The 42,739-nt window shown below is 44.2% G+C and carries 38 protein-coding genes and 1 tRNA gene; 8 read left to right on the forward strand and 31 right to left on the reverse strand.

The features are described from left to right. Positions 1–591 precede the first annotated feature (591 nt). From FNY66_RS12835 to FNY66_RS12870, 8 genes are all read right to left on the reverse strand, one after another. Positions 592–4,020: an SIR2 family protein gene (locus FNY66_RS12835; protein WP_150311406.1), complete on the reverse strand. Its 3,429-nt coding sequence runs from the start codon at positions 4,018–4,020 to the stop codon at positions 592–594. Between the two features lie 75 nt (positions 4,021–4,095). Next, positions 4,096–5,625 (reverse strand): ATP-binding protein, encoded by a 1,530-nt coding sequence (locus tag FNY66_RS12840; protein ID WP_150311407.1) that lies wholly within the window; start codon positions 5,623–5,625, stop codon positions 4,096–4,098. A gap of 352 nt (positions 5,626–5,977) precedes the next feature. Continuing rightward, entirely contained in the window at positions 5,978–6,523 is a 546-nt protein-coding gene (locus FNY66_RS12845) for a hypothetical protein (RefSeq protein ID WP_150311408.1), read from the reverse strand. Continuing rightward, positions 6,523–7,764 (reverse strand): ParB N-terminal domain-containing protein, encoded by a 1,242-nt coding sequence (locus tag FNY66_RS12850; protein WP_202879166.1) that lies wholly within the window; start codon positions 7,762–7,764, stop codon positions 6,523–6,525. The genes FNY66_RS12845 and FNY66_RS12850 overlap by 1 nt, the downstream gene beginning before the upstream one ends. Positions 7,765–7,832: 68 nt before the next feature. Next, positions 7,833–8,282 carry a very short patch repair endonuclease gene (locus tag FNY66_RS12855; RefSeq protein WP_150311409.1) on the reverse strand — a complete coding sequence of 150 codons (450 nt, stop codon included), beginning with the start codon at positions 8,280–8,282 and terminating at the stop codon, positions 7,833–7,835. Positions 8,283–8,287: 5 nt separating this feature from the next. Then, positions 8,288–9,526, reverse strand: coding sequence for a type II restriction endonuclease (locus FNY66_RS12860; protein WP_150311410.1), 1,239 nt, complete (start codon positions 9,524–9,526; stop codon positions 8,288–8,290). Next, the gene (gene dcm / locus FNY66_RS12865) at positions 9,508–10,665 is read right to left on the reverse strand and encodes a DNA (cytosine-5-)-methyltransferase (RefSeq protein ID WP_150311411.1); all 1,158 of its coding nucleotides are present in this window, start codon (positions 10,663–10,665) and stop codon (positions 9,508–9,510) included. Before dcm ends, FNY66_RS12860 begins: the two co-directional genes overlap by 19 nt. Positions 10,666–10,821: 156 nt before the next feature. Next, on the reverse strand, positions 10,822–11,136 hold the full coding sequence (locus tag FNY66_RS12870) for a hypothetical protein (protein ID WP_150311412.1): 315 nt from the start codon (positions 11,134–11,136) through the stop codon (positions 10,822–10,824). A 118-nt stretch (positions 11,137–11,254) separates the two neighbouring features. Here FNY66_RS12870 and FNY66_RS12875 point away from each other — a divergent pair, with 118 nt between their 5' ends. Beyond that, the gene (locus tag FNY66_RS12875) at positions 11,255–11,491 is read left to right on the forward strand and encodes a helix-turn-helix domain-containing protein (protein WP_150311413.1); all 237 of its coding nucleotides are present in this window, start codon (positions 11,255–11,257) and stop codon (positions 11,489–11,491) included. Positions 11,492–11,636: 145 nt separating this feature from the next. On the opposite strand, the gene FNY66_RS12880 is transcribed toward FNY66_RS12875, so the two are convergent. The 4 genes from FNY66_RS12880 to FNY66_RS12895 form a co-directional block, all read right to left on the reverse strand. Then, the gene (locus FNY66_RS12880; RefSeq protein WP_150311414.1) at positions 11,637–13,178 is read right to left on the reverse strand and encodes a MobA/MobL family protein; all 1,542 of its coding nucleotides are present in this window, start codon (positions 13,176–13,178) and stop codon (positions 11,637–11,639) included. A 339-nt stretch (positions 13,179–13,517) separates the two neighbouring features. Then, positions 13,518–14,846, reverse strand: coding sequence for a VapE domain-containing protein (locus tag FNY66_RS12885; RefSeq protein WP_456299299.1), 1,329 nt, complete (start codon positions 14,844–14,846; stop codon positions 13,518–13,520). After that, complete coding sequence (locus FNY66_RS12890) at positions 14,815–15,438, reverse strand: CHC2 zinc finger domain-containing protein (RefSeq protein ID WP_150311415.1); 624 nt, start codon at positions 15,436–15,438, stop codon at positions 14,815–14,817. Before FNY66_RS12890 ends, FNY66_RS12885 begins: the two co-directional genes overlap by 32 nt. Before the next feature lie 109 nt (positions 15,439–15,547). Continuing rightward, entirely contained in the window at positions 15,548–15,796 is a 249-nt protein-coding gene (locus FNY66_RS12895; RefSeq protein WP_150311416.1) for a hypothetical protein, read from the reverse strand. 208 nt (positions 15,797–16,004) lie between these two features. On the opposite strand from FNY66_RS12895, the gene FNY66_RS12900 reads away from it, so the two are divergent. Both FNY66_RS12900 and FNY66_RS12905 read left to right on the forward strand, forming a co-directional pair. Further along, positions 16,005–16,595, forward strand: coding sequence for a helix-turn-helix domain-containing protein (locus FNY66_RS12900; protein WP_070087365.1), 591 nt, complete (start codon positions 16,005–16,007; stop codon positions 16,593–16,595). 29 nt (positions 16,596–16,624) lie between these two features. Continuing rightward, entirely contained in the window at positions 16,625–17,686 is a 1,062-nt protein-coding gene (locus FNY66_RS12905; protein ID WP_150311417.1) for a tyrosine-type recombinase/integrase, read from the forward strand. 185 nt (positions 17,687–17,871) lie between these two features. Here the strand turns inward: FNY66_RS12905 and rpsI are convergent, their stop codons facing one another. The 3 genes from rpsI to FNY66_RS12920 all read right to left on the reverse strand — a co-directional run bounded on the left by rpsI (position 17,872) and on the right by FNY66_RS12920 (position 19,811). Then, positions 17,872–18,264, reverse strand: coding sequence for a 30S ribosomal protein S9 (rpsI, locus tag FNY66_RS12910; RefSeq protein WP_087152045.1), 393 nt, complete (start codon positions 18,262–18,264; stop codon positions 17,872–17,874). A 26-nt stretch (positions 18,265–18,290) separates the two neighbouring features. Beyond that, positions 18,291–18,719 carry a 50S ribosomal protein L13 gene (gene rplM, locus FNY66_RS12915; RefSeq protein ID WP_087152044.1) on the reverse strand — a complete coding sequence of 143 codons (429 nt, stop codon included), beginning with the start codon at positions 18,717–18,719 and terminating at the stop codon, positions 18,291–18,293. A 150-nt stretch (positions 18,720–18,869) separates the two neighbouring features. Then, positions 18,870–19,811: a hypothetical protein gene (locus tag FNY66_RS12920; protein WP_150311418.1), complete on the reverse strand. Its 942-nt coding sequence runs from the start codon at positions 19,809–19,811 to the stop codon at positions 18,870–18,872. A gap of 192 nt (positions 19,812–20,003) precedes the next feature. On the opposite strand from FNY66_RS12920, the gene FNY66_RS12925 reads away from it, so the two are divergent. Continuing rightward, complete coding sequence (locus tag FNY66_RS12925) at positions 20,004–21,437, forward strand: alpha-amylase family glycosyl hydrolase (RefSeq protein ID WP_087152042.1); 1,434 nt, start codon at positions 20,004–20,006, stop codon at positions 21,435–21,437. Positions 21,438–21,634: 197 nt separating this feature from the next. Next, positions 21,635–21,877, forward strand: coding sequence for a hypothetical protein (locus FNY66_RS12930; RefSeq protein ID WP_087152041.1), 243 nt, complete (start codon positions 21,635–21,637; stop codon positions 21,875–21,877). Positions 21,878–21,890: 13 nt separating this feature from the next. Here FNY66_RS12930 and FNY66_RS12935 read toward each other — a convergent pair whose 3' ends face one another. The 6 genes from FNY66_RS12935 to FNY66_RS12960 all read right to left on the reverse strand — a co-directional run bounded on the left by FNY66_RS12935 (position 21,891) and on the right by FNY66_RS12960 (position 30,009). Further along, entirely contained in the window at positions 21,891–24,425 is a 2,535-nt protein-coding gene (locus FNY66_RS12935) for an FAD-dependent oxidoreductase (protein WP_087152040.1), read from the reverse strand. Between the two features lie 54 nt (positions 24,426–24,479). Next, positions 24,480–25,115 carry an endonuclease III domain-containing protein gene (locus FNY66_RS12940; protein ID WP_150311419.1) on the reverse strand — a complete coding sequence of 212 codons (636 nt, stop codon included), beginning with the start codon at positions 25,113–25,115 and terminating at the stop codon, positions 24,480–24,482. 38 nt (positions 25,116–25,153) lie between these two features. After that, positions 25,154–26,155: a putative ABC transporter permease gene (locus tag FNY66_RS12945; protein ID WP_150311420.1), complete on the reverse strand. Its 1,002-nt coding sequence runs from the start codon at positions 26,153–26,155 to the stop codon at positions 25,154–25,156. A gap of 13 nt (positions 26,156–26,168) precedes the next feature. Continuing rightward, positions 26,169–26,615 (reverse strand): ribose 5-phosphate isomerase B, encoded by a 447-nt coding sequence (gene rpiB / locus FNY66_RS12950; RefSeq protein ID WP_087152037.1) that lies wholly within the window; start codon positions 26,613–26,615, stop codon positions 26,169–26,171. 126 nt (positions 26,616–26,741) lie between these two features. Then, positions 26,742–27,716 carry a DnaJ C-terminal domain-containing protein gene (locus FNY66_RS12955; protein ID WP_087152036.1) on the reverse strand — a complete coding sequence of 325 codons (975 nt, stop codon included), beginning with the start codon at positions 27,714–27,716 and terminating at the stop codon, positions 26,742–26,744. Positions 27,717–27,858: 142 nt separating this feature from the next. Continuing rightward, positions 27,859–30,009, reverse strand: a complete 2,151-nt coding sequence (locus tag FNY66_RS12960; RefSeq protein ID WP_150311421.1) for a Tex family protein — start codon at positions 30,007–30,009, stop codon at positions 27,859–27,861. 147 nt (positions 30,010–30,156) lie between these two features. Here FNY66_RS12960 and FNY66_RS12965 point away from each other — a divergent pair, with 147 nt between their 5' ends. Then, entirely contained in the window at positions 30,157–31,047 is an 891-nt protein-coding gene (locus FNY66_RS12965; protein ID WP_150311422.1) for an RluA family pseudouridine synthase, read from the forward strand. Between the two features lie 167 nt (positions 31,048–31,214). Then, positions 31,215–31,288 (forward strand) — tRNA-Arg (locus FNY66_RS12970). 121 nt (positions 31,289–31,409) lie between these two features. Here the strand turns inward: FNY66_RS12970 and trpS are convergent. The 10 genes from trpS to FNY66_RS13020 all read right to left on the reverse strand — a co-directional run bounded on the left by trpS (position 31,410) and on the right by FNY66_RS13020 (position 41,369). Further along, a complete protein-coding gene (gene trpS / locus FNY66_RS12975; protein ID WP_087152033.1) occupies positions 31,410–32,498 on the reverse strand; it encodes a tryptophan--tRNA ligase in 1,089 nt (362 codons plus the stop codon). A 59-nt stretch (positions 32,499–32,557) separates the two neighbouring features. Beyond that, a complete protein-coding gene (locus FNY66_RS12980) occupies positions 32,558–33,235 on the reverse strand; it encodes a phosphatase PAP2 family protein (protein ID WP_229409522.1) in 678 nt (225 codons plus the stop codon). A 146-nt stretch (positions 33,236–33,381) separates the two neighbouring features. After that, entirely contained in the window at positions 33,382–34,302 is a 921-nt protein-coding gene (locus tag FNY66_RS12985) for a diacylglycerol/lipid kinase family protein (protein ID WP_087152031.1), read from the reverse strand. Further along, entirely contained in the window at positions 34,302–34,922 is a 621-nt protein-coding gene (locus tag FNY66_RS12990) for a TetR/AcrR family transcriptional regulator (RefSeq protein WP_087152030.1), read from the reverse strand. Before FNY66_RS12990 ends, FNY66_RS12985 begins: the two co-directional genes overlap by 1 nt. A gap of 128 nt (positions 34,923–35,050) precedes the next feature. Then, a complete protein-coding gene (gene mutY, locus FNY66_RS12995) occupies positions 35,051–36,808 on the reverse strand; it encodes an A/G-specific adenine glycosylase (RefSeq protein ID WP_150311424.1) in 1,758 nt (585 codons plus the stop codon). A 177-nt stretch (positions 36,809–36,985) separates the two neighbouring features. After that, a complete protein-coding gene (locus tag FNY66_RS13000; protein WP_087152028.1) occupies positions 36,986–37,810 on the reverse strand; it encodes an amino acid ABC transporter ATP-binding protein in 825 nt (274 codons plus the stop codon). Continuing rightward, positions 37,794–38,504, reverse strand: coding sequence for an amino acid ABC transporter permease (locus FNY66_RS13005; RefSeq protein WP_087152027.1), 711 nt, complete (start codon positions 38,502–38,504; stop codon positions 37,794–37,796). The genes FNY66_RS13000 and FNY66_RS13005 overlap by 17 nt, the downstream gene beginning before the upstream one ends. Before the next feature lie 129 nt (positions 38,505–38,633). Continuing rightward, entirely contained in the window at positions 38,634–39,518 is an 885-nt protein-coding gene (locus FNY66_RS13010) for a transporter substrate-binding domain-containing protein (RefSeq protein ID WP_229409523.1), read from the reverse strand. Positions 39,519–39,653: 135 nt separating this feature from the next. Then, on the reverse strand, positions 39,654–40,481 hold the full coding sequence (locus FNY66_RS13015) for an undecaprenyl-diphosphate phosphatase (RefSeq protein ID WP_150311425.1): 828 nt from the start codon (positions 40,479–40,481) through the stop codon (positions 39,654–39,656). 54 nt (positions 40,482–40,535) lie between these two features. Then, entirely contained in the window at positions 40,536–41,369 is an 834-nt protein-coding gene (locus FNY66_RS13020) for a Cof-type HAD-IIB family hydrolase (protein ID WP_150311426.1), read from the reverse strand. A 179-nt stretch (positions 41,370–41,548) separates the two neighbouring features. Between FNY66_RS13020 and FNY66_RS13025 the strand changes: the two genes are divergently transcribed. Then, on the forward strand, positions 41,549–42,649 hold the full coding sequence (locus FNY66_RS13025; protein ID WP_150311427.1) for a cell wall hydrolase: 1,101 nt from the start codon (positions 41,549–41,551) through the stop codon (positions 42,647–42,649). Positions 42,650–42,739 lie beyond the last annotated feature (90 nt).

The raw sequence follows: 42,739 nt of genomic DNA on the forward strand, positions 1-42,739 counted from the left end.
ATGGCGAAAATCGCCCGACGCTAACACGGTTAAAATCAAGGTTTCTAGTATCTGAGCCGTATCTTTCCCCTGATTCTTACGGTTGAATTTGGAATTTTGGGTATTTAAACCGTATTCCTGTTGCGATATTTACGGTTGAATTTGAAGTTTCTGATATCAAAACCGTACTTCCGCCGTAATTCTTACGGTTGGATTTTGAATTTCTGGGTGTCGAACCGTATCCCGTCGCAATTCTTACAGTTGGAATTCGAGTTTCCGGTATCTAAACCGTATTCTTTTCCTGATTCTTACGGTTAGGAATTGTTTTTCTGGTTATAGAACCGTCCGGCAGTTCATCTGTTACCAAAAAAGTAAAAACTGCCTGCATATATATGAAATGATTTCAGATTTGTTTGAAAAATCCCGGAAGTCGAAACTTCCGGGATAAGATTTCTCTTGGTATTCTGCGTAAACGCTTTGATTATCTCTTGGGTAACCGAGATTAACGTTTGGGTAACCGAAAATGGCGGAAATACGGGGATGCCGCTGGAATTTGTTGCAAATGCGTTGCAAACCGCAGAAGACTGAACACGATTGAGGACGCCTCTCTTCTCAAATACTCATACCTCTTTTTAAAAGTGCTTCTTGGAATTCTTTTTCTTCTTCTTGCGATATTCCTTTGCATTCTCTATAAATATTACCAAGATATTCCCCGTAATAATCAAATTTTGTACCATCATTAAGCATTTTGGTCAGCAATCGAATCATCGGATGCGGGTATTGTAAAACAAGTTTACTTTTATCAAGTCTGCGTAAAGATAGCGTATCTATGTGTTGAGCCATCTTATCTTGGCAAATAATATTTACAGCCTCTTCAAAAAGTTGTCCTAACTCCGGAAGCCAGCTTAAGAACAATTCTTTCTCCTTTTCAGTAAGCATTGTTGGTTTGTTTTCATAACGATAGGTCAAATACTGCTTCAACCATCCAGTCCACAAAACTTTCTTTCCGTTGTCATCCATATCCCCTAATCTATATCCCATTTCCTGTATAAATAATTCTAAATCCTGTTCCTCTGCTATATCATAAAATCGAGGAATATATTCTAAACAGGGGTCCTCCACAACATATATCAAAAGAAGCAAATATAAGTCTATAAAACCTCTTCTGGCTTCTCCTTCCAGCCAATTAAGATTCTTGACCGCTCTCAAATATATTGGCCCCATAACATCTGCCACATCTTTATTTAAATACCGCGAAAAGTAAACTATCCCTTCCCATGCAGCCACAAAGGATTGTTGATCTATTCCACTTAATATTTCAGCAAACTTATCCGTGCACCATTCCTGATCCCTTAAATACAAAAAATTGAAATAACCAGCCAATATGCATAATACAATATTCTTCTCTTTCCCTTCTAACAATAAATTCTTTTCCCAAAAACTTTTATATCTTTCTGGAATTCCTTGGGTCTCATCACAATAAGAAAGCATATAAATACTGCTACGCAAAATATTTCCCAAACCGGTATTCATCGCCGTTTCTATTAATCTGTCAGACTGAACAAAATCTTCCTGCCGATAATTCCAAATCGTATCAGCAATTCCAAACAATTTATTTTCTATAGTAATAAATCGTTTTTTCGTTTCTTCGCTTTTTACTATTTTTAAAAATATTTCAGACAACCCACAAATATCTTTTACAATCTCCATCTTTGCAGCAAACCGATCAATCAAAGCGATCAACTGATCTACTTTAAAATTTGAGTCTTGGATACCGATCAATAATCTTTGCCATGCATCCTCTTTCTCGATACACCCATCAATGAATATTTTTATAATTTTTGACGTCCACTCGTAATCACTTTTAATGCACTCAGAAAATGTCTTCAGCATTCCCCACCTGGTTGGACCCTCAAATGGATCTTCATTGTAGTTGTTTAGTAAATCGACAAGCTGTTGCAAATCAGATTCAAGCATTTGCTCTTGTGTAATAGGACTTTGATCACCGGACCATACAGCTTCTCCCATGTCAATATCTCGTTCTGGATGCTGACGTGGTTCAAAATGATTTCGAGACAATATTTCTTTTTCTAATTCATTTATTCTATCGTTAGTACTACAGAATTTCTTGATCCATACACACCAATTATATATAGGGTATTCACTGACATGCGTATCCAGAGCCTCAATTTCATCTATCAACTTCTTTTGTTTATCTTCCGTTAAATCATTAAATATTTTCTCGATCAATAAAAATATCTGCTCTTTCCCTTCAAAAAAAGAAATAGAAGAATTATTTATAAATATATCAAATTTATCGCATGAAGAGATTCTTTCACATTCCCTTAATGCCTTTAAACATAGCTTTTTTAACAAAGCAGAGGATTCACTTAAACAGCTTTCTAAAAATACTTTCATTCGCTCTGGATGTTTGCATTCCAGAAGCTTACAACTTTCACAAAAAATAGTGCATAAGAAATAGAGCGGATTTTGTCTGGAATAGTCCTCTCTATCCTCTATCACAAGCATAGCCATTTCCCATGGTTCTGGTTTGTCTTCTCCGTTTAAAAGCAAGTACGTATTATGCAGATTTAAGATGGTTTCTTTTACAAAATATAAAAATTGTTCAGCATAAGAATTTAAAAATTGTTCTTTACAGCGTTTCCATGATTCCTCAATTTGACATTGTTCTCCTCTGAATCTATGCTTATATGCAATTCCATCCTTACTGCCAAATGCATTATTCTTAAACACAAATTGAACTTCAAAATATTTCACAAACAATTTGTAACAAAGAGAATACATCCCACGTTTTGATAAAATTTCTATCAATCGTAATATTGTCCAGGAATCTGTTATGTAAGAATCTAAAACAATTATATACTCTTTATATACAACATCTGGAATGCTATCATTACCTAATTCGAGTTTTCTAAGTATTAGCGATGCAAATTGGAAATGAATCTTATTGCCATTATTTAAATATAAGATTTTAAAAGTCTCATTCTCTTTTCCCAAACACTCATCAACAATCCATTGCATCCAGATTTGATCTTTCTCTGACAGAACCGCCTCTGGCATAAACAGATTGTCAAAAACACCTTTCTCGTTTAATGCTAAAATCCACTCTTTCCCATGAATGTTATTCGCCAAAACTCGTGATCTTTCCACACTATCCAAACAATAATCAATCTCTGTATCTAATGCAATATCCCGCGGCGGCTCACTCTTAAATTCTTTAATCATATTATCCCAATCAAGCAAGCCTCTTTTGGCTCTTTGACCAAGTTTAATAAGCCCTTCTCTCATTTTTCCGTAATTCTTAGACGGAAAATAGATAGGCGTTAATCCAAGCAGCTTCCAATCTGACTGTTCTTCATCTGTTAAGATAAACCTTGTCTTTTCAGGGAGCCTGTCCATAGCACGTGTTAAATAACGTAAAATGGTATCTCTATAACTATATCCAATAAAAAGGATTGTATATGATTGAAATAATTTTATTAAGAATCTGGCGGCATAGCCTTCCGTCAAATATGCCTTTCCAAAATCTTCATCTGTAAGCACCATATATTTAGGATTATTAATATTACCATGAACATGAATAATACCGTCCACATCATTTCCTAATGGCAGTGCCGGAGCATTATATGCAGAAACGCTCAGTCCTCTTGACTCCAATACTTGCTCAAACATCTGGTCATAATTGGTTGTAATAATTTTTATTTTGGAAGGATCCGCAAACAGATCAATGATTGCTTCATGTGTTTGATTGTGCTTAAGGCATGTACCCGATAATAATTCTGCAGCCTGTTTATTTACATCTATACTTTTTGACTTCAGATATCCGAGAAATGCCTCGCAAGTATCATCTTCTTTTAATATTTCTCCAGTCCCCTCAGCAATCTTCTTTGCCAGGTCTACAAAATCGGGAAGTGATGTGGGCGCATCCACAGATGCGCCTGCTCCTGCAAATACCACAAAGTTATTCTTTCTTATTGCTTCTATTATTTCATTAGGGAAATTTATTCCATCTATAAACAATTGCTTCCTCCTGAATTTCTATCAGCACTTTTACAATATACGATAGTTGTATCCCAAATCCTACATTTGGGGCTATTACATGTTAAAATAGTACTCGCCATTTTTCTCTTTTCGCATAATTCCGCAATCCACCGATTTTCTAATAATTCTTGATGCTGTGTTCTCCGAAATACCGAAAGCATTTGCTATTGCCGTCCGATTAAAATAATACTCTGATCCGTATTTCTCCAATAATTCCAGCAACTTTTCTAAATTTCTCTTATTGAAATTCCTTCCTGCCTTACATTTAAGCCACTTTCTCAACTCTTCTTTCTCCTTTTCCCCCATAGAAAATTGCATATCTCCAAGAGAAAGTTGCGGTTTATCAGAAGATTGTTGCAGTTTATAGGAAGATTGTTGCAGTTTTGCGTTTCCAATTTCTAATTCTAGTTCCAACTGTGCGGAACGGGCTTCACTTCGATTTGGCAAAGTTACAACAAAAAAATATTCGTCAGAATAGAATTCCGGTTGCTCTGCATAATCAACATAAGAATTAAGGATTCTCCGAATACCACTTCCCCGGCGTTCCATATAATGAAGCCTTCCAAAAGTATCGGAAATAATCTCATTTCGCCGCATGGATGGCACACGCCTTAAATCCATATCTTGTATCCGACTCCCATTAATCATTCCGCCAGGAGAGGATATTTCCATTCTGTCATCGTACATATCCACATGCACTTCTGCGCCTATACTCTGATAATCCCTGTGAATGAGCGCATTCACCAACACTTCCCGGACAGCTTTAAAAGGGTAATCACTTTTCTCTTCCCGACGCATTCCCCGAATCGACCACGGATTCTTCGAGTTAGTGCGGATAAAAGCCTCCGCATTTGCCAAAAGCGTTATTAAGCTTACGCCTGTAAATTCCTCATCATCTAATGCCTCTCCTTCTACAGAGCCTTTTTCTATACCTTTCCATCTAGTGCATACGACTTTTGATTGTTTTAAATAGCCTTGATCACAAAGAAGCAATCCGGCATTTGTTACTATTCCATCTTCTGTCACGAACCCCATCGAAACAAGATCTTTTGTCAAATCGAAATCGTCCCCTGTTTCCTTTTTAAATGTAGCTGCGAGCAGTGTAAAACTGACATCTGATAAGTTATAGGAACTGGGAAGGGAATCATATGTTTTATTCATTCCTTTCAGAATCAGATTGTTCTGTTCAATTACAGTAGCGATTTCAGATCTGTCTCCTCGCCTTACATATATTTCTCTTGTTTTTTCATGAACATAGTAATATGGATAATGAGGTCCATTAGCTACTTCAAGGTCAATACATAACCTGCCTTCTATTCTGCTGCTGAAAGGCGTTAACGTGTAGCGTACCGGTGGTTCTACTCTTGAAGTTAAAAGCTCTGAAATTTTACTTGCTGTACTCTGTGCATCATCAAGTCCTACCGGTTCATGCCCATTATCAGTCACACCAAAGAGAATATGACCGCCCTTTGTATTTGCAAACGCCACAACAGATTTTAACCAGCTCTTAGGTTTTTCTTTTTCTAAAGACACTTTGTAATCCAAATGTGTCGCTTCTATTCCCTGAAAATCTTCAAACTTCATAACCGCAGCCTCTTCCTTTTAATGATTTACTTGTTCTAATACACCATGCCGTAATTCTAAATATAAGTAATTATGTTTATTTTAACAGAACACCCGTTTGTTTTCAATTATTGCTTTAAGAAATACAAAAACCTCCCAGTACATCTGTCCTGGGAGGCCATGCAGCGCCTTGCGGCGTCTGGATCGTATATTGTTGTATCCGATTATCGTTTGGGTAACCGAAAATGGCGGAAATACGGGGATTCAGCCAGGATTTGTTGCAGATGCGTTACAAACTGTCTAAGACTGAACATGATTGAGGACACCTCTCTAATACCCAAATCATACCCAAATGATATAGGGAATATTATGTTCACTCTAAGTAAATCGACTGTAATCCATAATTAAAAATGGGAACATTTTGCTTATAAACGGCATTAAATAGTTTATTAACTGTATTTAGTATACTATTTAACGCAGTTTCTACCTGTGTATATGAAATTTGTATCTTGGTTTTTGGATGAACAAGATTATTTCTCAAATCAATCGTTTGCTTAATACTTCTATCCCACTCATCTTCATTTGTTATAGCTTTATGAGAATACTTACAATATATAAATTCTATTCTATCTATCAACCTAATCATTTTCAAACTGCTACTCAGATCCAAGCTTCCGTTATTTATTTTTATCTGTTTTTCAGATAGCAACGATCTCTCGTATATACTTAAATTAAAAGATTTGCATAATTCTTCAGAAATCGAATTAACATATGCTTCTAACGCACTCATGCCTAAAAGCAAACTGGCATGCATAAAAGCTTCTGCTTTTGCAGCATTCTCACTTTCCAACTTTGCATTTTCCAAATAATACTTAGCCTCTTCAAATAATTGTTGTCCAAAAAAATCAAACTGTTCCATTATTTCATCCTTTGTTCAGCCTTTATCACTTCTAAATTAGCCTGTTTTGCAAAATACTTGCTTAGTGCCAAAGTTATTAAACTCTTCCCTATTCCTTGCCCTTTTTCTGCTTGTAGATAGAATAACTCAATTAATCTTCCTCTTTCTTTAGCATCTGTTCTTGTTCCTAGTCCTCTATAATTTTCCGGATCACTCTTATGCCTAGCTGCCGCCAAAGCCTCAGCATTTAATGGATCTTTTTTTGAATTCTCTGGCAAACTATAGTGTCTTTCTAACCTGACTTTATTATCCTTAAGCAATCCTGCTACAAATGCCCATGCGGCTAATACTGCATAATTAAACGCTTTATCAGCGTATTCTCTTGAAACCTTTTTCCCATCTTCCGAATAATACTCTTTCTGTTTATTAGCTAATCTTGCAAATTCTCTTCCTGCAGTCAGTAATTGTTCGTTTTTCCACCAATCCGGATAATCAATTTTTAATGTTTCCCAATCATCATCTATTCCTCCGGTTTTTGCTATAATTCCATCGGTTTTTTCTTTTTCAAATTCTTTAATTTGGGATCCCAAATAATAATTTATTATAAAAGTTCTGGCCTCCCTGACAGTAATACTATCGCCCCTTTGTTTTTTATCTGCAAAGTCACTTTTCGCATCAAGTAACCCCACATTGTGGCACCATTCTCTTAATTCAGGACCTTTTACGGTCTCCATCATTCGGTCCAACAAATCAGAAGAAACTGCAATATTCGTATTAGAAATTAATTGTACATCCAATCTTTGTTCCATATTGAGATTAAAATAAATTTTCACGCCATGATATTCACAAACATCTTCTGCCAAAGCTTCCTCGATTGCTTTTATTCTATGCTGACCTCCTACAATTTTTAAAGGGTGACTTTCATCAAAATCTGTATTATATTCTGCAACAATATTACTAAAAACTCTACCATTTTTAGCATCCATCTTCATTTTCAAAAACGCACCGCTATCTTCAACTAATTCACGATTTGCCCTATAATCTGATTGTTCATCTGGATCAAGCGGAACATCTACAGTACATAAATCCAATAATATATCTGCCTTAATATGGCATTCACAAAATACTGCATTAGTGCATTTATCTATAATAATATATAAATTATTTTCTATAGGCTGAAAGCATTCCAAAAATTCTTCTATATCATGCACTATTAATTTTTTTATCTCATCATCAATAGCTTTATCATAATGTACTTTCATTTTCTTCTCCTTTTCCTTTAATTAATATTTGTAATATTACAGGGCTTCCAATTATTTCAAAGTGCAAATTAAAGTTCTAAATAACTATTATTATCGTTTAAAAACTCTATTACCACTTTAAGGCAGCGATTAAGAGCATCATAATCTTTTCGCATTTTTTTGATTGTACACTCCCATACAATCAAACATTTTATCCTTTTGTCCGCCAACTCTCTTTTTACAATGCTATCTCTTTTAACATTTGTATCAAATTTTTTCTGCCAAAATTCTACCCTTGACTTTGGCATATAAGCATACTTACATCCTGTATGTCTATGCCAAAAACATCCGTGAACAAATACCGCAGTGTTGTATTTCCGCAGATAAATGTCCGGATGTCCTGGCACTTTATTTGTATTAAGGCTGTATCTGTATCCTTGGGAGAAAAGTTGTTTTCTAAACCATATTTCCGGCTTTGTATTGCGCGAACGAATAGCTGCCATATTTCTACTGCGTTGCTCTGGCGTTACAATATCCATAACTACTACATTCTACTTTCATAAAATTTTTGTTTTTCTTTTACTTCTTCAAGAAACATTTTCATAGTATAAAGCCACATTCTCTGAGTTGTTGAATAAGTATCATGAATTGGTAAAGGAACAACCAGTTGCAGTTGTTTATCTATCATTTCATTTGTCTGGTTTTCACTGATAGCTGACTCCAAGGTAAGCAAATGTTTCTTCTCTATCCTGTCTGCCTCCGACAAGACCTGACGCCATCTGTCTTTACATGTACTTTTAGCCCCCAGCATAGTCAGATAAGTTGAATCGTACCTAAGATCTCTATACGCTTCTATACATGGAAATATAAAATCCGGTTTAGATTTGTTCTCTGTTATTGGTGTGTGCGTATAAATGATATTCTGTGATTTCAACAGTGCTTCAATGTGATTTTCCAGTGACAGTCCCGCCCGACTTTTTCTTCTATTATGCACAGAAAGAGAAAACTGAATAAATGCATCCACATCAACTTCTCCCTGCACTACAAACCCTCTTCTTAGCCGTTCTTTTATCAGATATTGCTCCAATAATTTAAAAAGCGCTTCCTCCCTGTTGACCCATTTCACCAAAGTAATATCCGGATCGCCAATCGGATCTACATCTGTAACCGTATTTCTTGCATATTCTGAAAACTCTTTTGTAGAAGGAAATCCTCCGTTAAATTCTGATAAAAGCGGTTCCAAATAAGACTCTATACTTTTATCTTCATATTCTATTCCTATCTGCTCTAATATTGTTCTGGCTGCAAATTCAATTTCGTCATTTCCTGTATCAAAATCAGTTTTACTGACAAACTTGTCTGCGCTATTTTTCTCCACTCCAAATAACCAGTACAGCTGGCTCTCTATGGTACTGTCTTTTTGTGCAATAATAATAAGCAGCGTACCGTCTGTCTTTTTACATATAAACAGGCTGTCTCCTGTTTTTGCCTGCTTTGACACTTCCGTTGTCGGATAATATAAGCGCCATTCTGTTCGTGTTGGATGATTATATCTGGCATCATACCAAGTTAATTTTCCATCAGCACTTATTGTGTCTTCATCGTTCATATATAGAAACAAACTGTCAAATTCCTTTTTTGGTACTTCTGTGCCAAAAATCTGATCCATTGGTTTTTTTGCATTATATTCATGTTGATTACTAACTTTTAAATTTGTTTCTACCTCAGACAACTTTTTTACTGCCACACCTGAAAAATATTTGTTTAAATAACCCGTCTCCATCCTTCATCTTCCCCATAATTTATCTCCGTATCCAGTTCGTTAAGTCGGGATACAATTAACTTTGCCACATTTTCCATCAACGGCACTACTACTGAATTTCCAAACTGCTTATAAGCCTGCGTATCAGATACCGGTATCTTAAAATCATCCGGGAATCCCTGCAGTCTCGCACATTCTCTCGGAGTCAGTCTTCTCGGATTTTTCCCTCGCTGGGCAATCAGTATTTCTGATCCGTCTTTGTAATACCTTGCACTGATTGTTCTTGATACTCCGTTCAGTGGTGCAATTCCATATCCGAAACCATTTCCGGCTGCTTTATGTTTTGCAGCGTAATTCTGAAGATAAGTCCATAATTTATCGGAAAGAGTATACTTGTCATCCACCTTCTTCTCCAGAATATCTCTCATTACCGGTTTAGGATCTTTCGGAGTCAGACTGAATTCAAAATCAACTTCACTTCCGTACCGTTCTCTGTCAAATCCAACAATCACAATACGTTCCCTGTGCTGAGGAACATAGTTCTGTCCATCCAGCACAGCATAAAATACACTGTAATTCAATTCATCCAGAGACTCCAGTATAACTTTGAAAGTTCTGCCTTTATCGTGACTGCAAAGATTTTTCACATTCTCCAGCATAAAGGCTTTCGGTCTCTTTTCCTTTAAGATCCGGCACACATCAAAAAAGAGAGTCCCCTGTGTTTTATCTTCGAATCCCGTTGCACGTCCCAGACTTTTTTTCTTTGAAACTCCGGCAATTGAAAAGGGCTGGCAGGGAAATCCTGCAACCAGAATATCATGATCTGGTATGGATAACGCCGGGACCTGGGTAATATCTCCTTCCGGCTGCTCGCCGAAATTTGCAAAATACGTCTGCTGGCTGTATTTATTCCACTCATTGGAATATACACAGTGCCCGCCGGCCCGTTCAAAAGCAATTCTCATTCCACCAATGCCCGCAAACAGATCTATAAATGTAAATCGTCTGTCTTTGACACTCTGCTGCTTTCTTCTCATATCTGTAACATAATAGGCAACTGCCTCACGCACACAGTCCTGCATTGTCTGATCAGTCATTGTGGAATATGTGTTCAGCTCATTGTATAACTCATCATCAATTCTTAAATGTACCTGTTTCATCCTCATCACTCCTGGGAAATATTCTGTACCTGATTTTTCCCTAATTATACTATCAGGCAGTCTTAAAATCAAGTACTTTTTTCGAATGTATGTTCTTATTTGTAAATATTTTTGTCCACATAAAAAGAGGACCGTAATATCAGTCCTCCGTCTAATTTACACATTGTCTGTTGCCGTTTCTTTTTTCTTTTCAGTCATATTCCTGATCATATCCATCATCAGCAGTATGCCCGCCTGCAGCCCTATTTCTGTATACACGCTGGCTGTCTCACTGCTGAGTTCATTACACAGATCCAACAGTTCGGACGTCGGATTTTTATCATACTTTCCCACAGCCTTTTCAAATCTCATATAAATCTCATCCAGCCGCTCCTCATAACTCCTGTCATCTTCATCCGGTCCCAAGCCAAACAGAAGATAATCCGCAACTCCCCTGATGGTTGCTCTCTCAAATATTTTATCTACGTTCATGTTCTGCCCATCCTTTCTCTATCGCGAAACATTTCTTTATTACGAAACATTATAATCTCAATACTGCATACAATCAAGATATATTTCTTTATTACGAATTTTCAGGAGTTGTACAGATATGCAGAAACTCAGACCGGATATGGATATTGGACATAATATCCAGCGATTAAGAAAAGCTTCAAACATGACGCAGGATCAGGTGATCGCCCGCCTTCAGCTCATGGGAATTGAAATATCCAAAAGCACCTATGCAAAAATTGAAACCAACCGGATGAACATTAAAGTCAGTGAGCTTGTTGCTCTCAGCAAGATTTTCAGCGCTGATATATCTGAATTTTTTAGCGGACTGGTGTAGACCATCTGGCAATCCACCTGCCATTTATTGATCTGTCGACAGCTTCATTCCCGTTCACAGTCGATCAGTACAAATTCATATCAGTTTAGGAAAAGCAACCGTAGCTCTCCGGCATAAAACGGTTGCTTTTCCTGTGAACATTTTTTTACAGACAATCTCTGTCATATCCCCGTTTCTTTGTTCGCTGCCTCTTTTCCAGCTCCCGTTTCTTTTTATCCAGCTGCTCCAGTACACTTTGCCGCTCTGCCCTCTGTTCCGGCTTATTACTTCGGATCACCAGATACTGTTTTTCCGGAACACTTTTCTGATCCCATTCTTTCTGCCTGTTGCGGATTTCTTCCAGTTCCTTCGTTGCAGCTGCATATGCTTTTTTCACTGTCAGCGCATTTTCATATCCATGCAGTCCAGGTATTCCGGCGAGTGTAGCCTTCGCTTTTTTCAGTTCCTGCTGTTTTCCGGCAATCTTCTGATCCATTTCCCGCTTTTCTTTTCCATGAAACCATTTCCCGTCAATATCCTTCCGTTCTTTCTCCAGTCGAATCAGAACTTTCTCGACAGCATAGATCCTCTGCTCTGCTTTCTTCATCTTCTGCAGAATGTTATCCAGCCTCATTACTTCTGCTTCCTGCATTGCTGAAGATGGTCTTTTCCCTTTTGCAATCTCCGGCAGCGGCGCCGGCGTCACATCAAATTTCAGGTCACGGTGAAATATTGGCTGTCCATTCTCGTCATATTCTGCATTTCGGAGTTCTTTGATATACTGGATAAAACCCCGCAGCTTTCCAATCGCCTTTTGCAGGATCGTCTGGAAAATCTGCGGTTTCCACCCTGACCTTCGGATGGATTCTGCCGCCGGATCTGTGATCTCTTTTTTCTTTGCAAAGCGCAGTTCCTCTTCGGTCACGCCTTCCACTACCGCCCGGTCTACCATGTTGTTCCACTCCTGCCGGAGATAATTATCGATCCGTATCTCCTCTGCTTTCGGATTATTTTTCCCGATCTTTCTGGTGGGAAGATACGGACTGTTCTTATCAAACACCTTCAGTTTCTCCGCCGGATCCTGCACCAGTTCATTGATCAGATCCGTATAGAAATATTTCATATCCTCTGTAAATTTTTTTGACTTGAATTCCGGATTCTTAGGCTGGAAGAAATGTTTTTCATAAACCTCCCCTTTTTTGATGATCCTGCAGCCGGAACGGATTTCTCCATTTTCATCCAGAATTTCTTTCTTCGTCCGGACATGTTTCCCTGTTTCATCATAAAACATATTTCTTGAGGCGATCTTCTCCACCGGCTCATCATAAGCCTTTCTCTCTGAAAAAATAAGATGGATATGAAGATTGGTTTTCCGTTTATTGTGGTGAAGGGCGCTTGCCACAGCCACGCCGTACCGTTCCACAAATTTCGCAGTAAAATATTTCAGCAGCGTATCATGATCATAATGGATCAGGCCAAGCGGCAGCATGATGATCAGTTCCCTGGCCTCAATACATTTCCCTTCCGTTCCGCTTCTGGCAAAATCCGCCTGATTCTCCTTTGACAGATACTGCCAGAATTTCGGATCCGCGCTGGTATAGGCAGCATACAGATTTTCCTGCCGCTTTGGATCCGAGATATAACGTACCCTGCCCTGGACGTGAGGCAGCTTGACCGTCTGGATAAAACAATTCTTTTCATTTGCCATACATCTCCTTTCCGGCGGTGGTACGTCAGAAATGAACCGGTCTTTCGGTTCTGAGCCGCCCTGCGGGGCGTCCCGGCCCGACGCAGTCGCGAAATACACAGAGTGCAGATCTTCAGATCTGCGCGATGGGTGTATTTCGCTCTCATGCGCCGAGGGCTTGGTTTCCGGCGTATCCGCCTGTTATTTTATGCCCGTATCCGGGCTGTTTCCTTTTCTCTGGTTTTTAACTTTCAAAGTTTTTTTCATCCTGTTTACAGGTTCTTGTTTACAGATTTCTCATTTTTTTTTGTGTAAACAAACTTTTGTAAACAAGGCTCAAAACATTTTAAAAGTTATCTTTTATTCAAAGGGCAGCTCTGTATTTTCATCTATATTTATAAAGCCGTTCCCGTCTTTTTTCGGATGGATCCGTTTCCACGAACGCTGAGTTCCAAGACTTCCCGGGAACCGGTGTGTCCCGTGTTTTTCCCATCCGATGATCTCATTATCCATCAGGTCGCCAATCTCTTTGGACTGCCATTTCGGCACCATCCCTTCATGGTGGAACACTTCCTGATAAATGATGGTAGAACATACATAGTCTTCCTCATAACGGTCCAGGAACGCCTGGATCATGCCCGTCTGGGTATCTTCCGGCATAAATTCTTTCTGGAGTGCTTTCACATAATCTTCCATATCCGGCGAGAATGTGAGGGAAAAATCTCCGCTGCGGTAGATCTCCATGGCCTCTGCCCATGCCTGCAGGATGTATTCCCTGGACTCTTTCTCATTACTGTAAATGGTCGTTTCCGCTTTTTCCGGGCATACTCTGACCGGTCCGAACCGGCGGTTTCCTGTCCTGTCAAAGGGCAGGAATGCAAGATCATTGGAAGTTCCGCAGAATACACACTGCCGGTACCGGTCTTCTGCCCGCCTCTCATAAGGAATCCGATAGGTGTCCTTCTGTCTGCTCAGGAATGATTTTGTTTCTTCAATACTCCTGGCATTGGCCACTGCGTTCATTTCTGACATTTCTACAATCCAGTGGCCCTGCAGATATTCATAAACCCGCTTATCATCCAGCCGTTTCACATCATCGGTAAACCACTCATCCCGGATCGCCAGATATTTGAAAAATGTAGATTTCCCGGTTCCCTGTCCGCCTACCAGACAGAGCATGATATCATATTTCTTCCCAGGGTCATACAGACGGCTGATGGCAGCAAGCATATGCATTTTCATGATCTCACCGGAATATTCCGGATCAGACGCCCCGAAGAAATGGATAAGCATGTTGCGGATCCTCGGCGTTCCGTCCCAGATCAGACTTTCCAGCAAATCAATGATAGGATGGAAGCTGTTATCGTTTGCCACAATATCCACCGCCTTGGCGATCACCCTGTCACTGGTCAGTCCATAATTCTTTTCCAGATAAAGGGACAGATTGTTCATATCCGTATCCGTCATCTGGACGCCCCGACGTTTCCATGGAACCTTTTTCATAATATCGATCTGGCAGGTCATTTCATTTCTGCAAATTGCTCCCTGCAGATACGGATCATGCTCCAGCGCATATTTGCAGTTCTGGATCGACTGACGGATCTTGCCTTTCTCTGTCACGTCCAGGTTCTCCCGGATTTCTTCCTGAGTCAGCATTTCATTTTCTGCAATACGCTCTAATTTCCGCATGGACTCTTCGCTGATATCGTTCCACATGCTGCTCAATCTCCGCCACCTCCTTCCGCTTACAGATAAAGAATTCTGTAATTTCTTCTCCGCTTCCGGTCAGAAGAATATCCAGATAATCATTGATTTTCCTCTCGTTTTCCAACGCCTCCAGAAATTGTTCCTGCTCAAAGGCGCCCGGTTCCGATCCGTAGAACCGTTTCCAGAACCGGATCCACGACAGATAGTCGGTCAGGACTTTTACCGCATGCCGGTGCCAGTCTGTCATCTTCTTTTTAACAGAAACCGGATTCCTGTTTCTGTATTTTTTTCGTCTTTCCTGACACTTCTCTGCTGTTACCGGCAGCTGAAAATCTTCGATCAGTTTTCTGGCCGCTTCGTAAGGCGCCAGACCGAACAGGCCGGCAGTCAGCCCGATCACATCTCCTTTTGCTCCGCAGGCAAAACAGTAATAATTAGTATCAATTTTCATGCTGGGATGATGATCGTCATGAAACGGACAGCATGCCATCTGGTTCCTGCCGACCCGGATCCCGTACTGCTCCGCCGCCTGCTTTGCGGTAACGTATGATTTTACTTCCTGAAATATATTCACTTATAACCTCCTCTGCTGAAATTTTTCATTGTATCTCGCAGAGGTATTTGCTATACTTGAGTTGCTAGGTCAGAGTGTAGCAATACCTCTGGAGAATTTGCCCCTGCGATCATGCATGGGCTTTTTCTTTTGTCACATCCCGGAAGTATCCGGTTTCTTCCCAGACTTTACGGTCCGGACAGTAATAACTGAATTCGCTGGCGTCTCCCACCTTCATGGCCACTCCGAACTTGACGGCACCCTGCTGGATGGCAAGTCGGACGTAATGGGGATCTTTTCCCATTGCCCGGGCGATCTCTTTGATCGGAACATTTCTGCCTGTAAACGGCGGCAGCTCCACATACATTTTCTTTTCCATTCTCTTCACCTCCTTCCGGATTCCATATCCGTATTTTTAGTGCATTTTTCATTTCACTATTTCCTTTCTCTGCACACGAACCGCACTATTAGTTCGTATTTTATTATACGCATTAAAATTGCGTACGTCAAGATGTATTTCTAGAAATCCGCACTTGTAATTCGTATTTTAATGTGATAAGATGGACGAAAGAGAGGTGAATTCAATCATGAAACATGATACGAAACAGATCGGACTGAGAATCCGAACTGCCCGAAAGCAAAAAGGTATGAATCAGACTCAGCTGGCAGCCGCACTTGGTAAATCCCTCCGCACAATCCAGAAATACGAAAGCGGAGAGATTGAAGTGTCGCTCGCCATGATCAACGAGCTTGCCGGGGTACTGGACACCACTTCTACTTATCTGACCGGCTATGACACGCAGGAGAAGCCGCTGACCAATATGGCAGACGTCATGCAGTTTCTCTTCCAGCTGGATCAGATCCGGGAGCTCGGCTTCCGGATCGATGTGAAGCGTCCGCCGGAACACGACCGCTGGGAGTGCTCCATTACCTTCAATGGCAAAGACCTGTCGTCCTCTGAAAATGCAGATATGTGTTTATTCCTGGAAGAATTCAGGGAAAACAGAGAGGAATATGCTGCATATGGCCATTCTGCCAGTTCCTATCAGGACTGGAAAGACAAGACACTGGCCTACTATGCAGCTGTCCCGTTGTCTGAAACGGAAACGGAAGAACTGACAGAGGAAGAGCGCATCAGCCGCCGGAATGCCTTTTTAAAGGAGCAGTTCAGATCATAAGTCCTTCAAAAGAAAGGAGCAATGACTGAATGAAATTACCAAACGGCTACGGAAGTGTAGTGAAATTATCCGGAAAACGGAGAAAACCATATATGGTCCGCAAGACAACAGGATACCGGATCGATCCCGTAAAAGAAAAGAAGATTACAGAATATATTATCATCGGCTATGCCCGGACGAAATCCGAAGGGCTGGAGATGCTGGCTGATTATAATCATAATCCCTATGATACGAAAGCCGCGAAAATGACTTTTTCCGAGGTGTACGAGGAATGGTCGAAGAAGAAATATCCGACCGTATCTGAAAGCAATGTAAAAGGATACACAGCCTCCTACAAGGCCTGTACCCTCCTTTACCACCGGGTTTTCAAAGACCTGAAGCTGGCGGATCTTCAGCAGGTGATCGATACCTGCGGCAAAAATTATCCGACACTGAAGAAAGTAAAGATCCTGTTTAACCAGCTGTACGGATTTGCCCTGAAGAACGATATCTGCAACAAAGATTATTCCACCTACGTGGATATCGCGCAGTACAAAGACCGGAACCCGAACAAACACAGCAGGAACAAATTTCCCAGGGAAGAGATTGACAGGATCTGGACCATGCAGGATGATAAATATTACCAGATTGTCCTCATGCTGCTCTATAACGGCACCCGGATTTCCGAATTCCTGTCCCTGAAAAAAGTAAATGTACACCTGGATGAGCAGTATTTTGATGTGATCGACAGCAAAACAGAAAACGGTATCCGGAAAGTGCCCATTGCCGACAAGCTGCTCCCGTTCTACCGGAACTGGTACAACTCCTGCCCGGAATGTGAATATCTTCTCCATACAGAAGACGGGAAACCGTTCAAGTACCGCAACTACTTTGACAGTTACTGGACACCCCTGATGGAGCAGATCGGTATCCAGCGGACACCGCACTGCACCCGCCACACCTGTATCTCCATGCTGTCCGAAGCCGGTGTGCAGGAAACGGTCATCAAGAAAATTGTGGGGCATTCCGGAGCCATGACACTGACTGAAAAGGTCTACACCCATCTGGATGTACGGATCCTGATTGACGCCATAAACAAGACTCTTGAGTAAAGATATTTTTGTTGCAAACGTGTTACAAACGCGCTGCTAATCCGGTGATTTTCACCCGGTTTCCCTACGTTCCACCGCGTTTCCAGGACAAAGAGAAAAACCCCGGAAACGTGATGTTTCCAGGGTTTGCCTGCAATTTCAATAACTGTTCGATTATCTCTTGGGTAATCCCGATTAACGCTTGCTTAACGTTTGGAGAACTGCGGAGCTCTACGAGCTGCTTTGAGTCCGTATTTCTTACGCTCTTTCATTCTCGGATCACGTGTAAGGAATCCTGCGCTCTTGAGCACCGGTCTGTAATCAGCATCTGCCTCAAGGAGAGCTCTTGCAATACCGTGACGGATTGCTCCAGCCTGTCCTGTGTAACCGCCGCCTTTTACGTTTACGATTACATCGAATTTGTCTGTTGTGCCTGTAGCTACGAGCGGCTGGCGTACAACAACCTTCAGAGTCTCAAGTCCGAGATACTCGTCGATATCTCTTTTATTGATCGTGATCTTACCTGTTCCAGGTACAAGATATACTCTTGCTACTGATTTTTTTCTTCTTCCTGTTCCGTAGTATTTTGCGTTAGCCACTGTTATATCCTCCTTTCAACCTCTACCTAAAATGTCAGAACTTCCGGTTTCTGTGCCTGATGTGCATGATCCGGTCCAGCGTATACGTGAAGTTTCTTGATCATGTCTCTTCCCATAGGTCCTTTCGGGAGCATTCCTTTAACAGCAAGCTCAATTACTTTCTCCGGTTTCTTAGCCATCATCTCGGCAAGTGTAGTCTCTCTCATTCCTCCTACATAATCGGAGTGGCTGTAGTAAATCTTCTGCTGAAGTTTCTTTCCTGTTACTTTTACTTTCTCAGCATTTACAATGATTACATAATCGCCTGTATCGATATGCGGTGTGTATTCCGGCTTATTCTTTCCTCTGAGCACTTTAGCAACCTCAGATGCAAGACGTCCGAGTGTACATCCTTCAGCGTCAACCACATACCATTTTCTTTCAATCTTGTCAGGGTTAGCCATATAAGTTTTCATGGGTGTTCCTCCTATAAAATCATCAGATAACGTTGCATATTTTGCTTATATATTTGAAATCAGCATACTCCGGGGCTATGGCGCATACTGTTTCTCCTTTAGTCATGCTGTAATATTATAGTCCTCAACACTCTCTATGTCAAGATTTTTTTATTTTCTTCTATTTATGATTATAATCAGTGCTATGACCGCCGCTGCAGCTGCGGCTGTAATAACGCCCCAGACCACTACAGAATTATCATCACCAGTCTGAGGATTGACTGTCGCCCTGACAGTCGATGATCCGGAGGACACACTGTCGGGATATTTCTTTGTAAGCTCCAGCTTATCAACTTTCTCCGTCGGTTCGAGCGAAGACGGCAGTTCGACCTGTTCTTTCTTTTCCATGACCACATAGATTCCCGAATGATCTGTTTCAAACGTCGCCTGCCCATTATTATATGAAAAAGGAACTTCTGTCCTTACCGGTGTCTTCCCGTCCATGCTGAGTTCGCTGATCACAAGTCTGTCGGTATCATAACCTGACGGTACGCTCAGAGAAACTTTCAATGCGCTTTCCGGCTGTACCGGCTGCTGGGTCACAGGATCAACAATTGCCACTGTATATATCTGAAACTGATCCGAACTAAGTGCAAGGAACTGGCTCAGACTGCCGTAAAGATCATTTGTACTGTCCATGGGAATCGCTACCGCTATCGGATCTGCCGTAATTCCCGGAAGGTCTACCTGCTGATTGTCGTCTTCCTGATCATCTATCTGCTCATCGCCAGATAAATCTTCGTTTCCATCCACACTGTCATCCGACTGACTCTGCCCGTCCGATGTTTCCGTTTCCGGATCCTCACCGGTTAATCCGTCGGAAGCATCTGATTCGTCCGCCGCCGGGACAGTATCGCCCGCTTCATTTCCATCTATACCATTCTCTGTATATGTATCCGGCACTGTTTCAATATCCTGCGCCCCCTTCTCTGCACCGCTGTTCGTGAAATCCGACTCCTGCGCCTGTACATTTCCGGGTATGAGCATTAATATCAGCATTACAGACAGAAGCCAAACTGCTCCTCTCTTTTTAATTACACTCTGTTTTTTCATACCGATCACTCCATATCGAAACTATGATTAAATTGGATTTGTAGTTCTATTTTTAGTATATCTTCTGCTTACCGCAGTGTCAATTCGCTCTTCTGTTTCATATGGAATTATGGTACAATATCTATATTCTACGCAGTTCTGACCGTACGCATCGGCAGGACGCAAAACAGCAGTAAAGGAAGGTGCTAATCTATGTGGGCTTACAATGAAACTTTTTACCAGATATATCCGATCGGATTCTGCGGTGCTCCCGTACACAATGACGGCGTCACGGAACACCGCATCCTGAAAATCGGCGAATGGGCCGGGTATCTCCAGGAACTGGGAATCGGTTCTATTATCTTAAATCCGATCTTTGAATCCGACAATCACGGATATGACACAAGAGATTTTACTAAAATCGACTGCCGTCTCGGCACAAATGATGATTTCAAAGAAGTCTGCCAGACGCTTCACGACCACAATGTCAAGATCATGCTCGACGGCGTATTTAACCATGTAGGCAGAGGTTTTTGGGCATTTAAAGATGTTCAGGAGAAGAAATGGGATTCTCCGTACAAAGACTGGTTCTGCATCAACTTTGACGGAAACAGCGGTTATAATGACGGATTCTGGTACGAAGGCTGGGAGGGGCATTATGAACTGGTCAAGCTGAACCTGCATAACCCTGCGGTTGTCGACTATCTGCTCGACTGTGTCAAAATGTGGATCGAAGAATTCGGAATTGACGGTCTCAGGCTCGATGTCGCTTACAGTCTGGATCACAACTTCATGCGGCGTCTCCGCCATTTCTGCGAAGAGATCAAACCGGGCTTTGCACTGATCGGGGAAGTACTCTTCGGAGATTATAATCTGATCGTCAACGATGAGATGCTCCACAGTTGTACAAACTACGAGTGCTACAAGGGAATCTATTCCAGTTTTAACAGTATGAATATGTTTGAGATCGCACATTCGCTGAACCGTCAGTACGGACCGGAACAATGGTGTATATACAGAGGGAAGCACCTCATGACCTTTGTAGATAATCACGACGTATCAAGACTGGCCACCATTCTGACAAACAAACAGCATATTGCGCTTGCATACGGTCTCCTCTTCGGAATGCCGGGCATCCCCTGCATCTATTACGGAAGCGAGTGGGGCGAAGAAGGTGCAAAAGCGCCGGACAATGATTATGCACTCCGTCCGTGTTTCGATGAGCCGAAGCCAAATGAACTGACTGCATTTATCAAGGCGCTGATAGCTCTGCGCAGAGAGAGCGACGCACTGTGTAACGGAACGTATCACAACACTGTGATCACTAACCATCAGCTTATCTTTGAACGGAAGACAGACACCGAAAGAGTCCTGGTTGCGATCAATGCATCTGATTCAGAATACACGGCCTCAAGCCATGAACTGAACGGCACATTCTCCCGGACACTGGTATATCCCGGCCAATATGAGGCACTTTCCGTGACAGATGCTAATACGTCCAAAGACAATGTGACAACAGATGATGCCAAAACGTCGGAAGACGCCGTTTCAGGAACAACTGATACTGAAAATCCTGCGGAAGATATCGTAACATTGAACGGACAACTTACTATGCCGGCTTACAGCGTCCAATATTTTAAAATGTAAATCTGTTCCGGTCACATATCCACGCCGGCATAGAGGAATTGCCTAACATCTCTTCTATGCCGGCATTATTTTATCTTTTATCAACATTCTTATCACAGTTCCTATATACAGACAGCTTGATTTTCAGAGTATTATTATTTATGATATCCGGAGAACCTCATAAGATATAACATATAAACGATCAAGGAGAATTTGTCATGAATCTTTCGCAGCTCACGCGCCTGCAGGCTTTAAAAAAACATTTAGCAGCATTTCAGAAGAATCATCCGAAATTCGGGAGTTTCTGCACTGCTGTGTATCAAAATGCACTGACCGAAGGAACGGTCATTGAAATCAGCGCTACATCACCTGACGGCAGGAACTACGTAACGAATCTGAAACTGACACCGGAAGATCTTGAGTTCCTGCATGCACTGCAGGAACTCAAGCAACTCAGATAAATAAAAAAATTCCTTATTGTATTACCTCTTTATAAGAAGCGTGCTTCCTGAGTGCTTCTGTCATCTTTGCCATCTCACTCAGGTCACCGATCAGAATCACACCGGAGAGCCGGTTGTTCAGGAAATAATATTTCCGATACTGTCCTTTCCCCATATCGCGATACTCAACTGTCTTGTACAGCAGATTTGGATTTTTGCCATTATCTCCTGCTGCGAACAGCGCCGTATTCATTCCGTGGAATGTCAGCGCAGCCTCAACCGGCTCATATTCCAGCTCCTCGCCTGCAGCATTCGCCCCGGCGATCCTCCCCTGCTCCACAGCCTCAGGCCAGATTGCATAATTCACGCCTTCATATTCGGCACAGTCGCCGCATGCATAGACACCCGGCACATTTGTCTCCATATGGCTGTCTGTCTTTACTGCACGTCCGATCTGCAGTCCCATCTCCTGCGCCAGATCGGTTTTCGCCCTGACGCCTGCAGATACGATGACCAGTTCTGCCGGCACAGTTTCGCCTCCGGCCAGACGAACGCCGCTCACATGTTCTTCCCCTTCGATTGCTGCCACAGAAACCCCTGTACGGATCGATATATCATGTTTCGCCGCAATCTCTTTTAATATTTCAGCGGAGCCATTGTCAAGCTGCCGTCCCATAAGGACCGGAGCCACCTCAATCACAGTCACGGAAAGCCCGGCCTTCTTAAGTTCCCAGGCCGCCTCAAGCCCCAGGACACCGCCTCCTATCACAACAGCATTAGCAGCTTTCTCCATGAGGCGCTCTACCTTTTCCACATCGCTCAGTCTGCGGATAGCTACTACTTCCGGAAGTCCGTGTCCCTCCATCGGCGGTATGAAGCACTCGCTTCCAAGTGCATATATAAGCCGGGTGAAACGGATCTTTTCCCCGCTGTCCAAACGGACTTCTTTTTCATCCATATCAACAGATACCACCTGTTTGCCAAGCATCTGGTAGACATGGTTCTCCTCATACCAGCCGGCCCCTTCTATGGCGATCTGATCCGCGTTCAGGCCGGCAACGATAGATTTCGTCAGCATCGGCCGGTTATAGGACGGATACGGTTCGTTGGAGATCATCACGATCGATCCGGTCTTATCGCGCTCCCGGATTGCTTTCGCCGCATTGAAGCCTGCTGCCCCGTTTCCTAGTATTACATAATATTCCTGAGTATCATTCACAAAGCCCGTCTCTTCTATATCGGCTGGAACAAAGTTCTCTTTGCCCACGCCGCACACCGGACAAATTTCCAGCGATGAATCGAATATCTCCCCGCAGACTAGACATTTTACCAGACTTCTCGCGCCCTTTTTCTTCGGTTTCACAGGCTCCTTGTTCTGCACGACACATCCGAACTGATATCCATACTCATAAGCGCTCACCAGATCTGCCTCAGACGGTTTAAAACGCACGCGGAAGCCTTCAGAGACTTTCATCTTAAGCTGTTTTAATCTCTCCGTGATGTTCGGCACACCCTCTCCGCTCCATCCATAGCTTCCGAACGCTCCTGCATATTTTCCGCCGTGAGTCGCCGGGAACATACCGAGCGTCAGATCCCATATCGGTTTTAACGCCTCTCCCACGATCGTCGGCGTTCCGAGCAGGATACCGTCTGCAAACAGGAGTTCTTCATTCACCTTCGCCGCATCCGCTTCTACCATATCATAAGAACGGACATCAATATCTCCGCTGTCACGCACACCCTCGGCAATTTTCTCCGCCAGAGATTTCGTATACCCATACGCACTTACATAGGGAATAATGACCGTCTTCTTCGGATTCGGATTCACAACAGTCGACCACTCTCTGTACTGCTTCATCACTGCCTTAATACGGTCGCCCACGAGCACAGGGCCATGCCCCGTACAGATCATGGATATATCCATATCCTCTACCCTGTCAAGGGCTTTGAGCATAAAAGGCTTAAACGGCCCGATAATGCAGTCATAATAATATTTAAGCGCCTTCTGGTAATCTTCTTCATTTTTGATCGCCGTGGATACCACCTCAGGCAGACAGTAATGGGACCCGAACGAATCGCAGGTAACCAGTATCTGTTCTTCCTCTATAAATGTGTACATCGTATCCGGCCAGTGAAGATTCGGCACAAACATAAACTTCAGTGTCCGGTTTCCGATCACCATTTTCTCTCCGTCTCTTGCAGGAATCCCGACAAAATCTCGGTTCACAATTTCCTTGAGAAAGCCCAGCGCGCATCCGGTTGCTATGATTTTCATCTGCGGGCTGTAATCAAGGAGCCTCTCCACGCTTCCTGCATGGTCCGGTTCCGTGTGGCTCACGACGAGATAATCTATTTTGTGTACATCGATCACTTCCTGCAGTTTTTCACGATACTCATCGAAAAACTTTGCCTTTGCCGTCTCAAAAAGGACTGTCTTGTCTCCGGCTTTCATCACATAGGAGTTATACGTCGTTCCGAACTCCGTGTACATGATAATGTCAAAAACCCTAAGCTGGTCATCAATAATACCCGTCCAGTAAAAATCATCTCTCAGTCTGATACTTTTCATGTCTGCCTCCTTTTCTTTTTCTTATTTTGAAAATATTTATAGTTTTTTATTCGGTTACACGCCGACCTTTTTACATATATCTGCAAGGCAGCACTTATCGCAGTACGGCCTGGTACGCGCGGTGCATACATCTCTTCCATGGTAAACGAGCCTGTGGCAGAAATCGCTTCCCTCCTCAGGCGGAATGATCTTCCAGAGAGCCATCTCCACTTTCTTCGGCTCTTTTATGCCGTCCACAAGACCGATCCGGTTGACAAGGCGGATACAGTGCGTATCCGTCACGATCGCCGGTTTGCCGAATACATCGCCCATGATCAGATTCGCGCTCTTCCTTCCGACGCCGGGCAGTTTCAGCAGTGCATCAAAATCGTCCGGGACCTTTCCGTCGTACTCATCCCGTATCATTTTCATACAGGCGCTGATATCCCTCGCCTTGCTCTTTCCGAGCCCGCAGGGACGTACAATCTCCTCTATGTCGTTCACATCAGCATCTGCCAGCGCATTGACATCAGGGTATTTTTCGTACAGCCCCTCTACAACCACATTGACCCGGGCATCTGTGCACTGGGCCGCAAGCCGTACGCTGACCAGGAGCTTCCACGCCTGATCATAGTCCAGCGTACAGCCGGCATCCGGATATTCCTTTTTCAGTCGTTCGATCACTTCTAATGCACGCTGCTTCTTTGTCATTTATCTCGTTCCTTTCTCTCCGTCTTCCTCTTTACTGATTATTTTAAATTATCCAGTGATTTTTTGAGTTCCTCGAGAATATCGGCGAACTTTCCTGATGCCGCTGTCGGATTTCTCTTGAGCTGGCTCGCAATATGCAGATAACTTCTGTCTGTACGCGAACTCATCCTGTGAAATTCTGCCGCAATAGTCTTCTTAAGCTCCGCAAGTTCCTCACGCCTTTTCTCTCCGATCAGTGAATCTGCTTTTGCGGGAAGTTCCTCTTTCACAAGAGATTCCACCCGTTCTGCCAGTTCTTCAAGCTGAAGCTGTCTCTGTGCCCGCTTCATATCAATCCACTCCAGATATGCTGCCTTTCGGGAACGGCTCTTCTCTGCCGCTTCTTCCGCACGCGCTCTGTACTCCTCCATGAGCTTTTCGGAGCGCATCTTGTAATCTGCTATAAGTTCGTCGGATGCTGTTTTAAGTTTCTCCTGCATCTTCTTTATCTGCTCTTTGCTCTCTTCAAGCTGTACGAGAACACGCTTCAGGTCCATAGCCTCGTTGAACGACTGCGTCAGATCAACGGACATGATCACGGTCAGCACCAGAGCTGCACAGTCTGTAACGAATATCGGAATGTCCAGCACTGCCCGCTCGACGGGCACATGTATGACACGCACGAGAAGCACGGAAAAAACGCCCCAGCAAAGAGATGAGCTCACACAGATGTACCCGTTCAAATTCAGCTTCTGCCTGCTGTAATCCCAGTATCTGACGTGAAAAAGCCGCTCCATAACCGCACCCGTGATATACTCCAGCACTGTCGCGGCGATCATTCCGAATAGGAAGATAAGCCAGGGATTCTCGCGCACGCCGATCGTACTGATCAGGATCACGAGAGCCCCAGAGCCGTAAATCGGAAGCATGGGGCCATGAAGAAATCCCCGGTTTACCCAGTGACGTTTCCTGACTGATACATAGCAGCTCTCCCAGATCCAGCCGATAAAGCTGTAGACAAAGAAGAACAGCAGCCATTGAGTGAGATGATAAGTCTGCATCGCCGCTCCTTCTCTATTGTTCCTTCTCTTCGATTGCTGTTATCATATCTACCCGTCTCTGATGGCGGCCTCCTTCAAACTCTGTATTCAGCCATGTATCCACCATCATCTTCGCCAGTTCTCCTCCTACGACTCTGGCGCCGAATGCAAGGATGTTACAGTCATTATGTGCTCTTGCCATTTTTGCCGTAAATGGTTCGCTGCACACAGCCGCGCGGATTCCTTTCACTTTATTTGCCGCAAGTGAAATCCCGAGTCCGGTACCGCAGATCAGGATTCCCTGATCCACCTCGCCTGCTGCCACAGCCCTTGCCACGAGTTCCCCATAAACCGGATAATCGCAGCTCTCTGCCGAGTTTGTACCATAATCAACTACCTCATGGCCCTTCTCTTTCAGAAATTCTATAATCTCCGCCTTAAGCTCCAGAGCCGAGTGATCATTTCCAATACCTATCTTCATAATATTTCCCTCTTTCCGACAGTGCTGTTATTCAGAAACACTGTCTGTATATTCTACCTGTTAATCATAACAAATTCATATCATAAGAGCAAGAAAAGCCGGAGAAAAGACTCTCCGGCTTCTTTATTATGCTGTCTTTGCCTTGCCTGCGCAGACCGCCTCAAACTCTCTTAACTTCTGTCTTGCCTCCGGGCTCAGACGCTGCGGCACATCGACCTCTACTGTCACGTACTGATCACCGTGCACCGACGGATCGCTCATTGACACAATTCCTTTGCCCCTCAGGCGGATCTTCGATCCTGACTGGGTTCCTTCTCTTATCTTGCAGAGCACGTTGCCGTACAATGTCTGAACGACTGCCTCGCCACCCAGCGCGGCTGTTGCAAAAGGAATCCGTACAGTAGTATATACATCCATACCTTTCCTCTCATATCCCGGTTTGCCTGCCACTGTCACTTTCAGCAGAAGATCACCTGCTGCTCCGCCGTTTGCTCCCGGCATGCCCTTTCCTTTCAGGCGGATTGATTTGCCGGTATCGATTCCTGCCGGAATATGCACCTGAAGAGACTGGATGCTGCCGCTTAGACCGGACGGATCCTGCAGCCGGATCACCTTGTCGCAGCCAAACGCCGCCTCATCAAATCCCACAGTCACTTCTGCCCTCACATCACTGCCTTTCTGCTGAAATCCGCCATATGATGTGCGGCTTTTGCCTCCGGCTCCGCGATGGAAAATATCTCCGAAAATGTCCCCGAAAATATCATCCATACTGCCGCCTTCAAAGTGATACTCCTGATATCCGCCCTGCGGACCGCCATACGTTCTCCAGAAACCTCCTGTGCCTCCGGATCCCGCATCCGCACCTGCAGATTGGTCAAACGCAGCATGACCGAACTGATCATACATTTTCCTTTTTTCTTTATCACTCAGTATGGTATACGCTTCTGTAACTTCTTTAAATTTCTGTTCTGCATTCGCATCGCCCGCATTTGTATCCGGGTGATATTTTTTTGCAAGTTTTCGATAAGCTTTTTTTATCTGTGCTTCGTCTGCATTTCTGCTGACTCCCAGCACTTCATAGTAATCTCGTTTCGCTGACATTGTAACCACCCTCCCGCATGAATCGCTGCCAATCTCTATACTAAGATCATCCGCATAGAAAATACTATGCGGATATAGATATTAACTCATATTGTTCTATTTGTAATATAACAGCCATTTCAAGAAATGTCAAGAGATTGATTCAGATTCCGCGCATCGTAAGCTGGATCCGCTTCTTTTTGAGGTCAACGCTCATGACCTTGACATCTACAATGTCTCCGACACTTACGGCCTCCAGGGGATGTTTGATATACCGGTCTGTGATCTGCGAAATATGTACAAGTCCGTCCTGATGGACACCAATATCTACAAATACTCCGAAATCAATTACATTTCTTACCGTCCCTTTGAGCACCATGCCTTCTTTCAGATCCTTCATCTCAAGTACATCAGTGCGCAGGATCGGTTTCGGCATCTCGTCTCGGGGATCTCTCGCCGGTTTCTCAAGTTCCTTGACGATATCCCTCAATGTGATCTCACCAATCCCCAGCTCTTCTGCCAGCTTTCCGTAATCTTTGATCGTAAGAGACAGTCCGGTCAGATGGTGCCCTGTGATATCTTCCGGAGCGAAGCCCTGCTTCTTCAGCAGCTTCTCGGCAGCATCATATGACTCCGGATGTACACCAGTCGCATCAAGCGGGTTCTTCCCGCCCTGTATTCTCATAAAGCCGGCGCACTGCTCGTACGCTTTCGGTCCCAGCTTAGGCACTTTCAGAAGCTCTTTTCTGTCTGTAAAGCGCCCGTTCTCCTCACGATATGAGACAATATTTTTTGCGATCGTGCTGCTGATTCCTGATATGTAGGAAAGCAGAGGTGCAGATGCGGTATTCAGGTCTACTCCCACTTTATTTACACAGTCCTCTACCACGCCGCTCAGTGACTCACCAAGTTTTTTCTGATTCATGTCGTGCTGATACTGGCCTACCCCGATTGATTTCGGATCAATCTTCACCAGCTCCGCCAGCGGGTCCTGCAGCCGTCTTGCGATAGAAGCGGCGCTCCTCTGCCCGACATCAAAGTTAGGGAATTCCTCACTCGCCAGTTTGCTGGCAGAATAAACAGACGCTCCCGCCTCGTTTACGATCACATACTGCACCTGTTCCGGAATCTCTTTTAACAATTCGACAATGAACTGCTCTGACTCTCTTGATGCTGTTCCGTTTCCCAGAGAGATAAGCGAAATATGATACTTCGGAATGATTTTCTTTAATAAGTCTTTGCTCGCCTTGATCTTCTGAGGAGTCGTCGGTGCTGTCGGATAGATGACTGTCGTGCCGATCACTTTGCCCGTCGGATCTACCACTGCCAGTTTACAGCCCGTACGGAACGCAGGGTCCCATCCGAGGACGACTTTTCCCGCGATCGGCGGCTGCATGAGAAGCTGGTGAAGGTTCTTGCCAAACACTTCGATCGCGCCGTCTTCCGCTTTCTCCGTCAGCTCATTACGGATCTCCCTCTCAATCGCCGGAGCAATCAGCCGATGATAGCTGTCCTCCACTGTGTCCTTTAATACCGGAGCAGTATACGGATTGTCCCTGCGTATGGTTTTCTTCTCCAGATACCGCAGAATATCCTCCTCCGGTGCTTCAACCTTCACCGTCAGGAACTTTTCTTTCTCGCCACGGTTCAAGGCAAGTATCCTGTGTCCCGCCAGTTTCGACACAGGCTCCTCGAACTCATAGTACATCTCATACACCGACTCTGCCTCCGGATCTTTTGCCGCAGATATAACTTTGCCCTTTTTTATCGTCGTCTTTCGGATCCAGCTCCGGTAATCTGCATTGTCAGAGATGGTTTCTGCAATAATATCTTTTGCCCCTGCAATGGCGTCCGCCGCATTTTTGACTCCTTTTTCATCCGAAATATACTGCTGTGCCGTCTCCTCCAGCGGTTCCTTTGCATTCTGCAGCACGATATAAGCCGCCAGAGGCTCCAGTCCCTTCTCCTTTGCGATCGTGGCACGCGTTCTCCTTTTCGGGCGGTACGGACGGTACAGATCCTCCACCGTCACCTGTGTCTCCGCCGCCAGGATCTGCTGCTTCAGCTCTTCCGTCAGCTTTCCCTGCTCCTCAATACTGGAGATAACCTGCTCCTTCTTCTCTTCAAGATTACGGAGGTACACCAGACGCTCATAGAGCTTTCTGAGCTGCTCGTCATTCAGCGAACCGGTAACCTCTTTTCTGTATCTCGAAATAAAAGGAATCGTGTTCCCTTCATCGATCAGTTTTACAGCAGCGTCAATCTGCCAGCGCTTTACTGCTAATTCTTCTGTCAGTTTCTGATTAATATCCATACGTACAGTTGTCCTCTCTGTTGTTTTCACATCTTTTTTATTCTATCATAAAAGCAGTATAAGAATCCAGTAATTTCACCTGCGTGTTGACATCTCCTCCCAGATTCTGCAAAATGTCAGTATCAGTTAAAAGACAGGAGATACATCATGGATCGCAAGATAACTTATCACATTGACGCCGCTTCCGCCGGCCTGCGCATCGAACAGTATCTGCGCCGCCGCGGCTATTCATACCAGAACCTGACGCAGCTGAAAAAGATGCCCGAGAGCATTCTTGTAAACAGCGTCTGGTCTTATATGCGCACAACTTTGAAAAATGGTGATATCCTGACCGTACATATTCAGGAAAACGAATCTTCCCCTCATATTCCTCCGGTGAAGCTTCCTCTCGACATCATTTACGAGGACGAAGATATAATCGTAGTAAACAAACCTGCGGGTATGCCGATACATCCGTCACTCAATAACTATCGCAATTCTCTCGCTAACGCTCTCATGTATTACTATCAGGAGCAGGGAGAGCCCTTTATCTTCCGCTGCACGAACCGTCTGGACCGGGACACTTCCGGGCTGACCGTGATCGCAAAGCATCTGGTAAGCTCCAGCATTCTCTCAAGTATGGGCGTCCGTCACGAAATTATCCGTGAATATCTCGCGGTCGTCCGCGGTTCCATAAAACCATCGGAAGGAACAATAGATGCCCCCATTGGAAGAACCGGGAGTTCTCTGATCGAACGCAGGATAGATTTTGAACACGGCGAGCGCGCCATTACGCACTACCGCGTAATAGAAGAAAAAAACGGGCACAGCCTCGTCTCCCTTATCCTGGAGACAGGCCGCACCCATCAGATCCGTGTCCATATGAAATATATCGGTCATCCTCTTGTCGGCGACTATCTGTATAATCCTGACATGAAATTTATCGACAGGCAGGCGCTGCACTCCCACCGCCTCTCTTTTCTCCACCCGGTCACCGCAAAACAAATGGAATTCACGGCTCCGCTTCCGGCAGATATGCAGCGTATACTTAACGGGTAACTCTGCCGGCCCGTTTTACACACTCAGCTTTTTCTCCGCCAGCATACCGGACACACCGAACACTGCCAGTGCGATAACAATATAAAATATTTTCAAAAAAACATTGACACCAGGCTTAAGATATACTATAATCATTTTTGCTGTGAACGAAACAGCAAATTTAATATGTGCGATTAGCTCAGCTGGATAGAGCGTCTGGCTACGGACCAGAAGGTCGGGAGTTCGAATCTTCTATCGCACGTAACAGAGAGTGTTCCTTTATGGAACGCTCTTTTTGTATTTCTAAGTTATCAGCAATAAAGCAGGCAGGGTTTCAAAAACCCTGCCCACAACGGTCATATATCCATTTTTATACGTGTTCTTTACTCTTCCGTATATTTTACAGACTGCATTTTAATCAGCTCTTCATCATCGAAATAGTTGATCTTCATCGCAGCTTTCACATCTTTGAGCGTCTCCGCAGCAACTTTTTCCGCCTTCTCGCTTCCTTTGCGAAGTATCTCGTATACAGCAGGAATATCTTTCTGCCACTCCTTCCTCCGGTTACGGATCGGTTCCAGCTCAGCCTGAAGTACATTGTTCAGGAACCGCTTCACCTTCATATCGCCGAGGCCACCCCTCTTATAGTGAGCCTTCAGCTCATCCAGATTCTCATACTCCGGAAGGAATTCCGGGAAATACTCCGGCTTACAAAATGCATCCAGATACGTAAATACAGTATTGCCTTCCAGTTTGCCCGGATCTTCGATACGGATATGTGTCGGATCAGTAAACATACTGAACACTTTCTTTTTGATATCCTCCGGTTCCTCCGACAGGTAGATGCAGTTGCCCAGAGATTTGCTCATCTTTGCTTTTCCATCTATACCCGGAAGACGCATACATGCTTCATTTTCAGGGAGAAGGATTTTAGGTTCTACAAGAGTCTCTCCATAAACGGAATTAAACTTGTGCACGATCTCCTTTGTCTGCTCAAGCATAGGCATCTGGTCTTCCCCCACCGGCACGATCGTCGCCTTAAACGCTGTAATATCTGCCGCCTGACTGATTGGATAGGTAAAGAATCCTACAGGGATACTCGCCTCGAAATTACGCATCTGTATCTCGGACTTCACCGTAGGATTACGCTGCAGTCTCGAAACAGTGACAAGATTCATGTAATAAAATGACAGTTCGCACAGCTCCGGGATCTGAGACTGGATCAGGAGAGTCGATTTCTCCGGATCAAGTCCGCATGCTAGATAATCCAACGCTACCTCAATAATATTCTGACGCACTTTCTCCGGATTATCTGCATTGTCTGTCAGTGCCTGCGCATCCGCTATCATAATAAATATATCATCAAAGTCTCCTGTATTCTGAAGCTCCACGCGGCGCCTTAAGGAACCCACGTAATGACCGACGTGAAGTTTCCCCGTAGGGCGGTCTCCGGTAAGCATGATCTTCTTCATTCTTCTTCCTCCTGATCTCATTAATTATTCCTGATCTGATAACCAGTCTCAACTTTTTTCTACACCACCGGCCGTTTCTGCTCTGCATATTTCGGCTCACGGCGTTTATGCGGTGCATAAACAAATTGATACAGCACACACGCCATTACTCCTGCTCCCAGCACATCCAGCACAGAATGCTGCTTGAGGAACATAGTCGCAAGTATGATCAGTCCCGCCAGCACATAGGCTCCGACACACACGCCTCTGTGCTTTCTCAGCGCGCTGCTCTCGCTGATCGCGACACATACACTCAAAGAGTTAAACACGTGCAGGCTCGGAAATACATTTGTACATGTATCCGCGCGATACAGCATTCTCACCATATCCACAAAAATATTGTCTCTCTCAAAGACAACCGGCCTCAAATCCTGTCCGTTAGGAAAAACAGTAGAAATGATAAGAAATACCGTCATTCCCGTAAACATAAATCTTGCCAATTTATAAAATCCCGGCACGTCTGTATAGAAAAAATACAAAAATGCCGCGATAATAAACACAAACCACAGCAGATATGGAACGATAAAATATTCGATAAACGGAATCTGCTCATCCAGTTCGATCTGAATTACATGATAATGTGTGGTAACATGTTTCTCAAGATACATAAACCACGGCATATAGATAAAGATATACAAAAGTACCCACGCATGCTTATACTTTTTGACCATCTCTGTAAATCTATTTTTAAGCTTCATGATGATGCCCCTTCGCATACAGTTTTGCCTGTTTTTTGCTCCCCCTACCGGTTTTTCTTTACTATTTCTTCAATCCGCATCGATTATAGCACGATTTAAAACAGTCAACAACCGTCTTCACGAAACATTTATGAAATCTTATGAAATTAACCCGTTATCACGTTTAGCCGGCTCTGCATAAGGGCGGCCGCAATCTCCCTTCTGGGGAATCCCGGTTCGCCATCTGTATGCAGCGGAAACGGTATAGAAGTTTTTATCTGCACCTTCCTGCATTTTAATAATGTGACTCCTCTGAAACCGACATGCTTTCCCCAGAATGCCAGAGGCAGCAGACACAGGATTTTCATAACAGGGAGCCCGTGCACAATAACCACATCCATCAGTCCGTCCGACGGGACAGCTTCCGGACAGAATTTAAATCCTCCGCCCTCATATGGCAGATTCATAAACGCGGCAAAATATGTTTTTTCAAATATTTGCTCCATGCCTCCCGGAAGTATCACTGTCATTCTCACCGGCCGGTCTTTCTTCAGACGATCCAGCGCGACCACCGCATAACTCAGTTTTCCCAATCCAATCCGATTCAACAGCACCTTCCACCTGGAAACGCATACTTCATGACACACCGCCGCATCGAATCCGATTCCCGCGCTCACAGCAAAACGTCTCTGCCGTCCTGCAGCTGTCAGTACTCCCAGATCCATATGTATTATATTCCGGGGATCAAGTATAATATTCAACGCTTCCATCGGATCCTTCGGTATATTCAGCCCGCGTGCGAAATCGTTACTCGAACCGATAGGAATATAACCCAGTGTAACTTTTTCCGGTATTCTGATCCCGTTGATCACTTCATTGACCGTGCCGTCTCCGCCCAGCACCACAATCATATGTTCCTGCTCATCTGCTGTAATGCCGGCAGCGATTTTTTCTGCATGCCGCCTTTTTTCAGTAAGATATCTCTGATAATCCACGCGCCGTTTCTTAAGCTCCGGTTCAATCATCGTCCAGATCATTTCTCCCATACCTGAACGGGATTTGGGATTTACTATAAAATGGTATTTCATTACTTTTGATCTTTTCCTCCACAAAGCGTCGCATCAAGATACTTGCCCAGCGATCTGCTCATATTTCCCTCAAAATCCGCTTCACCGTGTTTTACGCACCACTCAAATACATTTCCAATCACAATCATTCTGATATCTGTCGTGAACTCTTCTATGCTTACATTCAGACTCACAACTCCCGCCTGTTCAGCTTTTTCCACATATTTCTGCACCGTTATAATCGGATATGGTCTCTCCATACGGATTGCCGCATTGAGTGCCTGATTCTTCGTATCATAATACTCCGACATAAATTCAACGCCCAGCTCCCGACAGTATTTCACATAATTCATATACACCTGGATAATCCCCGCTTTTACCCCCTCCACATTGTCCGGCAGTTCCAGCAGATCCGGATCGATCTTGGGCTGATCTTCGATGTAATAAGAAAGCAGATCATCCTTTGTCTTAAAATGATGATAAAAGCTGCCATTAGAGACTCCTGCCTCTTCACAGATATTTTTTATGGACAGTTCTTCATACCCTTTCTTCTGCAATATCCTCTTTGCTGCCTGAAATATCTTCTCCTTCGTCTCGCGTGATTTCTGCTGCTGTCTGGAAATAGATGCTTTTTCATTCATTTTACGATACTCTCCTGTTCTTTCTATACGATGACAGTATACCACAGCGGCATGCCCGTTTCAAGAAAACAGAGCGGACTCGGTTATTATATAGTCACAGTTCAGCCTATGCCATTTGCAGAACCAGGCTAACGTACCAACTGCAGCCTATACACCTCAAACGCGGAAGGTATCGGGTATTCCTCCTGCAGCTGCTTTATTCCTGCAAATATAACGCCGCCCTCTTTTTCCGGCGTCCCCGTCTGCTCCATATCTTTTTCGAGCTCGTCAACAAGAATTTCATACCCCGTCATATGCCACTCTACATGACTGAATATGTGTTTTGCCTTTCCCAGCTCTCTGATACGGACCGGCATCAGACCGAGAGATTTTCCGTATTCGATCACTTCTTTACCTGTCATATGACCTTCCCTTCCGGGAAATTCATACATACCGGCCAGAAGACCTCTTGCAGGCCGTTTTCTGATAGCCACTTTTTCCTCATCCCGAAAAAGCAGAATAGTCCGTTTCTCTATCCTGCGCTCCTTTGCTTTCTTCTTTACCGGAAATGACGATTCCCGGCCCTGCTCATGCGCCAGGCAGACAGTTTTAACCGGACACACAGCGCATCGGGGTTCCCCGTTCGGCAGACATACAATTGCCCCCAGTTCAATCAGACTTTGATTATAATCTCCCGCTGCATCGCGCGGGATTACCTCTTCGACCGCCCTTTCAATCCGCGTCTTTGTACCCGCTTTTGCTATATCCGCATCATCTGCCATGACCCGGCTCACAACTCGCAGCACATTACCATCGACTGCAGGTTTTGGAATATTATAAACGAAAGAGCTGATTGCCCCCGCTGTATAACTTCCGATTCCCTTCAGGGAGCGGATTTCTTCATATGTTTCAGGAAACTTTCCGCCATATTCTTCCATGATCTGACACGCCGCGTACTTTAGGTTACGTGCCCTGTTGTAATAACCAAGCCCCTCCCACAATTTCAGGAGCCGGTCTTCCGAAACTTCTGAAAGCGCCTTTACGTCCGGCAATTCTCTCAGGAACCTCTCATAATATGGTTTGACAGCCTCCACCCTCGTCTGCTGGAGCATGATTTCGGAGATCCACACCCGGTACGCATCCATTCTGTGCCGCCACGGCAGGTCTCTCTTATTCTCTCTAAACCATTCTACCAGAGGTTTCACCGTCTCCTTCAACCTTGGGCTCTCCAGTACCACATCTACAGGATCTGCAATCCCAATGCTTTCTGGCGTCACTTTACAGTCATAAGCCAGGATCTTTACTCCTGCTGCCGCGGCTTTTTTCAAAGTTTCCGCAAAGGCAGGATGCGTATCTGTATTCGGAGTAAAATATCTCACCCCCTTCATCTGGATCACAAAGAAGACGTACGCGTCATATCCATCTTTCACCGCCCTGATCAGTTCCTCCAGATGTTTTACGGCGCGGTCGCTCGGGGCATCGGGAAAACGGCATACATCCCCCTCCTCCAGCGTTACCCCCTTCACTTCGACAAATATCTTTCTATCCCTGGTTTCCACATACAGATCAAATCTGGAATTTCCATATGTCGTCTCCGGACGCACCAGCCGGACATCCTGAAACAGCCGCCCTTCCTCTATCCACTCCCGAACCACTTTATTTGGGACCTGTGAATCCATGTTGATCAGCCGTTCCTCTTTTTCCACCGCAATCAGATCCCATTTAGTCTTTCTGGCCGGACTGTCATTCTCCTGAATGTAGATAGCCGCCCCCGGAACAAGGAGTTCTGCGCATCTGCCTGTATTTTTCACATGAATCGTCTCTTTCTGCCCGTTTAAATGCGCGTATGCAATAAAACGGTTCGGACGCTCGATAAAAGACGCTTTCTGAATCCGCTCATATTTCATATTTTATCCACTCCCGAAATTTGTCCATATAACAAAATTACGCCAAAATCACACTGCATCACCCGCGACATGCAGGACCATCCTGTATGCCGCCGTAATGCAATCATAATTTCAGCGTTTTTAACTGTCATTATAGCCTGGGCCGGGTTATCACCCCCGGATGATCAAGCAATAATTTCACAATATTTTTGACAAGAATTCTTTTAGCCTCTCATCTTTCGGATGTTCAAAGAACTCCTTCGGAGGAGCCTCTTCACGAATCTGACCGTCATCCATAAAGATCACTCTCGATGCAACTTCTCTGGCAAATCCCATCTCATGCGTTACAACAACCATCGTCATGCCGTCTTTTGCCAGCTCCTTCATCAGATCAAGCACCTCTCCAACCATCTCCGGATCAAGTGCAGATGTAGGCTCATCAAAAAGAATCACATCCGGATTCATTGCCAGAGAGCGGATAATTGCCACCCTCTGCTTCTGCCCGCCGGAAAGTGTAGACGGGTAGACATTCGCCTTGTCATCAAGCCCGATACGTTTTAGAAGTTCAAGCGCCTGTTGTTTCGCCTCGCTCTTAATCTCTTCTTTAGTTGTTGTGATCGGAATCTGCTCTTCTTTATTACTGCGGAATATATTTTTAAAGCGGATCATCCTGTTCTTGCGCTTCGCTTTCTTCAGATCCTTGCATCTTAAATAGGCCGGAGCCATCATCACATTCTGGAGTACTGTCTTGTTGTTAAACAGATTAAAGTGCTGAAACACCATTCCCATATGACGCCGGTGTACATTGATATCCACTTTCATATCAGCGATATCAACACCTTTGAAGATAATACTTCCCGACGTCGGATCCTCCATGCAGTTCAGGCAGCGCAGGAACGTACTTTTGCCGGAACCTGACGGACCGAGCACTGCGACGATATCTCCTTTGTTGATGGTGATGTTGATTCCTTTGAGGACTTCAAGCCCTCCGAAGCTTTTCCTAAGATTAATTACGTCTATCACTCTTCCTCAGGCTCCTTTCCAGTAATTTGACCAACAGTGAGATCACCAGCACAAGCACGATATAGATAGCCGCCATTACCAGATACGGCACCATGAAGTCATAGCTGTTTGATCCAATATAGTTAAACGCCACATAGAGATCAGATGCCGCAACAAAGCTGACAACTGATGTCTCTTTGACCAGTGTAATAAACTCGTTTCCCAAGGTCGGAAGGATATTCTTGACTGCCTGCGGGATCACGATCTTTGTCATACTTGTACCAAAACTCAACCCTACTGCGCGCCCTGCTTCCATCTGTCCAATATCCACCGACTGGATGCCGCTTCGCATGATTTCCGATATGTATGCACCGCTGTTCAGACCAAATACGATCATTGATATCTGCACACCGTTCATATTTACCCCTATAATCGGCAGAATAACATAATAGCCTACAAGGAGCTGTACTACCATAGGCGTTCCCCTGAACAATGCTACGTAAAAACTACAGATTCCATTGAGCACTCTCGGAAGCCGTCTGTACTTCGGGATTACCCTCACGGTCGCGATTATCGTTCCGATCACTATACCGACAATCAGACCGGTAACTGCAATCAGAAGTGTATTCTGAAGTCCCTCTACCACTCTCGTATAGCCGTTCTGGGCAATAAACACTTCTATAAATTTGTCTATTCTCTGACTAAAATTATTCATTGCTTTCCCTTCTCAAAAGAAGGAAAATGCATGCATCCCGGTCAGCCGTCAATGATGCCTGTATTTTCCTTCCTGCTTAAGTCCTTTTCTCTATTTTACTGCCTATGCTGTATAGTCAAAATGCTGCACCTACTGCATCTCATTGATGGACTCTGTAATAGCTGCCGCCGGAGCCGCATCAATGATTACATAATTGATATTTCCGTTCAGCATATCCTGTACTGCCAGAGAGCCGTTTTTATATGTCTTGCAAGTTGCGTTAAGTCCCGGGAATCCCAGATCATCGCTTCCCTCTACATAGCTGTTTCCTGTCGTGCCCTGCTGCACTCCGATCAGCACGGAAGAATCAAGTTCGCCAAGAGCTGCTGCAATCGTCTCAGCATCCGTCATATCGTCAAATGTTGTATCATCGCTTGGAACGATAAGTCTCTGAGACGCCTGATAGTATGATTCGGAAAACGTCACATACTCTTTTCTGTCTTCACTGACTGTCAGACCCGCCATCGCGATATCGCATTTCTGCTGTCCGACTGACAGGCATACCGCATCAAAATCCATGTTCTGGATTACAAGTTCCTGCCCGAGTTCCTCTGCAAGCAGAGCAGCAATCTCCATGTCAATACCAACATAATTCTCGCCTTCCATATATTCGAAAGGCTCAAACGCAGCATTCGTAGCTACTACAAGCTGGTCTTTTGACTCATCCAGAGCTGCCGACTCAACCGGTGTCGGTTCCCCGCCGCCGAAATATTTGTCAAAGATTTCATCAAGTGTTCCGTCTTCCTGAATCTTTGCGATAAATGCATTTACCTGCTCCAGAAGCTCCGGCTGTGATTTGTCAACACCAAATGCATACTCCTCGTTTGTAAGATCGACATCAATAACTTTTGCCGTCTTAGCGCTGCTCTCACCGGATTTTGAAGCGCCGCCGTCGCCACTGTCGCTGCCGCCGCATCCGACAAGCATTCCGACTGTAAGAGCCGCTGTTAAAACTGCTGCCAGTAACTTTTTCATTTTACATTCCTCCATTTAATCTTCAATTTGCATAATCATACAGATTATCTTTTTAAGTTTAGCATGTTTTATGTAAATTTCAAGTCCTTAAATGAAATTTTATGCAAAACAGTTCCATGGCTGAACTGTTACTGTTTATGCAAGCAACGTCTGAATTCCGAAGAACAGGAATACAATCACTCCTAGTACAATCCTGTAATAGCCGAATACTTTAAAATCATTTTTTCTGATATAACTCATCAGGAATTTGATCGCCACGATCGATACCGCGAATGAAACAACCATTCCTACCAGCAGCACTGCCAGCTGTATCGTCGTAAAATTAAAGCCGAACTTGACCAGCTTAAGCAGGCTGGCTCCGAACATGACCGGAATAGCAAGGAAAAAAGTATATTCAGCCGCCAGGCTTCGGGATACACCGATCATTAGAGCTCCTACTATCGTAGCGCCTGAGCGGGAGGTTCCCGGAATCATTGCCAGCATCTGGAATACACCGATGATAAGAATCATAGGGATAGTAAGCTGGGAGAATTTCGTCACCCGCGGCTCTTTCCCTTTCTGATAATTCTCAACCACAATAAACAGAACACCGTATACGATCAACATCAGTGCAACCACATACCAGTGATAAAGTGTCTTATCAATCCAGTTATCGAACAACAGCCCGATTACACCGGCAGGCAGACACCCGATGAGCACCTTGATCCAGATCTGCCACGTCATCATTTTCTGTTTCTGCGTCTTTGTCGGCGAAAAAGGATTCAGTTTATGAAAATAAATCACAACAACGGCCAGAATCGCCCCAAGCTGGATTACAACCTGAAACATCTCAAAAAAGGCCTCCCCCTGGTCAAGTTTCAGCAGTTCTTCCATCAGGATGATATGTCCCGTACTACTGATTGGCAGCCATTCCGTAATTCCTTCAACGATACCGAATATAATCGATTTTAATATATCCAACATTTTCTTATACCTCCCGAATTGTTTTCACAGTCTGATTATTGCCTGATTCAAGACTCAAACCCGCAGGACCATTTTTTCGATTGCCTCTGCAACGCCATCCTCTTCATTAGACATCGTAATATAATCCGCCGCCTCTTTCACCTTTGCTTCTGCATTTGCCATTGCAACTCCTATCCCGACTTCTTTCAGCATCACGATATCGTTGTCTCCATCCCCAAACGCCATAATCTCCCCACGCTTGATTCTGAGCATCTTTCCGAGATTAACAAGACCAGTTCCTTTATTTACACCGGCAGCATTAATTTCGATATTGTATTTTAATGAGCCGACAAGCTCAAGTCCGCCAACCTCCCGGAGTTCCGTCCAGGCCTGCGTCCTCTCTCCCATATCTGCAAAAAGAGCCTGCACTTTATCGAGACCTCTGTTTTCCTCTTTCACCAGTTCCGCTATATTGTCCACTGGTATGCGGGTATTTCTCATGTATTCGCACATGCTCGGATTTCTGTGGTATCTTTCGACACTGGCCATCTTATCAGCAGGCGCATACCCCTGTCCGTCAAAGTACACCTCCTGCAGGGTATCATATTTACCGCAGGTTTCCAATACCTTCAAGGCCAGCCTCGGGGAGAGCAGATGTTCTTCAATCACCCGGTTCTCCTGTGTATCTATTACCCTTGCTCCATTTGACGTAAGAGCATAGCGCATTCCCGGGAAATTTCTAAGTTCTTCCGGAATCCCCATCCATGGCCGCCCCGTGGCGACAAGGACCACAATTCCCTGGCTCAGCGTCCTGCTGATTACCGCCTTCGTACGGGCAGTAAGCTCTTTCTTGTCAGTAAGAAGTGTACCATCCAGATCCAGCCCTATCATTTTTATCTTATGTTCCATATCTGTCTCCGATTATACCTCATTTATTTTGCGGTACAGGCAGCTTTGCGAATGGCATGAGCTGACCTGTTTCCTTTTTACACTTATTTTATTCTATCAGAGTTTGCCAAATAACGCAATTTGTAGTATAATAATTATCCGCAACTGAATAGCGCATATTAAGAAAGGATTTTATTTATATGAAAATCTACAAAAAACGATGGATGCAGTCTGGAATTGCCCTGATCTGTTCTCTCGCAATTGTACTTTCAGTTTTTCCTGTTTTCGCAGATAACGAGGAGATTAAGAACCTTGAGAACCAGACTTCTTCTCTCGAAAACGAACTTCAGGGTATCAACGAAGACATTCTGGCCCTGAGCGATGAGATTTCCACCACTGAGATGCAGGTAGAGATGCTCAACGGTGAAATTGCCCGTACATCTGATGAACTTGCAGATGCAAAGGCAAATGAAGAAAAGCAGTACGAAGATATGAAAGCCCGTATTAAATATATGTACGAACACGGGAATGCAACACTGCTTGAGCTGCTATTTTCTGCAGAAAATATGTCAGACTTCCTAAACAAAGCTGACTTTATTGAGAATCTCAGCGAGTATGACCGAAATGCTCTGAATGAATTACAGAATATTCATCAGCAGATTGAAAATGAACAGAGAACACTGGAAACACAGCAGGCTTCACTGACGGATCTCCAGGAACAGCTTCAGACACAGCAGGATCAATTACAAGCCAAAGCTGATGCAACTTCCACTGACCTTGCCGATGTACAGGCGAAACTCAGGCAGGCGAAGGATGAGGAAGCCGCTCGAATTGCCGCTGAAGAAGAAGCCCGCAAGCAGGCAGCTGAAGATGCCGCTGCTTCTGTAGACAACGGTTCCGGCGGAGGTTACGATGATTCCGTTATCAACGGCGGTGGAATTAGCGCTTCCACAAATGATGTTACATTGCTTGCAGCCATTATCCAATGCGAAGCATATCAGACTTATGACGCTCTGCTTGCTGTTGCAACCGTAATCATGAACCGTGTCGAAAGCCCGCGGTTCCCGAACAGTATCCGTGGTGTCATCTATGCAAGCGGACAGTTCGAGCCCGTATGGACAGGCCGTCTTGATGCCGTACTGCAGGCAGGACCTACCAGTCTTTCCATGCAAGTCGCCCAGGACGCGATCAACGGTTCAAGACTTGCCGCTGTTTCCGATTGTTATTATTTTCTGTACGCACATGGTTCAAACCGGGACGGGATTATAATCGGGGACAATGTATTCTTCCAGTCATGGTAGAAAATTTCCGGATTTATCGTACTGGCTGATAGTACAGAAAACGTCCGAAATACAGCAATATACAGCGACCTGACTTGCGTGTGCGCAGGC

This window comes from Mediterraneibacter catenae (assembly GCF_008691045.1).
In the GTDB taxonomy this organism is placed as follows: Bacteria; Bacillota; Clostridia; order Lachnospirales; family Lachnospiraceae; genus Mediterraneibacter; species Mediterraneibacter ornithocaccae.

Excerpts from the sequence above, each read along its gene's own strand:
- FNY66_RS12840 (WP_150311407.1), bottom strand. The coding sequence starts at position 5,625 with ATGAAGTTTGAAGATTTTCAGGGAATAGAAGCGACACATTTGGATTAC.
- FNY66_RS12845 (WP_150311408.1), bottom strand. The coding sequence starts at position 6,523 with ATGGAACAGTTTGATTTTTTTGGACAACAATTATTTGAAGAGGCTAAG.
- FNY66_RS12850 (WP_202879166.1), bottom strand. The coding sequence starts at position 7,764 with ATGAAAGTACATTATGATAAAGCTATTGATGATGAGATAAAAAAATTA.
- FNY66_RS12855 (WP_150311409.1), bottom strand. The coding sequence starts at position 8,282 with ATGGATATTGTAACGCCAGAGCAACGCAGTAGAAATATGGCAGCTATT.
- FNY66_RS12860 (WP_150311410.1), bottom strand. The coding sequence starts at position 9,526 with ATGGAGACGGGTTATTTAAACAAATATTTTTCAGGTGTGGCAGTAAAA.
- dcm (WP_150311411.1), bottom strand. The coding sequence starts at position 10,665 with ATGAAACAGGTACATTTAAGAATTGATGATGAGTTATACAATGAGCTG.
- FNY66_RS12870 (WP_150311412.1), bottom strand. The coding sequence starts at position 11,136 with ATGAACGTAGATAAAATATTTGAGAGAGCAACCATCAGGGGAGTTGCG.
- FNY66_RS12875 (WP_150311413.1), top strand. The coding sequence starts at position 11,255 with ATGCAGAAACTCAGACCGGATATGGATATTGGACATAATATCCAGCGA.
- FNY66_RS12880 (WP_150311414.1), bottom strand. The coding sequence starts at position 13,178 with ATGGCAAATGAAAAGAATTGTTTTATCCAGACGGTCAAGCTGCCTCAC.
- FNY66_RS12885 (WP_456299299.1), bottom strand. The coding sequence starts at position 14,846 with ATGCGGAAATTAGAGCGTATTGCAGAAAATGAAATGCTGACTCAGGAA.
- FNY66_RS12895 (WP_150311416.1), bottom strand. The coding sequence starts at position 15,796 with ATGGAAAAGAAAATGTATGTGGAGCTGCCGCCGTTTACAGGCAGAAAT.
- FNY66_RS12900 (WP_070087365.1), top strand. The coding sequence starts at position 16,005 with ATGAAACATGATACGAAACAGATCGGACTGAGAATCCGAACTGCCCGA.
- FNY66_RS12905 (WP_150311417.1), top strand. The coding sequence starts at position 16,625 with ATGAAATTACCAAACGGCTACGGAAGTGTAGTGAAATTATCCGGAAAA.
- rplM (WP_087152044.1), bottom strand. The coding sequence starts at position 18,719 with ATGAAAACTTATATGGCTAACCCTGACAAGATTGAAAGAAAATGGTAT.
- FNY66_RS12920 (WP_150311418.1), bottom strand. The coding sequence starts at position 19,811 with ATGAAAAAACAGAGTGTAATTAAAAAGAGAGGAGCAGTTTGGCTTCTG.
- FNY66_RS12925 (WP_087152042.1), top strand. The coding sequence starts at position 20,004 with ATGTGGGCTTACAATGAAACTTTTTACCAGATATATCCGATCGGATTC.
- FNY66_RS12930 (WP_087152041.1), top strand. The coding sequence starts at position 21,635 with ATGAATCTTTCGCAGCTCACGCGCCTGCAGGCTTTAAAAAAACATTTA.
- FNY66_RS12935 (WP_087152040.1), bottom strand. The coding sequence starts at position 24,425 with ATGAAAAGTATCAGACTGAGAGATGATTTTTACTGGACGGGTATTATT.
- FNY66_RS12940 (WP_150311419.1), bottom strand. The coding sequence starts at position 25,115 with ATGACAAAGAAGCAGCGTGCATTAGAAGTGATCGAACGACTGAAAAAG.
- FNY66_RS12945 (WP_150311420.1), bottom strand. The coding sequence starts at position 26,155 with ATGCAGACTTATCATCTCACTCAATGGCTGCTGTTCTTCTTTGTCTAC.
- rpiB (WP_087152037.1), bottom strand. The coding sequence starts at position 26,615 with ATGAAGATAGGTATTGGAAATGATCACTCGGCTCTGGAGCTTAAGGCG.
- FNY66_RS12955 (WP_087152036.1), bottom strand. The coding sequence starts at position 27,716 with ATGTCAGCGAAACGAGATTACTATGAAGTGCTGGGAGTCAGCAGAAAT.
- FNY66_RS12960 (WP_150311421.1), bottom strand. The coding sequence starts at position 30,009 with ATGGATATTAATCAGAAACTGACAGAAGAATTAGCAGTAAAGCGCTGG.
- FNY66_RS12965 (WP_150311422.1), top strand. The coding sequence starts at position 30,157 with ATGGATCGCAAGATAACTTATCACATTGACGCCGCTTCCGCCGGCCTG.
- trpS (WP_087152033.1), bottom strand. The coding sequence starts at position 32,498 with ATGAAGAAGATCATGCTTACCGGAGACCGCCCTACGGGGAAACTTCAC.
- FNY66_RS12980 (WP_229409522.1), bottom strand. The coding sequence starts at position 33,235 with ATGAAGCTTAAAAATAGATTTACAGAGATGGTCAAAAAGTATAAGCAT.
- FNY66_RS12985 (WP_087152031.1), bottom strand. The coding sequence starts at position 34,302 with ATGAAATACCATTTTATAGTAAATCCCAAATCCCGTTCAGGTATGGGA.
- FNY66_RS12990 (WP_087152030.1), bottom strand. The coding sequence starts at position 34,922 with ATGAATGAAAAAGCATCTATTTCCAGACAGCAGCAGAAATCACGCGAG.
- mutY (WP_150311424.1), bottom strand. The coding sequence starts at position 36,808 with ATGAAATATGAGCGGATTCAGAAAGCGTCTTTTATCGAGCGTCCGAAC.
- FNY66_RS13005 (WP_087152027.1), bottom strand. The coding sequence starts at position 38,504 with ATGAATAATTTTAGTCAGAGAATAGACAAATTTATAGAAGTGTTTATT.
- FNY66_RS13010 (WP_229409523.1), bottom strand. The coding sequence starts at position 39,518 with ATGAAAAAGTTACTGGCAGCAGTTTTAACAGCGGCTCTTACAGTCGGA.
- FNY66_RS13015 (WP_150311425.1), bottom strand. The coding sequence starts at position 40,481 with ATGTTGGATATATTAAAATCGATTATATTCGGTATCGTTGAAGGAATT.
- FNY66_RS13020 (WP_150311426.1), bottom strand. The coding sequence starts at position 41,369 with ATGGAACATAAGATAAAAATGATAGGGCTGGATCTGGATGGTACACTT.
- FNY66_RS13025 (WP_150311427.1), top strand. The coding sequence starts at position 41,549 with ATGAAAATCTACAAAAAACGATGGATGCAGTCTGGAATTGCCCTGATC.